Raw genomic sequence first — 57671 nt, 5'->3', positions numbered from 1 at the left:
GCAGATCGAGGCGATCGCACCGGGGGTGCGGTTCGAGTCGACGATGGACCCGCGTGACCATTACCCGGACCACCGTAGGCCGTGTTCCGGCGAGAGGTTGGACACTGACGGTGTGACCGTCCAGCTGGATGCGCGAGTCTCGGATGTGCCTATCGGTGAGGAAGTCTGGCCTCAGGCGGTTGCTTTGGTACGCACCGCGGCAAGGGATCGTGGGATCACGTACGAGTCGTCGTTCAAGAACACGCCTGGTAATCGGGAGATTCGTTTCACCAACTCAGAGAACGCCTCCTTGAAGCTCATGTCGTTCAAGGCGGCGGTGTTATCGATCCGCACGCCGTGCCGGCTCCCCGTAGGTCCGGCGGTACCGACCCCACCCAGTTTGCAGACGGACGTGACACCCGCAGATGAAGGCTGAAGCCGATGGATCTGGCCACCATTGATGCCTGGAACACCGGGGCGCTGGACACGATGGCCGACTCGCTCGGGAAGCGGGTGACCACGGTTTCTGAGGTCGACGACGCTCTCCGAACAGCGAGCCGTTTGCCGGGTTGGTACAGCGAGGGAGCAGACTCCGCTCGCCAGCTCTACACACTGACCGCGGACGATCTCCGCGACGAGGCGGCCGTCCTGGGCGCGGCGCGGCAGCTAGCGGTTGAGACATCGTCGGCGGTCAATCATCTCAAAGGTCGGTTGGCCGGCCTTCGCGGCCAAGCCGCAGGTGCTCGGATGACCATCCACAACGACGGGTCCGTCACCGCGGCGCCGACGTCAGAGCAGGACGATGACGAGGCCCGGGAGGGACTGCGCAAGTCCTTGGAGACGGCGGCAAAAGCACTGATCACGCAGGCGGCCGACATCGATGGTGACGCCGCTGGGGTGTTCGATGCGATCCGGAACGGCACGATCTCCGCCCACGGAGCCGCTTCAGTAGACGAAGCGATGAAGGCCGGCGCTGACCAGGGCGGACTGACCGCCCTCGAACCGCCCAAGGACAAGACTCCATACGAGGTGAAAGCCTATTGGGACGCACTGTCTCCTGAGCAGCAACAGGAACTGTTGCGTGATCGTCCAGAGCTGCTGGGGAATGTCGATGGCATTCCCTCGGCTGTCCGGCACGAGGCGAATGTGGCGCAACTGGGCCCGGTGCTGAAGCAACTCGAGGATCGTCGCGATCAACTGAAGGAACAGATCAAGTTGTGGGGTCTGTTCAGCAACGAGGACGCTGAGCTCGAGCAGGTCGAAAAGAAGATCGACGACGTCAAGAAGTTGCAGGAGTTGATCGGCGCCAACGAGTGGAGCCCAGACAATCCTCTCGGTCGGATGCTACTTGTCATGGACATGTTCACAGCTGAACAAGGGAAGGCGGCGGTCGCACTGGGGAATCTCGACGACGCCGAACATGTCTCAGTGACAACCCCGGGCCTGGATACCAATATCCGCAACAGCTTCGGCTCGATGCTCGGCGAGTCCGATGCGCTTCGGAACGAGACCCTGGACGAGTTGCGAAATGTCGGTCGCGGCAACGAGAAGGTCTCGACAATTTCGTGGCTCGATTTCGAACCGCCAGACAACGACAGCAGCCGCTTTCCTGGGATCCCCTATCTCGAAGTTGCACAACAGGACCGTGCCAGCGATGGTGCGACCGACCTCGCGAACTTCTACCGGGCGATCGACGCCACATCGACCAAGGATGATCCGCATATCGTCGCGTTGGGTCATTCCTACGGGTCGCTGACACAGGGACTTGCACTACAGGACCCCGGTGGCCACCCAGTTGATGAGGCCGTCTTCTACGGATCTCCTGGGTTCGAGGCCAACGACGAGCCCGAACTCGGTCTCAAGGACGGGCACGGTTACGTGATGATGGGCACGAGCGACTTCATCGAACATGTCGGCGGCGGACCGAACGGCCCGGCGCCGGTAGAGACTAAACTCGAGCACCTTGATGTGAACAGCCGGGCCACCGCCGACGGCATCGAACGCGAGGGTGCGTACATCCACTCCGACTATCCCCGAAACGGGCAGAACGGTGAGTTGCGGGTGTCCGGTTACCTGATGGCTCGGATTCTGGCCGGTTTGTCCCCGGAGTGAGCGCGGCTCTGGGGCGCCGGAGGTCGGTCACCTGCACAACAGTCGATTCAGCTGGTCTCCGGTCGACGCCAGTCGATGTCGGTGCGGGAGAGTGTCGTGATGTTGTTGCGGCCCAACCAGACCGGAGTACTGACTGTTTGTGTGACGTACAGCCCGCGGCGTGCCGCGACGACGCGGTCGTACTGGCTCGGCCAGTTGATCTCGGTGGCGATCCCGTCGAGTGTCGTACGTCCACGGTCAAGCGCGCGTTGCACGTGGACCGGCGCGGGCAAGCGGTCGGACTTGTTGATGTTGCAACTCTGACAGGCGGTCACGAGATTGGCCAGTCCGTCGATGCCCAGGCGTGACCACGGTAAGACGTGATCTACGTGCCGAAGGCGTGTTGTCGCTGTCCCGCAGTAGAAGCACGACGGGCCGAACTCGTCGACCAGAGCTTCTCCTGCTCGCTGCAGGGATACTCGGTCGGTACCGAAGAGGTGGCCGACCAGGTCCGGACCGTCGTCGAGGATGGCCTTGTTCATTCGACGCACGTCATCCACCCAGGCGAGTTGAAAAGCCGGTTTGAGCAAGGGGGCAAGGCGCGCAAGGGAGAGACAGACACCGGGGAACAGCGTGAGCCTGTTCCCGTGATTGATGACCGCTCTTCGCGAGTCGGTCCCCATCCACGAGTCGTCATACAGGAAGCGTTCATTGGTATCGCCAGATGTCAAGTTCTGCAGGAGTTTCAGTGGATAGCGGACGAGGGTTCGCTTCACACTGGCATGGGCGATCAGGTATGTGTCCGACCTGCGCGAAGCGAAGAGCTCGGCTGTGCCCTGGCGTGGCCCGGTGGTCTGGGACCGCAAGACGGCGACCGCGTCGAAGATGACCCCTCGACCATCGCTGGATTGACGCAACTGGTTGCCGTCGAGGGGTCGCAACTGACGCCAGTACAGTTCGATCACTCGGCTCGTGAGTTCATCCAGGTCGATGTCCACCGGCGCCTCGGTGTCCTCGGGAACGGACTCGACGGCGAGGTCGAGTAGCGCCACGAGCACTGCGAGTTTATAGGTTGCTGTGCGCCTTCCGTTCTCGAGAACGGCGACGAGCTTCTGGCCGAGAGTCAAGGGATCGGCGGGGACGGACACCCAAGAAGCTTACGACTCTGCCAGTGGCCGCATGTGCTCGACGACTTTCGCCCAGTTCTCGAATCCTGGCCGGCCGAAATGAATGTGGTTCCCCTGGAAGTCTTCGACACCGCGGGCGGTGCGATCGTCGATGATGAAGTCACCTCGATTGAGGTTTTTGTGGTGCGAGAGGATCAGTCGCTTGTGGGCGCGGGAGTCCTTCTCGCGTCCGAAGTGCATTTTCACCCACAGCAGCTTCTCGGTCCAGGCGAGGGGATTGTCCCAGGGGCGGTGGACAGGATGTAGGTGTCGAACAGTCGCGACAGGTCGTCGAAGGCTTCGATGGCGCCGGGCATGGGGTTCATCAGAGAGAAGATCCCGGGAACGTCGTCGAGTCGGCCCTCGAATCGTGTGTGCTCAGTTGCGCTGAGTTTGTCTATGCCGGACTGGAAATCGACGAGCGTGTTGTCCATGTCGATGTAAAGGATCTTCTTGGTCGTACCCACCGGTGCCTCTGTCATGATGTGCGATTCCCTCTGCGCTGGATCAGTTGTGACGATGGCTCATTCCTCCGACAACGTTCGGGCCGTGACCACGGTCGAAAAGGGGCTCGAACACCTGACACTCACAGAGTAGGACGGGGGTATGACAGTTTGACCGTTTCGCGTCGGCACCGCACAAGGCTGGGCGGGTGCATGTGATGCACCCGCCCAGCCTCTTTCGGATCTCGACCAGAAGGTCGCCGAGTCCGACAACACCGTAGAACTCAGTTCAAGATGATCTCCACGGGCACGGTGTTGCCGAGGGTGTGCCCGACCGGTGAGCTCGCCTGGACCTTGGCGTGCAGCTCGTCGAGCTTCTCGCGGGGGGCGTCGGAGTCGATGGTGACTCTCGCGGTGATGGACTCGAACCCCGCATGGCCCTCCGCCAGGCCGAGGAAGACGTGAAGGTCGAGGTCGCCCTTCAGATCGATTCGCAGATCCTTGAGTTCGATGCCCGCCGTCGTGGCGTTCGCGGCGTAACCGACGGCCAGGCAGTTGCCCAACGCGCCGAGTAGTTGCTCGACGGGGTTGGGCGCCGTGTCGCCGCCCCCGAGTGCGGCGGGCTCGTCGGATGCGATCGGCGAGAAGTTGCGAATCCGGGCCGCCGATGCGAACGAACCGTTCCACTGGACGTGCGCGGCCCACGTCGTCTGAGCCTTGGTGGCGTCGCCCTGGATCGCTTCGACCAGTTGGCCGACGGCGGCGATGTCCACGTCATTGAGGCGGGTGGCGGTCTCGGTCATGGTGCTCCTTCGACGGTCTGGTTGCCGACGAAGTTAGTGGGCGACGCGGTAACCGGCGAGGTTCTGCGTCAGGCTGGGCGGAAGCCTTCACTGTTGTCGCACGGGAGCGCATCCTGCGCGTCCAATGGACGTCAAGCTCAGCTGATCGGGAGAGCACTCAGTTGCCGTGGATCTCGCGACATTGCTCGACACTGTTCGTCTCGAGACATTTGGCCCACTCCCGTTGCTCATCGGCCCACGGATGGCTGGGTTCCTGACCAGTGTCGAGTCGCCAGTGATAGTTGTCGCAGACAATCGAGTTCCCGTTGACGTCTATCGCTGTGCGTCCGATGTCCGCGCCGATACATCGGTCTCCCACGGAGGGCCCGACGGGCGTAGTCGGCAGACCCGGGTTGGGTGCGACGCCCGGAGTACGGGACCAGACCGCGCCGTCGGTGCCTGCAAACCGTGAGCAGTAGGCCACGGCGCCATCCGGAAACTGCGCGGTTGCTCCGCGCGGGCCGCACTCCGCGCCCTCGGCGACAACGGGCACTACGGGGGCAGCCACTATCGGTGGAGCGAATGTCGTCGACGCGGAAGAGGGAGAGGGCGATGTCGCCGGCGCGGCGATGACACTGGAGTAGGCCGCTGACGTGGCGACGCTGCGTGCGCTGGATTCGACCGTTGCAGACCGATCGGCGGCGCACCCGGCCATGGCGAGGAGGGGCAGTCCGATCACCGCGACGAGGCGACAAGAGTGCGCGGCGTTGGTCAACACGGGTTGGGTTCACCGATCTTGACTGCGGAGAGGACCGCTTCGCCTTCGGTAAAAGATGTACCGGGGCTGGGTGTTTGGCCGACGACGATCCAGTTGCTGTCGAGCATCTGTGACCTGCCGCGACCGGTGGCATCCTCGCTACGCGAGAAGAAGACTCCGGTGGCCTGGATCGCGTTCTGCGCGTCTTGCAGGTTCATGCACACGACGTTCGGCATGATCGATGCCTCATCGACGGTCGGCGGAGGAGCGGCAGTAGTTCGCTGCGGAGTGGTCGCAGGCTGGGGTGGGGACGTCACCTCGCTCGTTGTCGGCGACGCTTCCCCGATGGCCGACTGGGTGGTCGTCGGCGACTCCGTTTCCTGTTCCGCGGTACTGCACGCGGCACCGGTCGCGAGTATCGCAACGAGAGAAACAGCAAGGGAAAAGTGTCGAGCGCGCATGGGTCCTCGTTTCGGTAAAGCCCGCGAAGTGCGAACCCGAACCGTAGGGCGCAAAAGGTGACTTGCGTCGACTGTCGGTGCAATTCGGTTTGTTCAGACGAACGGGTTGGTCATCAGAAACCTCGTGTTCCGACGGTGCCGACCACCAACCCGACGTACTTCGGGGACTCAAGGTGCGGCGCAGCACTTCGGTTTAACCGCCAGACTTCAACTCGACAGACAGACCTCGATCGAAGTCTGTCAGTCGAGTTGAAGTCTGGGAGTGAGGGCGAACAGCGGCTGGGTGGTGGCATGAGCGCACCGAACCCGCTAGATTGTTCAGCATGCTGAACAATGTCGAGGTGCCTAGAGCGTGCCGCCACTCGCCGAGGACTGAGGGGCGAGTGTGACACCTGCGGAACAGGTCTCGATTCCACTGGCGCTGTTCGACTTCGTGCCGGTGGTCTTCGGTGCTCTTGGGGCATTCATCGTCGCGCGCCGAATCGGCTGGCTCCCTGCGTATGTCGGCGCCGCCCTTATCTTCGCCGGTGGATTCGCGAAAGCTACTTGGAAACTCCTGGCTGCCTCCGGCGTTGCTGACATCCCCAGGCTGGCGGAGGGGTTGTTTCCACTCATGGGATGCGGGTTTCTGCTGCTCGCCGCAGCTGCGTGGGGAGTCCGCAACCTCGCGGTCGCTCTCCTTCTCATGGGTCTGGCGGCTGTTGGTGTGGCGGTACCGGCGATCGCGGACTGGTACCTGATCGCGGTGATACTCGGATCGACAGCGCTCTACGCCGCCCTCGCTCGCGACGCGTGGAAGGTCCGTGATCTCACGACGGTGGCGCTGCTCGCCGTGTGCCTGGTGGCGGCTTACACGCTGGGGCCGCTGGCGGGTCGAGAACAGACGCTGTCGCTGCAGTGGCTCGAGCAGTCGATCAACGCGGTCGGCCAGGCAGCTTTCGCGCTCGCCGCTTGGCGGCTGACGCGTGTGGTTCGCTCGGATGCGGCACCGGGCGGGACCGGGGTGCTGACGCAGCGCAGCGTCTGACGCAGCACGCCGACTGAAAATATCGCCTGTCTACCAGGTGATCTCGATCTCCAGCTCGGATTCGTCCTCGCCCCGCTCGATCTCGAGCTTCAACTGGACCCTGGCCGGGATGTCCACGCGGACGGTCTTGTTGTTCTCCACGAAGGACACTTCGTTGTGTCGCGCGATGGCGTCCGCGAGTTCGTGAATCTTCTTCGCCGCCTCCTCGCGAGTCAGTTCCGTCTTGGTCTTGTGCTCGAACAGTTCGTCGCTCATCAGTCCATCTGAACCGACCGGATGGGTCCGGTCAAGCGACATGCGTGCCGAGAAACGCCGACCCCGTGACACGGACACCTTCTGGTCACCCGCGCTTCACGATCCATTGAAAGTGCTGCGCGACCCTGAGGATCATGACCCAACCCGAACGAGTCGGCACCCCGTCACGACGCACGATTCTGCGCACCGCCGCTGCAGGCGCGCTGCTCGTCCCGGTCGGATCGGCGATGGCGGCCTGTGGGTCGTCGAATACTGGTTCGGCGGCGCCGAGCCTAGTCCGGAATCGCCCCGTTCTCACTCATGGAGTGGCCTCCGGGGAGGTCACCAGCGGAGGGGCGCTCGTGTGGGCGCGGTCAGACCGTCCGGCGACCATGATCGTCGAGACGGCGTCGAGCGAAACCTTCAGCAATGCACGGAAACTCCGTGGACCGATGCTCACTCCCGCCGGCGATGGGACCGGCCGACTGCGGGTGGCCGGTCTGGAACCCGGGCAGACCGTGCACTACCGCGTCACTCTCGAAAGTGAGGACGGGGCGCTGTCCGAACCGGTGACCGGCGTCTTCACCACCGCTCCGGTGCGAGAGAGGGACATCAGGTTCCAATGGTCCGGCGACGTGGTCGGTCAGGGGTGGGGAATCAACCCCGACATGGGCGGGATGACCATCTTCGGCACCATGGCCGATCGCGATCCGCAGTTCTTCGTCCACTCCGGCGACGCCATCTACGCCGACAACCCCGTCGAACCGATGCAAGAGCAAAATGACGGCAAGGTCTACCGCAGTATCACCAGCCCGGCGAAGGAACAGGTGGCGCAGACCGTCGACCAGTTCCGCGGGAACTACGCATACAACCTGACGGACCATCATTTTCGACGCTTCGTCGGGTCTGTCCCGCAGCTGGTGCAGTGGGACGATCACGAGGTCGTCAACAATTGGTTCCCGGGCGAGAGCCTCGCGGGGCAGGGGCGCGAGGGTTACACCGAGATGAGCGTCGATGTGTTGGCGCGCAATGGACGTCAGGCCTGGCAGGAATGGCAACCCGTCGAGATCGGCTCCGTTGATCGTGTGTATTGCAAGGTCTCGTACGGCCCGCTGCTGGACGTTTTCCTTCTCGACATGCGCAGCTACAAGGACCCGAATCCCGATGCCTGGTCGGAAGACAACGCCGACGGTCTACTCGGCGCCGAACAGACGCAGTGGCTCATCGACGGACTCCGGGGTTCGCGGGCCACGTGGAAGATCGTCGCCAACGACCTGCCGCTGAGCATCGTCGTAGAGGACAAGAACACGACACCGGCTGATGGCCCGAAGGCGATGGAAGCAGTCGCGCAGGGAGACGACGGTGACCCGCTCGGTCGTGAGATTGCATTCTCCCGCATCCTTTCTCAGACGAAGAACGTTCCGAACGTGGTGTTCCTCACCGCCGATGTCCACTACGCCGCCGCGATCTCCTACGAGCCCGACCGCGCGGGCTTCCAGGACTTCTCGCCGTTCTGGGAGTTCGTGGCCGGACCACTGCACGCCGGAGCGTTCCCCGAGAGTCCGCTGGACCGTACATTCGGTGCCGAGTACGAGTTCGTTCACGCGCCGACGGAGTCGAATGTGTCGCCGGCCGAGGGGTTCCAGCACTTCGGTGAGGTCACGATCGACGGCAGGACCAAGGTGCTGAGTGTGACTCTGGTCGACGCATCGGGAAAGGACCTGTACCGAAAGGACCTCGAGCCGGCGTCGTGACGACCCGTTGACAGAGTGCGGGATTCGTCCCGGAATCCGGTGCCTGTTCCGCACTCTCGGAAGCGCTCACTCGCTCAACGGCCGCAGGAATTCACCCGTCACGTCGACGGCGGGGGCCGACGACCCGCCGCCCACCACCAGGGTTGCGAACGCCAGGTCCCCGACGATCCCGGCGAACCAGCCATGCGGGTTCTTGTTGTCCCCGTACTCGGCGGTGCCGGTCTTGCCGCCCAAGCCGGGAATGTCCCGGAGTGCGGTGGCTGTACCCCGAGTGACCGTGTCACGCATCATGCCCCGAAGTGCACGAGTGACATCGTCCGAGATCTGTTGGGGTTCGATGTCTCCCGTCGTTCGCTGACCCTGAATCAAGCTGGGGACGACGGTTTCGCCGCGCGCGAGACTTGCCTCGGCGAGCGCAAGGCCGAAGGGGCTCACGGTCACCGTGCCCTGACCGATGCCGTTCTCGACACGTAGCGCGGGGGAGTCGGCTCTGGGTACCGAGCCGGTCACGGTCGTCAGGCCAGGAACGGTGTAATCCGCGCCGATGCCGAAGCGGCGCGCCATCGTCGTCAAGGCGTCGTCGGAGAGCTTGTTCGCGAGTGCGCCCATCGTCGTGTTGCACGACCGTGCGAACGCAGTGGGCAGTGGCACGGTCCCCAGGTCGAAGTCATCCTCATTCGGGATGGTCCGCCCCTCGATGGTGGCGCGACCGGGGCAGCGGACCTGCGAACCGACTTGCACCGCCTCGGCATCGAGCGCAGCGGCGGTCGTGATGGTCTTGAAGGTCGAACCCGGTGGGTACAGGCCGGACAGCGACACCGACCCCGACTTGTCGGCGGCGCCGTTTTGTGCGACGGCGACGATGCCCCCGGTCGAGGGCTTGATTGCGACGATCATGGCTGGGCGTCGGTCACCGTCGACGGCGAGCTGAGCCCGGGTCTGGATATCCCGGTCGATGGTGGTTCGCACCGGCGGTGTCGGACCGGGCTGAGCCGAATCCACCAGGTGGGTGGGAGTGCCCTCGGCGTCGACTATCTGAACCGACCACCCGGCCGTGGCGTCGACCGCCGTGCGCCAGATGTCCTCGAGCCCCGACATCGCCGGCGAGTGGAGAGCTTTCGTCGCGCTGAGGAGCGCGCCCTGCTCGGTGAGCGTGACGCCGGGGATGGCTGCCACGTCGCGCTTCACCCGGCCGATGTCGGAGTCGCGGAGTCGGATGACCGTGTGTTGCGGAGCGTCGTTGCCCTCGAAGCTCGCGCGGATCCCGGCTGCCGTCATCCCGGGTTCGACAGGCCGGAGCGCACGCGCGAGTGTGGCTGCCGAATTGAGTTGGGCGCGCGACAGGCTCACCAGCGTCACGGGTTGCCACGTCATGAGGGGTCGACCGTTGGTATCGAGCACCGGGGTTCGGTATGCGCGATCGTCGCTGTAGGAGAACGATTCTCCGGCACGGAGCTGTCGGTGCATCACCGACGGCTGCCACCGGACCCGCCACTGCGAATTCGACTCCACGAGCGTCACAGAGGTCTGATATTCGACACTGCGGTCCCGGATCTGCCAACGATGATCGAGCGAACCGCTGACCTCCTTGTCGTCGACGAGGCTGCCGGTCACCGAGAGTTTCGGCGTCTGACCCATGCCGTCGAACACCGCTGCGATCGCCGCGCCTGCCGCTGCCGGATCGTCGGTGAGCGCCGCAGCACCGGTGGCATCACCCTTCTGCAGAGCAGCGGCGAACGACCGCAACGCATCCTCCGGCGAGTCCGAGGTCAGGAAGCACCCCGACACCGTGCCCACGATCACCGCACATGCACTCAGGAGTGCCCACCAACGACGCATGTCCGCAAGCCAACCCATCGGGCCACCGTGACGCAAAGTTTCGGCACGCGATAGGACGATAGTGATTCGCTATCGCCGCTGTTGGGACGCCCCATCAACCTCCGTCATCGGGCGTCCGCAATTCGGTGACGACGGCGCGCGCGACCGACCCGATCGCACGATCGACCTCCGGTAGGGCCATCTCGGATCTCGCACTCATCGTGAACACCGCGATCGCGACCGGCAGCTCGCCGGGGAACTCGACGACCCCGGCCTCGTTGCGGACGGCGACGAGCGTGCCCGTCTTTCCCGCGACGCTGACTCGTCGGAACGGAAACCCCGACGCGAGTCGCGAAGTGAACACCTGCTTCCTCATCGTCTGGCGGACGAACTCGCACGATGGTGCGGACGCTGCGCGATCGGTCCAGACCGCGTCGAGCAGGGTCGTGCAGTCGCGCGGTGTCGCGGAGCTGGAGTAGGCGGCGTCGTAGGCGCTGACCGACGCGTCGAGATCGGGATCGGCCAGTGCGGCGAATGCCTCGGCGACCGTACTCGTGCCGGTCTCCCGCTGCAGACGTTCGTGAAGTTCGGCGACACCTCCGACGATCCGGGTGTTCGTCAGGCCCAGTTCGACGAGATCGTCTCGGACCTGCTGCAATCCGATCTGGGCAAGGATGACGTCGGCGGCGACATTGTCGGACACGGTCATCATCGACGTTGCGAGGTCACGCCAGGACAAGGTCACCGGATCCACGAAGAGCGCGAGTCCGGTCGGGCCCTGAGCCCAACGGGTGGGATCGACGGTGACCGACGCGGAGAGATCGATGTCGCCGCGATCTGCCATGCGGCACAAAGAGATCAGCACGGCCAATTTGTAGACCGACGCGAGGACGACCGGCGTGTCGGCGTCGTGGCAGTACTCGATGGGCGTCGGGCCGATCGTCCGAACATGCACACAACCAGAACAACCTGCGTCGGCGAAAGACTCGCGGACAACCCGATCGAGTTCGGTACGGACGGACTCGGGCAGGGTCGACGATGCGCTCACGAGGCCTTGCCGATCCGGTAGAGGGCAGCGGTGACGACTTCGGCCACCTCGCCGAGGCCGGGTTCGCGATACACGACCCGAAGGCGCAGGGCGGTGGCGTCCCGGCCGATGGGAACGCAGCCGACGGCCTCGACCGCGGCGAGGGCGTCACGATCGGCGGTGAGCGCGAAGGCGTGCCCGGCGGCGACCGCCGCCAGCACCTGATCGGCCGAGGTCACCGGATGCAACTGCGGGTCGAGTCCCGACTCGCGGAGCCGGTCGATCAGCTGGTCGTGTGCCGGCGGGTTGAACGATCGCGGCGTGTGGCAGAACCGCAAGTCGGCCAGTTGCCGCAGGCGCGGCCGGTCGGTAGATGCCACCGGGTGCGTTGCAGGCACCACCACCGAACGCTTGAGTACGACGACCGGCCCGACCCCCAACGAGCCGGTGACACAGGGTGCTTCGACGACGGCGAGGTCGATGGTACCTGCCGAGACCTGTTCGATGAGGTGCACTGTCGAGGCGCTGACGGAGTCCTGCCCTGATGTCACACCTGCGATGCGCTGTGCCAGAGTGGCCGTGATCGTCGAGCCGACGAGTGATGCAGCACCCCAACGTAATACCTCAGTTCGTTCGTGGAGTCGACGGGCTTCGCCGAGGAATCTCGAGGCGTCGTCGATGAGCAGTCGGGCTCGGGGTAGGAGTTCGCGGCCGGCGTCGGTCAGCTCGGCGCCGCGCGTGGTGCGTCGGATGAGCTGCAGACCCAACTGCTTTTCCAGACGCCGCAGACCCTGCGACACCGGCGGCTGCGTCATCTCCAGGCGGGCCGCAGCCTCGCCGAAATGGCCCTCCTCGGCCACGGCGACGAAGAACCGCAGGTGCCTGATCAGATCCACGCGTTCCAGGATGGCATGGTGGGTGCAGTAAGTCTCTGAGCGAGGAGAAGCAGCGTGGATACGTTCACCACCGACGGACTGATCTTCGAGGTGACGGATTTGGGAGCCGACGACGACCCGACTGTGGTTCTCCTTCACGGATTCCCCCAGGACCGCACGGCGTGGGACGCGGTAGGTCAGTCGCTTGCCAGACGTGGCTTTCGGGTCCTGATCCCGAACCTGCGTGGTTACTCGCCTGAGGCGTGTCCGCGGCCGGTGTCGCGGTACGGGTTGCCACGCCTCGTCGCCGACATCATCGCGTTGCTCGACGCGGCCGAGGTCGACAGCGCTCACGTCGTGGGCCACGACTGGGGAGGGGCTTTGGTGTGGACGATGCGCAGAACTCACCCACACCGACTGCGTACCGCCACCATCGTGTCGACCCCGCACCCCCAGGCCCTGGCGTGGGGTATGACGCGAACAAAGCAAGCTCTGAAGAGCTGGTACATGCTCGCGCTGACTCTGCCGGCCGCGCCGGAATACGTCCTGACTAGACACTTGGCTCGATTCTTGGAGCGATCAGGTCTCTCTGAGGACCGTGCAAGCCACTATCAGCAACGTCTGAAGCGAAGAGGTGCCGCGCGGGGCGCAGTCAACTGGTATCGGCGGATGTTGTTCGAGATGCTTCGGCCGCCGAAGCACCGCCGCCCGCCGTCATCGCATCAGAAGGTGCCCACGGTCTACATCTACGGTCGCGACGATCCGTTCTTCAGTAGGGCTGTGATGCGCAAGACCGCCGAAGTCGCTCGCGGGGTGGACGTTCGCGAGATGCGTGGTGGTCATTGGCTACCGGAGTCCGAACCGGACGCTTTGTTGCACAGCATTGTTCGGCAGGTATCGAATGTCAGTGCCGACTGAACCGGCCGGCGCATGTATCGCGCTTACTGCGGGGGGCCTTGGTGTGCTGCGCAGCAGATGGGTGTGTTATCGACTTCTCCTCCGGCAGAGGAAGTTCTCGGGTCGAACGCCTTGGAGATCGGGATGATTCTTGTTCCCAATGCAGCTGCAGCTCATCGACGTTGCGGCAGTTTGCGCCGGACTTTGGACACAACTGCCGCAACTCGAACCGCGGCCCCGAAACGGGACCGTGCATGGCCTTCACAACACCACAGTGACTAGCTAATCGTCGCTAACAACCGCATTTTGGGTGTGCGCTGGACCGGACCATGGCTAAGGTGTGTGTACCACGTGTCGAGCCGTCGTCGCCTATCCTCTGAGCTGGGCAAGTTCGTCGCGGAGGTTTTCGCGAGCGCGACGTTCCCAGTGGGCCCGGCCGTAGTCCGTTTTGTACAGCGAGTCCATGTCAAGTAGATGGTTGAGAACGGTAGTCCGACCTGCTCTGTAAGCATCGTCTTCGACGGCAGAGTATTCGTCGCGGACACTGGAGTTGTAGGCGGCATACTCGCTGGGGCTGCTCGCCAGTATCGACAAGTCCGCGTCGCACAGTGCCGCCGCGTTCTGGTCGCAAATGTCGGTGGTGTGCGTAGCGGTGACTCGAACAAGCCGTGCGACCTCGGGCGCACACGCACGACCGGTCAGCATCGTCTCGGCAAGGCTGGCGGACTTTTCTTCATTGTCTGGAGAGCCAATCTCGTAGACAGAATCGTGAAACCATGCCGCAAGCTGAACTGCTTCTTCATCGAATGGAGTACCGGCAGAACGTAGTACGGAAAGCGAGCTGATGACTTGATTCAAGTGTCGAACGTCATGGTACTTCCGATGGGGCTCGCTCCATCGGCTGATCAGCGCATCCCGATCCTGTGTGTTTAGGTATGCGGTTCCATGCTCAGGCATGAAACTCGCCCTTGGGTAGGCGTTGCCGAGCCGTTGACGGCCACCCTTCCGCTGGGGTGGTAATGGTCCAGTTGTCGGGAACTCGGCTGAAATCCATCCATCGACCATGTCCCAAGTAGAGCGAGTACGCCTCTTCGTCCGGGAAGTTGCCCATTCGCACATAGATCGACTCGCCGTCGAAGTTTCCGACGTACCACGAGCTGTCGAGCGGATCGGCAACAAAGTCGATCTGTGTGGCGAGCGCTTGGTCGAGGTCTGCAACGATGGACGCACGTGTTACCACTCTGACTCCTAAGTGTTAATCGTCGAAGTGTGCGGAACTGACCATATCGTTCAGGGCTGACCACGTCTCAAGGCGAGTTGACGCGGTAGTACCCGTGCACTGCAGGAGGTAGGCCACATTGCCCCGTCGATATGCCTCGAACTTATTGACCGTGTAGAGCCATTTGCCGTCATCTTCTCGATGACTGCCTGCTTGTATGGTCGCTCCTTCGGTACGCGTACTTATCGGATACCGGTCCGCGCGTTGCTCGGTCCACTCCGGAAACTCGCGAGCCTCGACGAAGGCGTGATCGAACAAGTCGTTTATATCAACCGTCGCGTCCACTACGAAACGTGTCAGGATCACGGTGACGTTGTCCGTAAAGCCTTCTTCTTGGGCTTGTTGCGCTAAATACAAGGCTATGAGCCCTAATTGCGTACCTGCGGGGTCGGCTCGATATTCGACAGCGTCGACCTCGATGCGCACGTCACCCGGGAGTGTTCGAGGATCGGCGACGCGTGATTGAACTACCGCCATCCGCTCAAGTCTGTCGTACAAAGTCCAGTTCTCGCTCAATCGAACAGGCCACCAATCTGCTTTCCGAATGTTCCTCCGATAAGTCCGCCGGCAAGGCCACCGACGACTACCCCGATGCCGACTCCGATAGGACCACCTGCTGCGCCTGCCAACGCACCGTACTCGGCGCCCGCCCACGCACCACCGACGGTACCTACGCCACTTCCCGCCGCTTCAGGGACGCTCTCCTCGCCATTCTTGACTTGGTTGTACCCGTCGTAAACCTCGTAGGCCACTGCCGCTGGTAGGGCGATCTTCGCCGCAACCTTCGTGGCTGTTGCGCCCATGCGGTCGGGAGCTACTTCTACTGGGCCAGCTCGAGGCGCCCGTGATTCAACCTCCCTTGGATCCGGCAGAACCGGCTTGTCCGGGTCTACCCCGAGACGCGTATTCACGGACTCGCGGCTTGTGGATGAAGACCTGATTATGTCGTCAAGTGCCTGCTCGCGGCTCATCCCATATTTTTGAGCTTTGTGCTCGATCAGTTGTTCCATATTCTTGTTTGGCTCTTCACGAAACAGCTGGGATGCGAGGTTTTGATCCGCCATAAGGGCGCGAGCCTTCGTTCGGATCTCGTTCCGAAGCTCTTGCGCAATCAGTGCCCGCTGATCCAATGGCATATCAGACTTTGCCAAAGTGTCATTGAGGGACTTAAGTCTCCGTTCGGCTTCTGCGTAGTAACTCCGAGTCTCGGAATTCGTCAGTGATCCATCCGGGTAGTGTGGAAGACCAAGCGATGCAATACCGAAGACGCCCGCATAGGTACCGTCAAATGCTCCCGGTGGAATCTGTTCAGGACGAAGTTCTCCGTCTGCTGCTTTGATCGCCGCGGCCAGATCATCATCCGCAGCCTCTGCATTGATCAACAGTTGGTTGACTCGAATCTGAAGCGCCGTCCGAAGGGACTCCCTCTTCTCCGAGTCCTCGGCGGAAATCACGGTCTGTAGGGTGGAGGCCACTCTGCCGCTATCCTCGACGATAAAGCCATTGCTAAACGCGTCGCCGCGGATCTGGCCGAGGACTCGCTTGATGGTTTCGACCTTTTGTGCCGCAGCCCGCGCGGCCGCAGCTATCGTGGCGACTTGGTTTCCGTGAGCATCGAAGTCAACCCGGGCCCGACCAATGGAACGCTTTGCGGCTGCGGCGGTGTCACCGTCCCAAGAAGAGAACGTATCCAGGTTCTTCAGATTAGTTGATTGAGTCGTGCAGTGTTCTGCTTGGCCAGCGCACACGCGGAAAACCGCTTCAATGTCCGCTGCATTCCAGCGATCGATATCGGATATCGATATCACAAGTTGAGCATTCGGTCCGAGACCGGGGGAGCGACGTCCGCTTGGCCATCGCTAGGCGGTTTCGCGAGGTTGGCGGCTGAAATACTGTCATCGAGTTCGAACTTGTACGCCGCGGCTACGAACCGAGCTGAGTTCTCTCCGAGACGTGCGGTCAGGTCCCGCGCAGACGCCTGCAGTCCACCAACTCGTTCTGCCAATGCTCGAGCCGACGCGCCCACCCAGCCAGCTTCAGCGGCCTCCGCCAAGGTCCGGAACCCGCCATGAAAAACGTCGATGGCCTCGTCGTGCCAACCGCCTAGCTGTTGACCCCCATACCGCAGATTGACAGGATCAACCGACACTCTCTCGCTCATTGCGACCCCCAGCTATCGACGAGCATGCGACCCGAGGTATTCGGACCCGTAACGATAGTAGTTGGGCAGGATCTTCCGTACGGGGTGCACGTTGCATCTGGGGATAGACCGGACGCAAGTCGGTTACCCGGCATGGGACGCGGCTACCAGCACTGCTGTTCCACAGACGGGCGCTTGTTGCCCAATCAGCGCAGGAACACCGCGGCGGATTCCGCGAGATCGAGCAGCGGTTGGGGGAAGACACCGAGCGCCACCGTCACCAGCGTGCACAGGGCGATCCCGGAGGTCGTCAGCACGCTCGGCTTCACCACATGCGGGGCGCCGGTGGTGGGGACGTCGTCGAAGAACATGGCCACGATGATGCGGATGTAGACGTAGGCGGCGATCGCGCTGCTGATGACGCCGACGACCACGAGCACGCCGCCGCCGGAGCCGGCGGCTGCGGCGAAGACGTCGAACTTGGCGATGAAACCGCTGGTCAGGGGGATGCCCGCGAACGAGAGCAGGTAGACCGCGAACATGGCGCCCACCAACGGGTATCGGCGTCCCAACCCCGACCATTGGGTGAGGTCGGTGGCCTCCCGGCCGGACAGGTGCGGGTTCCGTGGGGCGGGTGTCGTGCCGTGGACGGCGGCGCTGCGAGCGGAGGACCCGGCGGCGGAGTCGGGTTCGCGGATCACCGCGACGGTCGCGAAGGCGCCGAGAGTGGTGAACGCGTAGGCGGCGAGGTAGAAGAGCGTGGCGCCGAGACCGGCCTCGTCGAAGGCGATCAGGCCGAGCAGGATGAACCCGGCGTGTGCGATGGACGAGTACGCGAGCATCCGCTTCACGTCGTTCTGGGTCACCGCCATCACCGAGGCGATGACCATCGAGGCGATCGCCACCGCCCACAACGCGGGCTCCCACTGCTCGCGGAGCCCCTCGAAGCCGACGTAGAACACGCGCAGCAGCGCCCCGAAGGCGGCGACCTTGGTCGCTGCGGCCATGAACGCGGTGACCGGCGTCGGCGCGCCCTGGTAGACATCGGGAATCCACGAATGGAACGGCACCGCACCCACTTTGAAGAGCAGGCCCACGGCGAGCAGTGCCAGCCCGATGAGGGCCAGCGTGGTGTCGCCACCGCTGTCGGCAGTCGCGGAGATCGACGCACCGATCGTCGAGAGGTTGAGCGAACCGGTGGCGCCGTAGACGAATGCCGAACCGAACAGGAAGAACGCCGACGAGAACGCGCCCAGCAGGAAGTACTTCAGCGAGGCCTCCTGCGAGATGAGGCGCCGTCGCCGCGCAAGTCCACACAGTAGGTACAACGGGAGCGAGAACACCTCCAGCGCCACGAACATCGTGAGCAGGTCGCCGCATGCCGGGAACAGCATCATCCCACCCACCGCGAGCAGTGCCAGGGGAAAGACCTCGGTGGTGACCGCGCCGGCGCGGGTGGCCTCGAACTCGGCGTCGGTGTTGGGCACCGACGCCCCGGACGGGGTGAACATGTCGGCGTCGACGCCACCGCCGGCCGGGCCGCCGGTGGTGATGCCGTTGCCGGTCGACGGTCCATCCGGTCCGCCGACCCCGGCGAGCTTGCGCATCGTCACGGGCGCCACGACCCGCTCGAGGCGACGCTCGGCCATGAACCCGACCGCGACGATCGCGATGATCATCAGCAGCCCTTGCAGATACAGGGTCGGGCGGTCGATCACGACCGCGCCGGACATAGCGAACTCGCCGTTCGCGCCGTCGTGCGTCTGCGCGACCGTCACCGTGACCAGCGCGGCGAGGCCGACGATCAGTGCGCCCAGTGCGAGCGACAATTGCAGTGGGTATCGCAGTCGGCTGGGCGCGAAGGCTTCGACGAGCACCCCGATGACGCCGGCGCCGAACACGATGAGCATCGGCGACAGTGACGCGTATTCGACGCTGGGGGTGGCGATGGCGGCGAGCGTCATCGGACCGTCGGTGAGGGTTGTCGGGTTCATCAGTTGCCCTCCGCATCCGGTTCGGCCACCGCTGGTTCGGGCGCCTCGACGCCGACTGTGGTGAGAGTTGCCTGCACTGCGGGATCGATCAGGTCGATCATCGGCTTCGGGTACACCCCCAGCGCGATGAGCAGCGCGAGCAACGGGGCGACGACCACCAGTTCACGTCCCGCCAGGTCGCGCATCGACGATCCTCGGACATCAGGTGCCTTCGGTGGCCCGCCCATCATGCGCTGATAGGTCCACAGGATGTAGATCGCAGAGAGGACGAGCGCCGAACAGGCGACCACTGCGGCGACCGGATAGCGGGTGAATGTGCCGATGAGGACCAGGAACTCGCTGATGAACGGTGCGAGACCGGGGAGGGAGAGAGTGGCGAGTCCGGCGACGAGGAAGGTGCCCGCGAGGACCGGCGCGACCTTCTGTACCCCGCCGTAATCGGCGATCAAGGTGCTCCCGCGCCGGGACACCAGGAACCCGGCGATGAGGAACAGTGCGGCGGTCGAGATCCCGTGGTTGACCATGTAGAGGGCGGAGCCGGTCTGGCCCTGATCGGTCATCACGAAGATGCCGAGGATGATGAAGCCGAAGTGGGAGATCGACGTATAGGCGATCAGCCGCATCACGTCGGTCTGGCCGATCGCCAGCACCGCGCCGTAGACGATGCTGACCACCGCCAGCCCACAGACGAGCGGCGCGAAGTACTGTGACGCGTCCGGGAACAGCTGCATGCAGAATCGCAGCATCGCGAAGGTCCCGACCTTGTCCATCACGGCCATCATCAGTACCGCCGAGGCCGGAGTCGCCGCGACCGCGGCGTCGGGCAGCCACGAATGCAGCGGCCACAGCGGCGCCTTGACCGCGAACGCGAACAGGAAGCCGAGGAACAGCAGCTTGGCCAGTCCGGTCGAGTCGTCGATCTGTCCGCTCGCGACAGCGGCTGCGATGTCCGGCAGTGCGAAGGTTCCGCCACCGTCCGCACCGACTCCGTTCTGGGCGGTCACCACGTAGAGTCCGATCACCGCGGCCAGCAGAACGAGGCCACCGAAGAGGTTGTACAGCAGGAACTTCACCGCGGCCGCCGACCGGTTGGGTCCGGTGCCGAACCCGCCGATCAGGAAGTACATCGGGATGAGCATCGCCTCGAAGAAGATGTAGAACAGCAGCACGTCGAGCGCGACGAAGCTCATCAGCACCATCGCCTCGGTCGCGAGGAACAGCGCCAGGTAGATGTGCGGGCCCTTCTGTGCGCGGCCGACCGAATTGTCCAGCGAGCCCGACGATTCGACGTCGCGCCAACCGGCGACGAGCAGAAGTGGCAGGAGCGCCGCGGTCAGCAGTATCAAGACCAGCCCGATGCCGTCGAGCCCCAATCCGTACCGCGTACCCAACGCCGGTATCCAGCTGACGTCCTCCACGAACTGGTACCGCTCGCCGTCCGGATCGAAACCGATCGCGAGACCGATCGACAGGGCGAGAACGGCCACGGACACCACGAGCGCGAACCACTTCGCCGCGGTCACCCGATGTGCCGGGACTGCGAGGACGAGCGCGGCGCCGACCGCGGGCGCGACCCAGAGGACGGTCAGCCAGGGGATGCTCACAGGACGTTCACCGCCATCACCAGGGCGACGATCACAGTGGTGCCGGCGAACATCGACAGGGCATAGGACCGGACATATCCGTTCTGCCACCCGCGTATTCGTCTCGACGCGCCGGTCACCGCATCACCGACGCCGCTGGTGAGCGCGTCGACGCCGTCGGACTCGACTGCGACGAGGCCGGCGGTGACCCGCTGACCCGGCCGCATCAGCAGCTCTTCGTTGACGGCGTCGCCGTACAGATCGAGTCGGGCGGCGACGGTGAGCACGGACACGTCCTCGGGTGCGGTCACCGGCACCGGCCGAGTCGCGTATCGACGGTAGGCGACAGCCACGCCGACGGCGACCACGAGCAGGATGATCGCCGTCATGGCCCACACCGGGATGAGGTGGTGCGGGGTGTGTTCGCCGACAACGGGTTCGAGCCACGTCTCCAGCGATCCGCCGATGGCCAGGAGGCCGCCCGAGGCGATGGACCCGAGTGCGATCAGGATCATCGGGCCGGTCATGACCCGCGGCGACTCGTGCGGGTGCGGTGCCGGCGAGTCCGTGCCGTCGTGCCAGCGCTTCTCGCCGAAGAAGGTGAGCAGCATGACCCGGGTCATGTAGAAGGCGGTGATCCCGGCACCGAGGAGTGCAGCGCCACCGAGGATCAGTCCCTTTGCCCCACCGGCACCGAACGCCGCCTCGATGATGTGATCCTTCGAGTAGAAGCCGGCGAACGGCGGCACCCCGATGATGGCGAGGTACCCGACGCCGAAGGTGACGAACGTGATCGGCATGAGGGTGCGCAGGCCACCGTAGCGGCGCATGTCGGTCTCGTCGTTCATCCCGTGCATCACCGAACCCGCGCCGAGGAACAGGCCTGCCTTGAAGAATCCGTGGGTCAGCAGGTGCAGGATGGCGAATGCGTAGCCCGCCGGCCCGAGCCCGGCGGCCAGGACCATGTACCCGATCTGACTCATCGTCGACGCGGCGAGCGCCTTCTTGATGTCGTCCTTCGCGCAACCGATGATCGCGCCGAACAACAGGGTGACCGCGCCGACGACCACGACCCCGACCTGGGCGGCGGGGGCGAGGTCGAAGATCGGACCCGAGCGGACGATGAGGTAGACGCCCGCGGTCACCATGGTCGCGGCGTGGATCAGCGCCGACACCGGGGTCGGTCCCTCCATTGCGTCGCCCAGCCAGGACTGCAGCGGCACCTGTGCCGACTTGCCGCACGCGGCGAGGAGCAACACGAAACCCAGTGCGGTGAGGGTGCTCTCGCCCGCCTGGGAGGCGCTGCCGAACACCGCGGTGAAGGCCACCGAGCCGAACGTGGCGAACATGATCATGAGGGCGACGGCCAGCCCGATGTCGCCGACCCGGTTGACGACGAAGGCCTTCTTGGCCGCGGTGGCCGCCGACGGCTTGTGCTGCCAGAAGCCGATCAGCAGGTAGGACGCGAGGCCGACTCCTTCCCAGCCGAGGTAGAGGCCCAGATAGTTGTCGGCCAGGACGAGGACGAGCATGGCCGCGAGAAACAGGTTGAGGTAGGCGAAGAATCGACGACGATCGGGATCGTCCTGCATGTATCCGATCGAGTAGACGTGGATGAGTGAACCGACGCCGGTGATCAGGAGGACGAAGCACATCGACAGCTGATCGAGGAGAAGTCCGAAGTCGACCTGCAGCTCGCCCACCGGTACCCAACTGAACAGGATGTCCGACACGGCGCGGTCGTCGGCGCCACGAGAGACCATGCCGACGAACATGATCAGCGCGACCGCGAACGACGCGATCGCGAGGACCGTGCCGAGCAGGTGCCCCCACCGGTCGGTGACCCTGCCGCCGAGGAGAAGGATCGCGGCGCCGAGCAGCGGCAGTGCCGGGATCGACCAGAGCAGTGACGCAGTGAGTTCGGTGTTCACCAATCCTCCTCTACCGCTTCAGCAGATCCGCGTCGTCGACCGACGCCGAGCGGCGTGATCGGAAGATGGTCATGATGATCGCCAGTCCGACCACGACCTCGGCGGCGGCGACGACCATCGTGAAGAACGCGATCACCTGGCCGTCGAACGACTGGTTCATCCGGGCGAAGGTGACGAACGCGAGATTGGCCGCGTTGAGCATCAGCTCGACACACATGAAGACGACGATCGCGTTGCGTCGCAGCAGCACTCCGGCTGCGCCGATGGTGAACAGCAGCGCCGAGAGGTAGAGATAGTTCTCCGGATTCATCGGTCACCCGGATCGTCGGGCCGGCGGTTGCGCAGAGTGCGTGCGGCCAGGATGGCGTTCACCGACAGGTCCGACGGCGATCCGTCGGGCAGGCGTGCCGGCACGTTGACCGCGTTGTGACGCGCATACACACCCGGCGTCGGCAGCGGAGTGAGATTCACCCCGGCGCGGAACCGGGCCTGCGACATCTCCTTCTGCGTCAGGCGCGGTCCGAAACGCTCCCGGTGCGCGAGCACCATGGCCCCGAGTGTGGCGGCGATGAGGAGTGCACCGGTCAGCTCGAACGCCCACAGGTAGCGGACGAAGATCAGTTCGGCGATGGCCTCGACGGAGGAGTCGCTTCCGGCGGCCATGACGCCGGGACCCGTGGCGCCGGTGACGACACCGACCGTCGCGCTGCCGATCCCGGCGATCAGCAGGATGCCGAAGCCCAGACCGATCAGTGCGGCCGACAATCGCTGACCGCGCAACGTCTCTCGCAGTGAATCCGAGGAGTCGACGCCGATCAGCATGATGACGAACAGGAACAGCATCATCACCGCGCCGGTGTACACCACCACCTGCACCACACCGAGGAACAGCGCGCCCTGTGCGACGTAGAAGACGGCGAGCACGATCATCGTGGTGGCCAGGAAGATCGCCGAGTACACGGCCTTGGTGGCGAAGACGACGCCCAGCGCGCCCGCAACCGCGACGGCACCGAGAACCCAGAACTGGATTGCCTCACCGGTGGAGGTGCGCACCACCTCGTCGGCGAGCCACAGCGTGCCCGCGGGGGTCATGGCCGTGTCTCCCGTGCGCTGCTGTCACGCACAGTCGGATTCGGCAGGGTCACGCGACCGTCGGCAGTCACCTCGCCTCGGTAGTAGTTCTCCTCGGTGGAGCCCGGCGCCATCGCGTGCGGCGGCGCGTCGACGCCGGGCTTCAGCGGGGCCAGCAGACGGTCCTTCTCGTAGATGAGGTCGGCGCGGTTGTCGTCGGCGAGTTCGTAGTCGTTGGTCATGGTGAGTGCGCGCGTGGGGCACGCCTCGATGCACAGCCCGCAACCGATGCAGCGCAGGTAGTTGATCTGGTAGACGCGCCCGTACCGTTCGCCGGGCGAGTAGCGTTCGTCGGCGGTGTTGTCGGCACCCTCTACGTAGATGGCGTCGGCGGGGCAGGCCCAGGCGCACAGCTCGCAGCCGATGCACTTCTCGAGGCCGTCGGGATGCCGATTGAGTTGGTGGCGACCGTGATAGCGGGGAGCGGTGGGCCGCTTCTCCTCGGGATACTGCTCGGTGATCGTGGGCTGGAACATGCCGCCGAATGTCACGCGCAGTCCGCTGACCGGTCTCAGGAAGTCAGGCATCGGTGGTCTCCCTCACGCTGCGGGGCATGGGCGGCACGGGGAATCCGCCGGCCATGGGATCGAATTCGTCGGATGCCGCCGGGTCCCCGGACTCCTCGGACGGGTCCGGGATGTCGGGTACCCGCATCAGCCGCCAGACCGCGTAGGCGATCAGTCCGGTGACGACGAGCCCGGCGCCGGCGGACACGAGCGCGCGGGTGAGGTCGGCCCCGTCACCGGCGAAAGCCGCGCGGATGATCGCGACGACCATCACCCAGGTGAGCGAGATGGGGATCAGGACCTTCCAGCCCAGATTCATGAACTGGTCGTATCGCAAGCGCGGCAAGCTGGTTCGCAGCCAGATGAACACGAACAGGAACGCCCACACCTTCAGCGTGAACCAGAGGACCGGCCACCAGCCGGAGTTCGCCCAGTCGAAGATGCTCACCGGCCACGGCGCCTGCCACCCACCGAGGAACAGCGTGGTGGCCAGCGCGGAGACGGTGACCATGTTGATGTACTCGGCGAGCATGAACATCGCGAACTTCAACGACGAGTACTCGGTGTGGAACCCGCCGACCAGTTCGCCCTCGGCTTCGGGCAGATCGAAGGGCGCCCGGTTGGTCTCGCCGACCATCGAGATGGCGTAGATGACGAACGAGGGCAGGAGCAGCAGCACATACCAGTGGTGTTCCTGCGCGGCAACGATTCCCGATGTCGACATGGTCGAGGCGTCGAGGAACACGGCGGCGAAGGTGAGTCCCATCGCGATCTCGTACGAGATCACCTGGGCGGTCGAGCGGAGTCCGCCGAGCAGCGGGTAGGTGGAGCCCGACGACCAGCCCGCCAGCACGATCCCGTAGACGCCCACCGACGTCACGGCCAGGACGTACAGCACCCCGACCGGGAGATCGGTGAGCTGCAACGGCGTCTGGTGACCGAACACCGACACCATCGGTCCGAACGGGATGACCGCGAAGGCCATCACCGCGGGGACGACCGCGATGATCGGTGCGAGAAGATAGATCACCTTGTCGACGCCGGTGGGGATGATCCCCTCCTTGAGCGCGAGCTTGACGCCATCGGCGAGGCTCTGCAGAATCCCCCGGGGGCCGACCCGGTTCGGTCCGATCCGGGTCTGCATGCGCGCCATGATCTTTCGCTCGAGCAGGATGGCGATGAGCGGATTGACCACGAGGAACACGAACACGGCCAGCGCCTTGGCGACGACGAGCCAGATCGGGTCGTGCCCGAAGTCGTCGAGTGTGGGGAAATCGGCGGCGATGCTCACGCGGCACCCCCTTCGGCGTCGTCGGTGATGTCGACCGCTGCTGGGGCCGGAGCGAGGGCCACGAGGTCACCCTCCTGCGCGCGGAGCGCGGCGTGGACGTGTGAGCCGCGTGAGAACAGCGGGAGCCACACGACCCGATCCGGCATGTCGGTGATCTCGACCGGCAGGACGATGGCGCCGTCGGCGGTGCTGACGCGGAGACGGTCGCCCGCACCGACACCGGCTTCGGCGGCGGTCGACGGCGCGAGCCGGGCCACCGGCGGGCGGGCGGTGCCGGCGAGGTGCGGTTCCCCGTCCTGCAACCGGCCGTCGTCGAGCAGTGTGTGCCATCCGGCCAGAACCGCTTGGCCGGCAGCCGGACTGGGTTGCGTCCGGTCGACGGCGTCGATGGTGGTTCGGCGGCCCGACCACGCGCCGATCCGCCGCAGGTCGATGTGGATGGTCGGTACGTCGGCGCATCGGAGGTCGGCACCCATCTGCCGGGCGATCGCGTCGATGATGCGGTGGTCGGGCAGATGGCCCGAATCCTTCAGCGCAGTGGTGAAGCTGCGTGGGCGGCCCTCCCAGTCGACGAAGGTGCCTTCCTTCTCCGCGACGGCGGCCACCGGGAAGACGACGTCCGCGGATCGGGCGGCCGCGCTGAGGCGTTGCTCGAGGCTGACGACGAACGGCGCGGCCGCGAGGGCCTCGGTCGCCGCGGCCGGGTCGGGCAGGTCGTCGACGTCGACGCCGGCGACCACCAGCGCGAGTCCGTGATACCGCGCGGCATCGATGATCCTGGCGGTGTCGCGTCCCGCCCGCGGGTCGAGATCGGTACCCCAGACCGCGGATACCGCTGCACGAGCGGCATCGTCGGCGAGCGGCCGGCCGCCGGGCAAGAGGCCTGGCAACGCACCCGCTTCGAGCGCGCCTCGTTCGCCGGCGCGCCGCGGAATCCAGGCGAGTCGGGCGCCGGAGCGGTCGGCCAGCTCGGTGGCCGCGAGCAGTGCACCGGGCCGGGAGGCGAGCCGCTCGCCGACGAGGATGATCGAACCGGGTGCCCCGAGATGGGCGAGCACGGCGTCGGACCGCAGCACCCGGGCCTCGTCGCCCGGTACGACGGGGAACAGGGCGGCGTCGAGTTTGGCCGCTCCGCGACTCGCGAACGGTGCCACGGTCGCAATGCGTTGGCCTGCGGTGCGTACCGCACGGCGGAGGCGGAGGAAGACGATCGGGGACTCCTCCTCGGGTTCGAAGCCGGCGAGCAGCACCGCGGGGGCAGCGGACAGGTCGTCGTACGTGGCCGCGAGTCCGTGGCCGGCCACCCGGGCGGCGAGGAAGGCGGCCTCCTCGGTGCTGTGGCTGCGTACGCGGAAGTCGATGTCGTTCGTGTGCAGGACAGTTCGCGCAAACCGGGAGTACGCGTAGGCGTCCTCCACGGTCAACCGTCCGCCGGTGAGGACGCCGACGTTGCCGAGCGCACCGGACAGCCCCTCCGCGGCGGCGCGTACGGCATGCGCCCACGACACCTCGGTCAGCTCACCGTTCCGGTCGCGAACCAGGGGGGCGGTGATCCGCTCGGCCGAGGACGCGTAGGCGAACGCCCACCGGCCCTTGTCACAGTTCCACTCGGAGTTGACGTCGGGATCGTCACCGGCGAGGCGGCGCAACACCTTGCCACGACGGTGATCGGTGCGCTGGGCGCACCCGCTCGCGCAGTGCTCGCACACGCTCGACGTCGACACCAGGTCGAAGGGGCGGGCGCGGAACCGGTACTGCGCCCCGGTCAGTGCACCCACCGGACAGATCTGGACGGTGTTGCCGGAGAAGTAGGAGTCGAACGGTTCGTCGGCGTAGATGCTGACCTGTTGCAGCGCACCGCGATCCGCGAGTTCGATGAGCGGATCGCCGGCGACCTCCGTGGAGAACCGCGTGCATCGGGCACACAGCACACAGCGTTCCCGGTCCAGCAGGACCTCCGACGACAGCGGGACCGGTTTGGTGAAAGTTCGCTTGACGCCGTCGAATCGCGATTCGGAACGTCCGGCCGACATGGCCTGGTTCTGCAGGGGGCACTCGCCGCCCTTGTCGCACACCGGGCAATCCAGGGGGTGGTTGATCAGGAGCAGCTCCATCACCCCGCGTTGCGCTCCCGCCGCGATCTCCGAGCTGAGCTGGGTGCGGACCACCATCCCCTCGGTCGCCACCGTCGTGCACGACGCGAGTGGCTTGCGCTGCCCCTCGACCTCGACGAGGCACTGGCGGCAGGCGCCGACCGGGTCGAGAAGCGGATGGTCGCAGAACCGCGGGATCGTGATCCCGATCTGTTCGGCGGCACGGATGACCAGGGTGCCCTTAGGCACTCGGACGGCACGGTCGTCGATGGTGATGCCCACCAGGTTGTCGGTCGTCGCAGTGGGGTCGCTGCCGTGGGTGAGTGTCATCGGACGCCTCCCGACCAGACGGTCGATCGTGAGTGGTCGAATGGGCATCCGTGGTCGAGGTGGGCCAGGTACTCGTCGCGGAAGTACTTCAACGACGACACGATCGGACTGCCCGCGCCGTCCCCGAGCGCGCAGAACGACTTCCCCACGATGCTGTTGGTGACGTCGGCGAGGGTGTCGAGGTCGGCGGCGGTTCCGCCCTCGTGTTCCAACCGGTGGAGCAGTTGCACCAGCCAGTACGTGCCTTCGCGACACGGGGTGCATTTGCCGCAGGACTCGTGTTCGTAGAACTCCGTCCACCGCAGAACCGCACCGACCACGCACGTCGTCTCGTCGAAGATCTGCAGGGCCTTGGTGCCGAGCATCGAGCCGGCCGCCCCGACGCCCTCGTAGTCGAGCGGTACGTCGAGGTGCTCCGGCGTCAGGAGCGGCGTCGACGACCCGCCCGGAGTCCAGAACTTGAGCTCGTGTCCGGTGCGTACCCCGCCCGCACGATCGAGCAACTCGCGCAACGAAACCCCCAGCGGCGCTTCGTACTGCCCGGGGCGCGTGACATGACCCGACAGCGAGTACAGGGTGAACCCGGGCGACTTCTCGGTGCCCATGGACCGGAACCAGTCGACACCATTGCGGATGATCGCCGGGACACTGGCGATCGACTCCACGTTGTTCACGACCGTCGGACTCGCGTACAACCCGGCGACCGCGGGGAAGGGCGGGCGCAGCCGCGGTTGTCCCCGGCGGCCCTCGAGCGAATCCAGCAGAGCGGTTTCCTCACCGCAGATGTAGGCGCCCGCGCCGGCATGGACGACCAGCTCGAGATCGAAGCCGGAACCCAGGATGTCGGTGCCGAGATAGCCTGCGGCGTAGGCCTCGTCGACGGCGGTGCGCAGTCGACGGAGAACCGAGGCGACTTCGCCGCGAACGTAGATGAACGCGTGGTGCGCGCGGATGGCGTAGGCCGCGATGATCACGCCCTCGACGAGCGTGTGCGGCGACGCGAGCATCAACGGCATGTCCTTGCAGGTGCCGGGCTCGGACTCATCCGCGTTGACCACGAGGTAGTGCGGGACGGACGGGTCGGTCTGGGGAATGAACGACCATTTCATCCCCACCGGGAACCCCGCACCGCCGCGCCCGCGGAGACCGGAGGCCTTGATCGTCTTGATGATGTCGTCGGGAGGGGTTGTCAGTGCGGTCGACAACGCCCGATACCCGTTGTGGCGCCGGTGGTTGTCCAGGGTCCAGGATTCCGGCTCGTCCCAGTGGCGGGATAGGACCGGGGTCTCGGGGGGTTCGGGCTCGGGGGTGGGTGGTTGCGAGGTGGCTTCGACTCGGCGCCTCGCTCCGCTCGGTGCCGGCTCAACCAGCGGAGAAGAGTGCGGCTCATCCCGCAGGGAGGGGGACGGGTCAACCAGCGCCGAGGTGCGCTCGGCCGGCGGGGAGGCCGGCGGCGCCACGAGCACCCCGGCGAGGTCGCGTTCGGTCTCGCGGAACGACCGCACGGGACCGGTGCCTCGAACCGGGGAGACCGCGACACCGGCGCGGAGATCCTCGATGAGTTCGATCGTCGACTCCGGGGTCTGGTCGTCGAAGAACTCCCAGTTGACCATCACCACCGGCGCGAAGTCGCAGGCCGCATTGCACTCCACGTGTTCGACGGTGATTCGGCGATCGGCCGTCGTGTCTCCGGGTTCGATGCCGAGGTGGTCGCAGACCGACCGCAGGATCTCGTCGCCGCCGAGGGTCGCGCACAGGGTGTTCGTGCAGACCCCGACCAGGTACTCGCCGGTGGGTGTGCGCCGGTACATCGAATAGAAGGTGGCGACCGAGGCCACCTGGGCAGGCGTCAGATCCAGTTGTGCGGCACAGAATTCGATGCCGGCGCGGGTCAGGCGGCCATCTTGGGATTGCACCAGGTGCAGCAGTGGTAGCAGCGCCGATCGTGCGTGGGGATAGCGGCCGATGATCGGAAGCGCCTCGGCGGTCAGATGTTCGACGACCTCATCGGGGTAACCGGCCGGGCCGTCGAAGGTGATCGGCGGGACCGGCATGTCGTGCGTGGGTCCCGTTCCCTCCGGTGGGGGTGCGGTGCTCAGGTCCACGAACACGGGATCGGTCATCGGTCCACGCCTCCCATCACGGGGTCGATGCTGGCCACCGCGGTGATGACGTCGGCCACCATCCCGCCTTCGCACATCGCCGCGACCGCTTGCAGATTCGTGAACGACGGGTCGCGGAAGTGGACGCGGTAGGGACGGGTGCCGCCGTCGCTGACCATGTGGACGCCGAGTTCCCCGCGCGGTGATTCGACGGCTACGTAGCACTGACCGGCCGGTACGCGCATCCCCTCGGTGACCAGTTTGAAGTGGTGGATGAGGGCCTCCATCGAGGTGCCCATGATCCGGGCGATGTGTTCGGGCGAGTTGCCCAGTCCGTCCGGTCCGAGCGCGAGGTCGGCCGGCCAGGCGAGTTTGCGGTCGGCGACCATCACCGGTCCGGGGCGGAGTCGTTCCAGACACTGTTCGACGATGCGGATCGACTCTCGCATCTCCCGCACGCGGATCAGGTAGCGGCCGTACGAATCGCACGTGTCCTCGGTGATGACGTCGAACTCGTAGGTCTCGTACCCGCAGTACGGTTCGGTCCGGCGCAGGTCGTGCGGGTACCCGGTCGACCGCAGCACCGGGCCGGTGATCCCGAGTGCCATGCAGCCGGTGAGGTCCAGATAGCCGACGCCCTGGGTCCGGGCCTTCCAGATGTAGTTGTCGTTCAGCAGGTCGCCGAGTTCGTCGAGGCGACCGGGAAGCTGCCGGATCACCTCGGCGACGCGCTCGACACCGTCGGCCGGGAGGTCCTGTGCGACGCCGCCGGGCCGGATGTAGGCGTGGTTCATCCGCAGGCCTGTGATGAGTTCGAACAGGTCGAGGATCATCTCCCGCTCGCGGAATCCGAGGAACATCGCCGTCACCGCGCCGAGTTCCATTCCGCCGGTTGCGAGTGCGACGAGATGGCTGGAGATCCGGTTGAGCTCCATCAGCATCACCCGGATGACGGTGGCACGTTCCGGGATGTCGTCGGTGATCCCGAGGAGTTTCTCGACGCCGAGGCAGTAGGCGGTCTCGTTGAAGAACGGGGACAGGTAGTCCATCCGGGTGACGAACGTGACGCCCTGGGTCCAGTTGCGGTACTCCAGGTTCTTCTCGATGCCGGTGTGCAGGTAGCCGATTCCGCACCGGGCCTCGGTGACGGTCTCGCCTTCGATCTCCAGGATCAGGCGCAGGACACCGTGCGTCGACGGATGTTGCGGACCCATGTTGACGACGATGCGTTCGTCCCCGGGTTGTTGCTCGGCACGGGTGCGGACGTCGGACACGATGAAATCCCAGTCCTGCCCGGACACGGTGTACGTGCGAGTGTTGGTGTCGGTCATCAGTTGTACGACCTCCTCCGGTCGGGCGGGTCGACGCGGGTTCCCTTGTATTCCACCGGAACTCCGCCGAGCGGATAGTCCTTGCGCTGGGGGTGACCCTCCCAGTCGTCGGGCATCTCGATCCGGGTCAGCGATCGGTGTCCGTCGAAGACGATGCCGAAGAAGTCGTAGGTCTCGCGTTCGTGCCAGTCGTTGGTCGGGTAAATGTCGCAGATGCTCGGGATGTGCGGATCGGTGTCCGGGGCGGCGACCTCGAGCCGGACCCGTCGACCGTGCGTCAGCGACGCCATGGGATAGACGGCGTGGAGTTCACGGTCCGCGTCGCCGGGGTAGTGGACACCGTTGACCCCGAGGCAGAGCTCGAAACGTAGCGCCGGCGCATTACGGAGTGCAAGGGCGACGGTCGGGAGGTGCTGGCGTGCAACGTGGATGGTCATCTCGTCGCGGAAGATCACGACCTTTTCGATGGCCTCGTCGTGGCGGTCGCCCAATTCGCCGAGCAGGTGATCGGCGATCTCGTCGAAGTAACCGCCGTACGGGCGGGACGAGCTGGGCGGCAGTGTGACCGGGCGGATCAACCCGCCATATCCGGACGTGTCGCCGGTCCCGGGCGGGCCGAACAGCCCGTGCCGTACGCCGATCTGTTCTGCGTCGCGCGGTGGGGGCGCCGGGTTCTCGGGATCCTGATGGCCTGCGGGCGTCGTCATCGGAGCAACCCCTTCAGCTCGATCGTCGGGGTGGCCTGGAGCGCCGCGCGTTCGGCCGCCCAGATGGCCTCCTCGCGGTTGACTCCGAGCGGCATCTCCTGGATCTTCTCGTGCAGTTTGAGGATCGCGTGCAGGAGCATCTCCGGACGTGGCGGGCAACCCGGCAGATAGATGTCGACGGGGACCACGTGGTCGACGCCCTGGACGATCGCGTAATTGTTGAACATCCCGCCCGATGACGCGCAGACCCCCATGGCGAGAACCCATTTGGGTTCCGGCATCTGATCGTAGATCTGACGCAGGACGGGGGCCATCTTCTGGCTGACGCGACCGGCGACGATCATGAGGTCGGCCTGCCGGGGCGATGCCCGGAACGCCTCCATGCCGAAGCGGGCGAGATCGTAGCGTCCCGACGTGGTGGCCATCATCTCGATGGCGCAGCAGGCGAGGCCGAAGGTCGCCGGCCACAACGAACCCTTGCGCATGAACCCCGCCAGATCCTCGACAGTACTCAGCAGGAATCCGCTGGGGAGCCGTTCCTCGAGTCCCATGGGTGGCCTCCTTGTCGGGGTCGGATCGGTGAAAAGCTCTCAGTCCCAACTCAGTCCGCCGCGACGCCATTCGTAGGCGTAGGCGACGGACACGTTGACGATGAACAGGAGCATGGCCATGAGACCGAACCACCCGAGTGAGTCGAATGCGACAGCCCATGGGTAGAGGAACACGATCTCGATGTCGAAGATGATGAAGAGCATCGCGGTGAGGTAGTACTTGACCGGCACGCGCTGGATGGAGCCGGTTGCCACCGTGCCGCCCGCGGTGCGACGCGTCGGGTAGAGCAGGCTCTGTTCGACCGGCTCGATGCCGCACTCGTAGGGCTCGAGTTTGGCGCGGTTGTACCGTTTCGGGCCGATCGCGATGCCGATGAAGACGCTGAAAACGGCAAACGCCACGCCGATTGCCCCGAGGACCATGATCGGGACGTAGGCGTTCAAAGCGCGGACCCCTCCTCGCTTGTGGCGACCGGAGTGCACTTGTTCGGTGCGGCCGGCCCGGGTGTTCGTCCTATCCGCGCCGCCGGCCGATCTGGTCCGCCAGTACGAATGTAAGCTGCAACACAAGCCTAGGTGAGTGTGTGGCGCGAGTCACTGTTTTCTAGAGTTCGGCGTTTCCGATCATGTCGACGAACGCGCGTGGAAGGGCGATCGGGTCGACGGGCAGGACGGCCACGGCATCGGCGCGGGACCAGTCCGCGAGCCATCGGTCATCGGCGCGCCCGAGGAGGACGAGCACCGGCGGAGCGGGGTCGAGTTCGTCCTTCATCTGCTTGGCCAGGCCCATGCCGCCGGCCGGGGTGGCCTCGCCGTCGGCGATCACGGCATCGACGACACCGGCGTCGAGCTGTGCGAACACCATTGGGGCCGTGGCGACCTCGATGTAGCTGACGGGTGGGATGCCGGGATCCGGGTGGCTGCCGATCGCACCGATGACCTGGGCGCGGGTCTGCGCGTCGTCGGAATAGACCAGCACCCGCAGGGCCCGCGCAGACTGGGAGTGGGTCACGGGTGTGATGCTACAACCCGCCACCCTCCGGATCTGTGGAAAACATGCGGGCGCCGCGCGGCCGCCACGGAGCGCGGGGTCAGTGCTCGGTGGAGAACCCCACGCGGCGTCGGTGCACCTCGAGTGCGAAGGTGACCAGCGAATCGATCAGATCGGGGTAGGGAACTCCGGTCGCTTCCCACAGTTTGGGATACATCGACCCCGGGGTGAATCCCGGGATGGTGTTGACCTCGTTGAGCAGCCAGCCGCGGCCGGACTCCTCGTAGAAGAAGTCGACGCGGGCCATGCCGGAGCATCGCATCGCGGTGAACGTCTTCGCCGCGAGTTCGCGAACCTCGGCGGCCGCAGCGTCGGACACCGGGGCGGGGATGACCAGCTGGGCGGCACCGGTGACGTACTTGTCCTCGTAGTCGTAGAACTCGCTCCCCGGCTTGATCTCCCCCGGCACCGAGGTCTCGGGCGCGGTGTCGCCGAGAACGGCGACCTCGATCTCGCGCCCGGTCACGGCCTCTTCGATGATGACCACGTTGTCGTAGCGGAGCGCGAGATTCACCGCCGCGTCGAGTTCGGCCTCGTCGTGGGCCTTGGTGATGCCGACAGACGAGCCGAGGTTCGCGGGTTTGACGAAGACCGGAAGCCCCAGGGCGTCGATCGCCCGGCCGGTGATCGTCTCCGGGTCGTCGACGCCGTCGCGGAACTCGACCCAGCGGCACTGCGGGATGCCCGCCTGCTCGGCGACGATCTTCGCCATCGCCTTGTCCATGCAGACCGCCGACGACAGCACTCCCGCGCCCACGTACGGCAGCTTGAACAGCTCGAGCATGCCCTGGATGGTGCCGTCCTCGCCGTGCGGTCCGTGCAGAAGCGGAAGGACGACCGTGATGGCCTCGTCCGCGTGACCGCGCAGTTCGGTGAGCGGGTCGACGACGGTCCCGGCGACCTCGAGCGTGTCGGGGAGTGGCGTCCCGTCGGCGATGGCCGCGATCGCCTTGTCGTTGCGTAGCCAGGTCCCGTCCTTGGCGATGCCGATGGGGACCAGGTCGTACTTGTTCCGATCGGCCGCGGCCAGGACATGCGCGGCTGTGACCCGCGACACATCGTGCTCGGCGGAGACTCCACCAAAGAGGACCACCAGACGCAACAGCCGAGAAGACATGCCTGTCACGATACGGCCCTGTGCTCGTCGGCGGCTCAGCCGGCAGGGCAGGCCCGTCGGCTAGCGTGAGACCGTGCATTTCAGAGCGAGTGAGGTCGCGGAGGCCGTGGGCGGGGAGCTTCTCGGCCCCGACGTGCAGATCGACGGGGCGAGCATCGACTCGCGGAGCGTCCGGCCGGGACAGCTGTTCGTACCGATCGTCGCCGAGCGCGACGGCCACGACTTCATCCCGGCGGCCCTCGACGGCGGTGCCACCGCCTACCTCACGTCGCGAACCGATCCGGTCGGTGGGACCGCGATCCGTGTCCCCGACACCGCGCTCGCGCTCGCCGACCTCGGGCGGGCCGTCCGCGCCCGGATTCCCGACCGCGTGGTGGGCATCACCGGGTCTGTCGGCAAGACCTCGACCAAGGACCTGCTCGCCGGGGTGCTGAGCACCACCTACCGGACCGCGGCCAGCGAGAGGTCGTTCAACAACGAGCTCGGACTCCCGATCACCCTCGCGGCGGCCGCCGACGACGTGGAGGCGGTGGTCCTCGAGATGGGTGCGCGCGGGATCGGACACATCGACCTGCTGTGCTCCATCGGCAGTCCGACGGTCGGCGTCATCACGCGCGTCGAAGGTGTGCACCTGGAGCTGTTCGGAGACATCGAGTCCGTCGCGCGCGCGAAAGGTGAACTGGTGGAATCGCTCCCGGCCGACGGGATCGCGGTGCTCAACGCCGACCATCGGTATGTCGCCGCGATGGCGGATCGCACCTCGGCGCGCGTCCTGCGATATGGACTCTCGCCGGATGCCGATGTGTACGCATCCGACATCGTGATGGACGACGAGTTGCGCGCGTCGTTCCGACTGCACACCCCGTGGGGTTCGACCGACGTGCGGTTGGGTGCCCGCGGCGAGCATCAGGTCCCCAACGCGTTGGCCGCCGCGGCTGCGGGTGGGGGTCTCGGGGTCGCCGTCGACGACATCGCGACCGGCCTGCTCGGAGCGCAATTGTCCGGCCTGCGAATGGAACTCGCCACATCATCGAGCGGCGTCGTCGTGCTGAACGACGCCTACAACGCGAATCCGACGTCGATGTCGGCCGCGCTGCGGTCGCTGGCCGCCCTGGCCGCGACCCGACGCGTGGCGGTACTCGGCACCATGGCCGAACTCGGCGCCGATTCGGCGGCCCAACATCAGGCGATCGCGCTCGAGGCCCGAGACCTCGGGATCGAGGTCATCGCCGTCGCCGAGACCGGCTACGGCGACACCGCCCGGCACGTGTCCGACGTCGACGGCGTGACGGCCGAACTCGGCGCCCTCGACGAGGGGACCGCGGTCCTGGTCAAGGGCAGCCGGGTCGCCGCACTCGAACGGGTGGCGCAGGCGCTGCTGGACTGAGGTTTCGACAAGCTCAACCGGCAGGGTCAGTGGTGGAAGTGTGACCCGTCCCCTTCGCGAGGCATCGGGCTCTCGAGACGATTGAGGAAGTCGACCTCGGCCCGGATGTCGGCGATGAGGGCTCGGGCGAGGTCGTGACTCAGCCCGGCGCGCACGACGATTCGCTGGACGGTCAGGTCGGCGAGGTCGTCGGCCATCGGGTAGGCGGGTACCAGCCAGCCCTTCATGCGTAGCCGGTCGGACAGGTCGTAGAGATTCCAGTTCTCGCTGTGCCCGGCCTTCAGTTTCCAGGCGAAGACCGGAATGGTGTCGCCCTTGCTGACCAGCTCGAGACCGTCGATCTGGGAAATCTGGCCGGAAAGCCATTGCGCCACATCAAGAGAGCCCTGTTGGACCTGGGTGAAGCCGTCGCGGCCGAGTCGCAGGAACATGTAGTACTGCAACAGGACCTGGGCGCCGGGGCGCGAGAAGTTGAGCGCGAGCGTCGGCATGTCGCCGCCGAGGTAGGAGCAGTGGAACACCATGCTCTCCGGCAACGCGTCGGTGTTGCGCCACACGATCCATCCGACACCGGGATAGACCAGCCCGTACTTGTGGCCGGAGGTGTTGATCGAGACCACCCGATCGACGCGGAAATCCCACTCGAGATCCGGCTGGCAGAAGGGGGCGATCATGGCACCCGACGCCCCGTCGATGTGGATCTTGACGTCGAGGCCGGTCTCGGCCTGGATCTCGTCCAGCTTCGCCGCGATCGCGGTCACCGGCTCGTACATGCCCGTGTAGGTCTGACCCATGATGGCGACGACGCCGATGGTGTTCTCGTCCACGTACTTCTCGAGTTCGTGGCCGTCGAGCACGAGGTGGTCGGGGCTGATGGGCACCCATTTCGGCTCGACCTCGAAGTAGTTGCAGAACTTCTCCCAGCACACCTGGACCGCGGTCGAGAGAACGATGTTGGGGTTCTCGGTCGACTTGCCCTCGGCACGGCGTCGGGTCTGCCAGTGCCGCTTGAGGGCGAGTCCACCGAGCATGCACGCCTCCGACGAACCGATCGTGGAGGTGCCGATCGCGTTGTCGACGTCCGGGTTGTGCCACAGGTCGGCGAGGATGCGCCAGCACCGGTCCTCGATGGCCGCCGTCTGCGGATACTCGTCCTTGTCGATCATGTTCTTGTCGACGGTCTCCGCGTACAGCTTCTGCGCCTCGTCGTCCATCCACGTGGATACGAAGGTCGCGAGGTTGAGGCGAGCATTGCCGTCGAGCATCGCCTCGTCGTGGACGATCTGATATGCCGTCTCGGGCAACAACATCGAGTCACCCAGCGCGAACTTGGGGAGGTCGGTGGCCTCTCCATCGCGGGTGAAGACGGTGCGCAGGGTCATCGCATCGCCGATGTTGGTGGTGGCGCGGGCGCCACCGGACTGGTTGTGAACGCCCGGGTCGGTGGTCATGTGCACCGAAGTTAGTCGAACCGGACCACTTTCGGAGCGCTACGTGAGTGAACCGCCGACGCACGGTCGTCGAACTCATCCTCCGGCGTTCGACGACCGTGCCCGGCATCGGTCACTGTTGCGTCGCGTTGGCTCGGATCACCTCTCGCAGGTAGACGGCGAGCCCGGGCGCGTGTTCGTCATAGTGCTCGGTGAACCGCGGGTCCGCGACGTACATGTCGGCGAGGCAGACCTGCATGGCGTGGTCGCAGTCGTAGAAGCGACCGATCTGAGCCCGGTGCTCCTCGGCGAGCGCGTTGGCCTCCGCCGAACCGGGTGTCACGTCGCGACGCATCGCCTCGGCCAGACGGCGCTCGAGATCGTCGGTCTCGTCCTTGATCCGTTGCCAGTCCTCCTTGGAATACTGGGCGGTCCGCTGCCGGCTTTGTGTCCATGCCTCGGTGTTTCCCCAGCGTTCCTCGGCTTCGGCGGCGTACTCCTCGCCGGGCCAGTCGTCTCCGAAGATCTCGGCCTGGTCGGCCGCCGACAGGGTGATGCCCTTCTTCTTGGCGTTCATCATCTCCTCCAGTGCTGCGACCATCCGGAGCAGGCGATCGATCCGGCCGGTGAGGATCTCGCGCTGGGTATGGAGATGACTCAGCGGGTCCGCATCGGGGTCGTCGAGCAGGGTCGCTATCTGCTCGAGGGAAAAGCCCAGCTCACGGTAGGTGAGTACCTGGTGGAGTCGTTCGACGTCGGTGTCGTCGTACACGCGGTACCCGGCCGGCGTCCGGCCGGACGGCACCACCAGACCGATCTGGTCGTAGTGATGCAGGGTGCGGACGCTTACCCCCACCAGCCCGGCGACGACACCCACGGTCAGATCGCGGACGTTGTCGCTCTCGGTGCGCTTTTCCTCGCTCACGGGACCTACCCTGCTGCCTGACGTCGCGTGAGGGTCAAGTGTGGAGGGTTCGGGCTGTCGTCGTGTTCACGGTGCGAAGCCGATGACCGCGGTGCCCTTCTGACAGGCGGCGAGGACGCCCTCGAGTTGCGACGGCGCGCAGGTCCAGCCGGCGATCGACTGCTGCTGGCCGGTGGTGATCTTCGGTCCGTACTGGGTGGCGATGGTGCGCGCCGAGTCGCAGGCCACGTCGCCGGCGAGCACCATGACCCGCAACGAGCCGTCGGGGCCGGGGATCGTGCCGCAGGAGGTGTCGGAGTCGTCGGATGCGACTGCGCTGGAGGTCGGCGTCGACGACACGGGCTTGCGACCAGGGACCACCGGGGGCGACGTGGCGGGTTGTTCGGCCGACTGCGGTACGGACTCCGCAGCGCCGGCCTGGGTGGTCGACGAGGCGGTGGTCACGTCCTGTTCCGCGCCGCACGCCAGGAGCGTCGACATCGCCGCGGCGAGTCCGACGGCCGTCGCGGCGACCTTGATCGTTCGGCGAGGGCGGCTCGTGGTGGCACCGGTGGGACGAGTTCTGCGCGACATGGTTCCCCACGGTAGCGAATGGGGTGGCGCGCTCCGAACAGGTCATCGCCACCCGCGCCGGTTTGGGCGGGCGCGCTGGACCTGCGAAGATGCAGGACGTGAGCAGTACCGGAACCGAACTCGCCGACCCCACGTACGCCATCGGCACCACCCTGCCCGGCACCCGCGGGCGCACGGGGACGATCACCACGCCGCACGGGCCGATCCACACCCCGGCGTTCGTGCCCGTCGGTACCAAGGCGACGGTCAAGACGGTACTGCCGGAATCGGTCTCGGCCCTCGGCGCCCAGGCGGTGCTCGCCAACGCCTACCACCTGTACCTGCAGCCGGGTCCGGAGATCATCGACGCCGCGGGCGGGCTCGGCGCGTTCATGAACTGGCGAGGACCCACCTACACCGACAGCGGCGGATTCCAGGTGATGTCGCTCGGTGCGGGATTCAAGAAAGTCATCTCGATGGAGGCCACCGGCACCCCCGACGACGACCTGACCGCCAACGGCAAGGAACGGCTGTCGCGGGTCGACGACGACGGGGTGACCTTCAAGTCGCACCTGGACGGCTCGACGCATCGCTTCACCCCGGAGGTGTCGATGCAGATCCAACACCAGCTGGGCGCCGACATCATCTTCGCCTTCGACGAACTCACCACGCTGATGAACACCCGCGACTATCAGGTGAATTCGTTGGAGCGGACCCGGCTGTGGGCGATCCGGTGCCTCGACGAACACAACCGGTTGAGCGTCGAGCGCGCTCATCGGCCGCAGCAGGCCCTGTGGGGTGTCATCCAGGGTGCCCAGTACGAGGATCTGCGGCGCAAGGCGGCTCGCGACCTCGTCGCCCTCAGCGAGGCGGATCGCGGGGCCGGCGGAAAGGGGTTCGGCGGCTACGGCATCGGCGGGGCGCTCGAGAAGGACAACCTCGGCACGATAGTCGGATGGGTGAACGACGAACTGCCGGAGGACTCGCCGAAACACCTGCTCGGGATCAGTGAACCGGACGACATCTTCACCGCCATCGAGAACGGGGTGGACACCTTCGACTGTGTGTCGCCGACGCGGGTCGCCCGCAACGGTGCCATCTACTCACTCGACGGCCGGTACAACGTCACCAACGCCAAGTACCGCAGCGACTTCCGTCCGCTCGACCCCGAGGTCGAGAACTACACGTCGCAGTACAGCCGCGCATATCTGCACCATCTGTTCAAGGCGAAGGAAGGACTCGGCCCGACCCTCGCCACACTGCACAACGTGTCCTTCATCGTCACGCTCGTCGACCGGGCCCGCGAGGCCATCGAGAACGGCACGTACACCGAGTACCGCGACGAATTCCTTCGCCGCTATTACGGGGCGTCGCGCGACGCATGACTTCGCCCACCGCGTCGGTGACGGCGGTGTTCAGAAGGGCGGTGGGTTGGCGTCGTTCCAGCGTTTCTCGGCGCGCTGCTGGCGTCGGAAGTCGTTGTCGCGTAACCGTTTCAGTTCGGCACGGGCGGGGTGATCGGGTGGCCGTCTCGGGGCGAGTCGGTTGAACAGGTCCCGCCCGCTGAAGGCGTTGCCGACGAACATGTGCCCGGTGGGTGTGGTGAACCAGGCCGTCAGGAAGTCGTCCTGGTGGTCCTGCCAGCTGGTGAAGGTCTTGATTCGGTGGTGGAACCGGCACAGCGGTTTCAGATTGCGCGCATCGGTCGGTCCGCCGCGTCGTGGGTCGGTGTGGTCGAACGGGTCGGTGTGATCGAGATCGATCTGCCACACCGGCGCATTGCAGCCGGGGAAGGTGCAGCACAGTTCTCCTGCACGCACCAACGCCTGCAGCTTCTTCGATGGGGTGTATCGGGACGCCGGGTCGGTGGTTGCCACTGGCGGGCCGGCGTCGGCCGGTGCCGGCTGGATGTAGGTGCGTCGGGCTTCGGCGAGGAGGGTTCGGGCGGTGTCGGCGTCGACGATGCCGAGCCGGTCGAGGAACGCGGGGTCGTCGTCGAGGCCGATCAGCGTCGACAGGTTCACCACGATGTGAAAGGTCGCGCGCGGAGCCTGTGATGGCGACGGGGAGGCGGTCGGCCCGGGCGGGTCGGCGACTGGTGCCTCGTCGACACGACGTGTGTCGTCGATGTCCTGAACCGCTGCGTTGTCGGATTCGGTTGCGGCATTGGTGCAGTCGTGGCACTGGCAGGCGATCGACGTTTGGCTGCGGGCTAGTGCTTTGAGGGCGTCGGCGCGGCGCTCGGGCAAGGTTCGTGGATCGCCGGCGTGGACGTCGCCGGCCATCGACGAGAGGCGGGCGTCGAACTCGGCAGCGTCGGCGACGGGGAGCGTGCCGGAGATCCGGGACTGTCCGGGCGTGAACCGATCGGGGGTGACGGTCACCTTGCGGTCTTTGGTCACCCGTTCCTTGCGTCGCCGGATCGCCTCGGGTGCCCATGTCGCGACGATCGCGTCGACCATGGCGGTGAAGCGGGTGGTCGACATCGGTGCTCGGGCGAAGATCGCTTCGGCGAGGTGGGCGTCGACGGTCTGCATTTCTTCGTCGTCGGTGATCAGTTCGGTGCGCTTGAGGGCGATCAGGAAGCGGCGCTTGTCGATTCGACCGCAGGCGAGTGCGTGTCCGGTGAACGCGAGCCGGTAGCGCAGTGCGTCGCCGGCCTCGATGAGTTCTTTCGCTTCGGCCGGGGTGACCGTGAGGGTGGCGCCGACTTCGGCGATGGCCTGTTCGAGGCCGGTCGGGCCGAACTGCTCGTACGGGTTCTCCCCGGCGGCGACGCGTGCCGACAGGGCGTCGAAGGCTTCGATGGAGTCGAGTTCGCCGGTGTGCACCTCAGCGCGCCGCTGGGTGTAGTCCATTTCGCGTTCGTCGTGAATGAGACTGGCAACGGTCATCATTCGATACGCAGACGCGGCCGCCAGGCCGGCGCAATGATTCAAGACCTCGACGAGTTCGGCGGCGGAGAGTTCATTGTCGGGACGAAGGCGCGGTTCGACGGAGTGCTGTGATGGGTCCACCGATGTGGTGGATCCGGCCCCCGCCCCCGATGACATGACTCCACTGTACTCGAATATGTGTTCGAGTCAAGGGAATTCCGCGGGTTTTGGCTACGAGTTGACCTATGCGACCCCGGTGCGAGGGGTTGAACGCGGGCCCGTTGTCGGAGAGCAGTCGCCGGGGTGCGCCATGGGCGGCAAGGCCTTGTCGAACACGGTGATCGCGGCATCGGTGGTTTCACCGGAGGACACATGCGAGCCCACCGCGCGGTGCATCATCAGGCCACTGTGAGATTGCTGGCCGCACAACAGGATCGATGAGTTCGTTGACAGTCATCGCCTGGGCATCGACTGTCGCACCTCGAACTGAGACCACGGTGACGGTGTGGGAACACAAGAATCGGGCGCGTCGGCTCCCTGTGGCAGTCCCGGTAGTACCTGGCGTGAAGTCGAGGTGGTGCGCACACTGAAACGACGTCTCGGCCACGCGCCGTACAGGGTTACCTGAATACAGGAATTTATGTATCGTCTCGTGTGTGGAGACGGTTGCTGTGAGTCAGCGCGACGCCCTGACTCGTTTCGGTTACGCCTTGTCGGATTCGACGCGAACGCAGGTGTTGTTGCGGCTGCGGCACGGTGGGGCGTATCCGGCGGAGTTGGCCGAGGAAATCGGGGTGTCGCGGCAGGTGTTGTCGAATCATCTGGCCTGCCTACGCGGATGCGGTTTGGTGGTTGTGGTGCCGCAGGGGCGGCGCAGTCGATATGAGCTGGCTGACAGTCGGATTGGGCATGCGCTCGATGATCTGCTCGGGTTGGTGTTGGCGGTCGACCCGGCGTGCTGTCCCGAGTCCGACGACCAGGGGTGCTGCTGATGTCCGCGGAATTGGGCCTACCGAGTGTGGGACGCCCGTCGTTGAGCGTGGAGCGGCGCGAGCTGCTGCAGCGCCGCATCCGCTGGTTTGTCGCGGCAACCATCACCTACAACGTGATCGAAGCCGTCATCGCGATCAGCGAGGGTGCCCGGGTCTCCTCGGGCGCGCTGATCGGCTTTGGCCTGGATTCGGTGATCGAGGTGTCCTCGGCCGCGGCGGTTGCCTGGCAATTCGCCGGCAAAGATCCCGAACGGCGGGAGAAGGTCGCGCTACGGATCATCGCGTTCTCGTTCTTCGCGCTGGCGGCGTACGTGAGCGTCGACTCGATCCGCACGTTGCTGGGCGTGGGTGGCGACGCCGAGCATTCCTCGATCGGCATCGCGTTGGCCGCGGTCAGTTTGGCGATTATGCCGCTTTTGTCATGGGCTGAACGCCGCGCAGGGCGCGAGCTCGGTTCATTGAGTGCGGTGGCCGACTCCAAGCAAACCCTGTTGTGCACGTATCTGTCGGCGGTGCTGCTGGTCGGTTTGCTGCTCAACAGCCTGTTCGGCTGGTCGTGGGCCGATCCGATCGCCGCCTTGGTGATCGCGGCGATCGCCGTGCGTGAGGGCATCAACGCGTGGAAGGGCGATGCCTGCTGCGCCCCTGTCGGCCAGCTCGCCGGTGCCGGCGAGACCGGCGGTCAGGACCATCGGTGCTCGTGCTGCGCCGAGGGGGCTGGCAATGGCTCGCATCAGTGACGCCGCCCGTGGCCTCTACTAGTCAGAGATGGCAGCGGCGGCCGTCACCGAGGTGGCCGAGCAGCGGTGGCATCACCTCGAGCGCGCCCACAACGTGTCTCAGCCGGACCCGTGGTTGCACACCGCGAATCACGTCGCCATGTTCAGATTCGCTGTGCGTCAGCATGTCGGCGCGAAGCTCTCGGGCAGATCGTGCGCATCATCCTGCTGGAACCCACCTCGATCGACGACCTCGAAGAGGCGCTGAACCAGGCCACGAGCAGATAACGCTCGTGGCGGTCGTCAGTCGTGGGGGGCTTCGCCGGTGACTTGGTGGTCTGCGTGGTTGAGGGCTTCGCGGACGAGGCGGGTGAGGTGGCCGTCGGCGAGGGTGTAGATGACGCGGCGGCCGTCTCGGCGGCTGGCAACGAGGCCGGTGAATCGGAGCTTGGCCAGGTGTTGGCTGACGGCGGTGCGTGAGGTGTGGCAGGCCTCGGTGAGGGTGGTGACGTCTGCTTCTGCTTGTGCGAGTAGCCACAGGATGTGCAGGCGGGTGGGGTCGGCGAGCATGCGGAAGGTCTCGGTGGCCACCGCCAGGCGGGTGTCGTCGGGTTCGTTGAGGTGGGCCAGGCTTGCCGCTGGATCGCTGCTGCGCTCTCGGGTACTGATGACGCTCACCTTTCAGCCTCCGCCGGCACGTCGGACTCAGTGTGTGCCGGCCACAGCGTGGCGGCTGTGATGGCTGCGAGTGTAGCCAGGCAGACCAGAACGAGCGCGGCAGTGAGCTGACCGGGGCCCGCTCCCACCCATCCGGCAATGGGATAGGTGAGCAGGAAACAGGCGTGTGAGAGCGAGAATTGGGCGGTGAAGACCGCTGGGCGGTTGCTGTCGGAGGAGAATGCGCGCAGCAGCCTGGCGGAGGGGGTGGTGATCAGCGAGGTCGCCGCGCCCAGGGTTGCCCAGGTGAGGATCAGCAATCCCCAACCGATGCCAGGCGCAGGGTCGGTGGCGATGAGCACGCACAGCAGCACCATCCCGGCGGGCACAACGGCGGCGCCGGCCAGCATCACTTGTCGGTCGGTGCTGGTGGTGAGAAGTTTGGGGAGTGCTAGGGCGATGATCATCGATCCCGCCCCATAGGAAGTTAGCGCGATAGCCACACCTGCTTCGGATCCGCCGAGCATGCCGCGGACGTAGACCACGGTGTTCACCACGACGATGCCGGTGGCCGCGGCGACCACGAGGTTGAGCGCCAGCAGGCCCCGTAGCGGCCGCCGCGCCACCATCACGCGGGCGCCTTTGGTGATCTGTTTCACCAGCGGTTGCCGGGCCTGACCGTTCGAAGATTGAGGTGGCAGTGGGCAACTCGCGACGAGGATCGCCGAGATTGCGAATACGACCGAGGTCGCGAGGAATACCTGGTTGTAGCTGATGACGGTCAGTAGTGCCGCGGCGAGTACAGGGCTGATCACTGCCTCGAGGTCGTACGCGAGCCGTGACAGCGACAAGCCTTTGGTGTAGTCGTCCTCGCGCTCGAGGACGACAGGTATCACCGCCTGGAAGGTGGGGGTGAACGTTGCTGACGCGGCCTGCAACAAGAAGATCAGGACATAGATCTGCCACACGTCATCGACACAGGGCAACAACACAGCGATGCCGCCGCGGATCAGATCGGCGCTCACCATGACCCGCGTGCGTGGGAACCGCTCGGTCAGTGCAGTGACTACCGGAGCAACGCCCACGTAAGCGAGCATCTTGATGGCCAGCGCAGTGCCCAACACCGCCCCCGCATTGCTGCCGGCGATAGTGAACGCGAGCAGACCTAGCGCGATGGTGAGCAAGCCCGTGCCGACCAGCGCGACGACCTGCGCGGTAAACAACCGTCGATATGTGCGGTAGCGCAACACATCCCACACGGCAAGACTCCCTCCGCAGTGAACTGGACGAGCCTCAACCATATATGTGCGCACGTGCGCACACAATGCCCTTTTCGGGTGTTCCGCTCAGACAGCTCCGTACCGCCAACACGGCAAGGGGGCATCGTCAGTCCTGACCCGTTGATGCAGAAGTGTCACCACCAGGATCGCTGACACTGTCACCGATGTCGTGATGCAGAAGTGTCACCGATGTCTTGCGACATGACATTTGCAGGCCTCGGCGAAGTAGGATGCCCACGGTCCGGGTAGCGCCCCGCCAGGCGGCTCTCTGTGCCGCTGGCTCGGTTTGTGCCAGGTGATCGAGTATCGCCACAGTGGTAGTCGACGCCACTTCATACCGGGAAGTACCGCGGCGGCGATCTGCCTGACCTCGACGAAGGTATGCGGAAACTGCATCCGTACAGGGGCATTGTGCTGCCAGAAGCCGCGAGTGCGAGACAAGACCTGGTGCTGCGCCGTTCCTACCAGGTCGCAGGCGAAATCATACGCGGATGAGCTACGGGCGCAGCCGATCACAACAAGGGTGCCGCCGGCAGCGGTGAGTTCGGCCAGCCGCTCGAGTCCGACGGCAAGCTCAGGGAAATGATGAACGGTGGCGACGGCGACCACGAGGTCGTAGTGAGCTTCGGGCAGCTTGTAAGTCAGAACATCCCCGGCGATCCAGGTGATGTCTGCCGGGGCGCTCGACCGAGCACGGGCGATGCTCTCGGCGTCCGAATCGATACCGGTGACCTCAGGGAACTTCTCAGCGAGACGAATCGCCAGGAGTCCATCACCAGTGCCCACGTCAAGAGCAGTGCGTGTGTTCGTCGGCGCGGCGTCGAGGGCTTTGTTGTAGTAGTGGATGTTGTGGTTCCACGCGTCTCCTTCTTTGCGCACCTCGCCATCGTGGCATGCAGCAACAGGCCCGGTATGAGGTCGACGTGTGCGACGGTGAGGTGATGACGACTCCTGTGCGATTCGGTCTGGTGTCTCTGGCCATCTCGCAGTCAATGTCTTGATGTAGAACTCTCACCGATGACCCGACACATCACGCAGAACATGCGAGGTTCGTGCCCGGTGTAGTTGGCGGCGTGAACCCACCACGGTGTGTCCACCGCCCACGGCATGATGGTGCCGACGCTCAGGTGGCGGCGCGGGATTGCCGGAACGTCTCGATCGCGGCGAGGTCGTAGGAGTTCGCGGCGGTTCCGATGCCCTGCGCGACATGCGCGGCGACAGCGCAACCGAGTTCGGCGGAGTCGGCGAGATCGAGCCCGCGGAGCCGACCGGTGAGGAATCCGGCGGAGAACGCGTCACCGCACCCGGTGGTGTCGACGACGTCCACCGGGAACGCGGGTACCCCGATCGCGTCGTCGGCGGTCACGACCAGCGCACCCTCGGCGCCGCGGGTGAGTGCCACACATCCGACGCCGAGCCCGAGGAGCGCTCGTGCGCCGTTCTCGAGGTCGTCGGAGCCGGTCAGGCCGCGGGTCTGCTCGTCGTTGGGCAGCAGGTAGTCGAGGTGGGGAAGCGCCTCGCCGATCCACTCGAGGAGCCCGGGGTCGCCACCGGAGAGCAGGTCCGCCGACGTCGTGATCCCGCGGTCGCGGGCGCGGCCCAGGAGTTCGGCGGCCACCAGGCCGCCGAGGAATTCGGGTCCGCCGAGGTGCAGATGATCGAGCCCGTCGAGCGCGCCCGAGGCGAGGTCGTCCAGGACGAACTGGGCATTGGCTCCGATGCAGTGCCACGCGGGCCGGTCCCCGTTGGGCCGCACGGGTATGACCGACGACGACGTCTGGACCCCGTCCTTGAGCACGAGGCCGCGCGTGTCGACGCCCTCGGCGTCGAGCAGCGCGGTCAGCGATCGCCCGATCGGGTCGCCGCCGATCGCGCCGTGGGTTCGGACCGAGGCGCCCAACCGGCTGAGCACGAGCGCGGTGCCGCCCGCGGTACCGGCCGCCGAAAAGCCGATGGACTCGACCAACGCGCCGTCGGAACCCGCCGGGATGGAATCGATACCGACGACATGTATGTCCAGCACATGGACGCCCACGGTCGCGATCGTGAGGGGAGCGGTCGTCGCGGAGGAGGGTGTCACGTGCGGTTCTCCTTGGGGGTCCCGTAGTCCAGTCGGATCGCCTGGGCGACAGTGGACTGTTGTTCGTCGGCGGTCAGCTCTCGGGGTCGGCCGATGCTGCTGGCCCGGTGGTACAACGTGGCGAGCCATTCCAACAGCAGGGCGTTCGCCACGGCGTCGGCCAGGCTGGAACCGCGTGCCACCGAACCGTGATTCGCCATCAGCGCGACCTGTGTGTCGACCAGGGCGCCGGCGACGATCTCCGCCAGTTCCGGGCTGCCGAACGTCGCATAGGGGGCGATCGGTATCGCGCCACCGAGACCGAGCTGTTGATAGTGCAGCACCGGCAGCGAGGTCAGTCCGCTCACACAGGCAACCGCGGTGCCGAAGGGTGCGTGCGTGTGCACGATCGCCTGGGCACTCGTTCGCTCGTATACGCGAAGGTGCAGGTCGAGCTCGGAGGACGGGGCGATCATCCCGTCGACGACGTCGCCGGAGAGGGACACGACCGTGACGTCGGCTGCCGAACATTCCGCGAGGACGATCCCGGTCCCGGTGATGGCGACGTGGTCGCCCGCGCGGGCCGACAGGTTGCCCGCGGTGCCGATCAGGAGGCCTTCGGCGGCCACCCGTCGAGCGGCCTCGGCGACCTGCTCGCGCAGCGACGAGAACGTCATCGGACGTGGGTGTAGACCCGGGGGCCGTGGGAAGACATCGCCGGGCGTGTCGCGGAACTCGCGGCGCGTTGGGTACGTTGGGACCACATACCGGACATTTACCCACATGCCTCAGCGCTCGGCACCCGGTATGGAACAGCCGAGCACCAGCGAGAGAGACGATGAGACGCGGAAAGCGCCGAAAACGCCGACGACACCAGTCGGCCCCCTGTTCTGAACTGAATCATCCGGGTGTTCCGCCCGGCACCGGCACCGGGGCGGTCACATGCTGACCCTCCTCGGAATCGGACTCGGAATCCTGGTGGTCTTTCTGATCACCGCCCTCACCGGTTACTTCGTGGCCCAGGAATTCGGCTACATGGCGGTCGACCGGTCCCGCCTCAAAGCCCGTGCCGAAGCCGGTGACGCTGCCGCGAAACGCGCGCTCGCGGTCACCCGCCGCACATCCTTCATGCTCTCCGGCGCGCAGCTGGGCATCACCGTCACCGGCCTTCTCGTCGGTTACGTCGCCGAACCGCTGATCGGTTCCGGCGTCGGGGAGTTGCTCGGCGGCGTCGGCATCCCGGTCGGTGTGGGCGTCGCGATCGGCACGATCATCGCGATCATCTTCTCGACCGTCGTGCAGATGGTCTTCGGTGAACTGTTCCCCAAGAACCTCGCCATCGCCCGGCCCGAGCCGGTCGCACGGTGGCTCGCTCGCTCGACCACGATCTATTTGGCCGTGTTCGGCTGGCTCATCGCCCTGTTCGACAAGTCGTCGAACCTGTTGCTCCGGGCGCTGCGCATCGAACCCGTCCACGACGTCGAGCATTCGGCGTCGGTGCGCGATCTCGAGCACATCGTGGCCGAGTCCCGGGACGCCGGCGATCTACCCGACGATCTGTCCGTACTGCTCGACCGCGTACTCGAATTCCCTACGCGCACAGCAGAACACGCAATGATCCCGCGGCCGAACACCGATCATGTCGATGCGGATCTGCCGGCCGGCGACGTGCTGACCCTGATGAGTACCGGGCACACGCGTTATCCCGTACTCGCCGGCGGTGACGACGAGGTGCGGGGCGTGATCCACCTGCAGGATCTGCTCGAGTGGACTCATGCGCTGAAACAGCAACCGCCGCAAGCTGATCAGAACGCCACCGCGGTCGATCTCTGCCGTCGGGCGGTGGTCGTGCCCTCCACGCTCCCGCTGCCCGAGGTGTTGGAGAACCTCGCGGACGCCCATGACGAGATGGCGGTGGTCATCGACGAGTACGGCGGCTTCGCCGGCGTCGTGACCGCCGAGGACATCGCCGAGGAACTGGTCGGCGAGATCGACGACGAACACGATCCCGAGTCGACCGTCGCCATCGAGGAGATCCCCGAGGGCTGGCGTGTGCGTGGCGACGCACATGTCGACGAGGTCTCCCGGACCGTCGGCTGGGACCTACCCGAAGGCGACTACGAGACGATGGCCGGTCTGGTGATCGCCGAGTTCGTCGGACTGCCCGAGGTTGGAGACACGGTCACGATCGCGATCGAACCCGACCCGTCGACCCTGCTCGACGACGACGAGGCGCCACCCCGCACCGTGCGGGCCACGGTGCTCGAAGTGGACAAGCGGGTTCCCGCGCTGCTGTCGATCAGCGTTGCCCAAGACGAGACGCATACGCACGCGAAGAATCCGGCCGAGAGCGGAGAGGGGCGAGACAATGGATAACCCATGGGTCATCACGGCCATCACAGTGGCCCTGATCGCGTCGAGCGCCTTCTTCGTCGCGATCGAGTTCGCACTGATCGCCGCCAAGCGGCACCGGCTCGAGGATGCGGCCGCGACCAGCGGCAGCGCCCGCGCGGCACTCCGCAGCGCATCGGAACTGTCGGTACTGCTCGCCGGATCGCAGCTCGGTATCACGGTGTGCACGCTCGCACTGGGTTCGATCACGAAACCGGCCGTGCACTACTGGCTCACGCCGCTGTTCGCGGGATGGGGGCTGCCGTACTGGTCGGCCGATGTGATCGGCTTCGTCCTCGCCCTCATCATCGTGACGTTCCTCCACCTCGTCGTCGGCGAGATGGCGCCGAAGTCGTGGGCGATCGCCCACCCCGAGAAGTCGGCGATCATGCTGGCGATCCCGATGCGCGCCTTCATGTGGGTCACCCGCCCGTTCATCGTCCAGCTCAACAACCTGGCCAACTGGTGCCTCAAGCGCGTCGGCGTCGAAGCCGTCGATCAGGTCGCGACGGGGCAGGACAGCGATGCCCTCCGACATCTGGTCGAGCACTCGGCCACCGTGGGCACGCTCGACGAGCGGTACCATGCCCACCTGACGAGTGCGCTGGAACTGGAGTCGTTGACCGTCGGAGACGTCGTGACGCCCAACGACCATCTGGCCGCCGTCGGTCCGACCGCGGACACCGATGAGATCCAGACGGCGGGCCGGACCTCGGGGCACCTGCGACTGCTCGTCCGCGACGACGCATCGGCGGCGCCCGTGCGCGGCGTCGTGCACGTCCGCGACAGTCTGAGCGCGTCGCCGGGCGCCACGGCGGCCGATCTCATGCGTCCGGTCCTCAGCGTCGAGTCGGGCCAGCCCGTCTACGAGACGCTCACCGCCATGCGGGAACAGCGCGCCCACCTCGCGCTGGTCACCGATGACGGCCGCGCGGTCGGGCTCATCACGATCAACGACGTGCTCCAGCGGTTGCTGGCCACCACGGCGTAGGAGGGGTGCCGCTAGGTCCACTCGTCGGACGTCAGGAACCACGGCTCGGTCGGCAGCGCCGCCGGGTCGAAACGCCCGGCCAGCAGCGGGAGGGTCACGGGCTCGTCCCGGCCCCCGAGGCCCAGCGAGTGGGCGATGCGGGACAGCACTGTCGACGTCGAGATGCCCTCGTCCGCGAGGTCGGACAGGGTGACCGCGCCGTCGCGTTTGCTGAGCCGTATCCCGTTGGCGTTCAGCACCATCGGGACGTGGGCGTACACCGGCGGGGTCGATCCGAGCAGCGTCGCCAGGTAGGCCTGGCGCGGGGCCGAGGACAGCAGATCGTCGCCGCGGACGACCTGATCGACACCCTGCGCGGCGTCGTCGACGACCACGGCCAGGTTGTAGGCCGGGGTGCCGTCGTTGCGCTGCAACACGAAGTCGTCGACCGCGCCCGAGTACGCGCCGTGCAGCAGGTCGTCGACGCCGAACACCTCGACATCGGCGCGGAGCCGGATCGCGGGTGGTCGGGTGGCGCGGCGTTCGTCGCGCTCGGCCGCGGTGAGGTCGCGGCATGTACCGGGATAGGCGCCCTGCGGCGCATGCGGCGCGGACGGCGCCTCGAGGATCTCGCGGCGGGTGCAGAAGCACTCGAAGGTGCGACCGGCATCGCGGAGGTCGGCGATGACGGCGCGATATGTGGCGAGCCGGTCCGTCTGATGGATGACGGGCGGGTCCCAGTCCATGCCCAGGGCCGCGAGGTCGGACAGCTGGCGGGAGTCGGCATCCGGGACGGCGCGGTCGAGATCCTCCATCCGGATCAGGAACTGCCGGCCGGTAGTACGCGCGAAGAGCCACGCGAGGAGCGCGGTCCGCAGGTTGCCGACGTGGAGGTCCCCGGAGGGGGAGGGCGCGTACCGGCCCGCTCGCGGCGTCGACATCGCGTCGAGATTACCGCCCCGCGATGAGAATCGTCGTCGGGACCGGTCTGCCTGTGCGGCCCGGACCACGCCCCCGGGTACGCGGCGGCGCGTAGGCGTTGCGGTCGCGTCGACGAGTGAGGAACGATGAGTTTCATGGATCTCCCGGTCATGCCGCCTGTAGCGCCGATGCTGGCCAAGGCGGTGACCAGCGTGCCGCCGCAACCGGACGGTTCGGTGGCGTGGTCGTATGAACCCAAATGGGATGGTTTTCGCGCGTTGGTCTTCCGCGACGGCGACGAGGTCACGATCGGATCGCGAGGCGGCAAGGACCTGGCACGGTACTTCCCCGAGATCGTCGCGGCGGTGAAAGACGAACTGCCCGAGAAGGTGGTCCTCGACGGCGAGATCGGGGTGCCCGCCCTCATCGGCGACACCCACCGGTTGGACTGGGACTCGCTGGCGCAACGGATACATCCCGCCGAGTCGCGCGTGACCATGCTCGCCGAGAAGACCCCGGCGATCTTCATCGGCTTCGACGCGCTGGCGCTGGCGTCGACGAGCGTGATGGCCGAGCCGTTCGAAGTACGACGGGAGGCGCTGCTGCGGGCCGTCGGTCCGGGTGGGCGGGATCGTCGCGTGCATGTCAGCCGGGTGACGAGCGACCCCGCGGTCGCCGAGGACTGGTTCTCCGCCTTCGAAGGTGCCGGGCTCGACGGTGTCGTCGCCAAACGACTCGACGGCGTGTACGTCGAGAACAAGCGGGAGATGCTGAAGATCAAACACAAGCGCACCGCGGACTGCGTGATCTTCGGGTATCGAATCCACAAGTCGGGGACCGGGATCGGCTCGATGCTGCTCGGATTGTTCGGCGACGACGGCGAACTGCGGATGGTCGGTGGGGCCGGAGCCTTCTCCGACGCGAAGCGGATCGAGCTGCAGCAGATGTTCGAGCCGATGCGCCTCGACCCCGAGAAGGCGTCACCGGGTGAGCCGACGCGATGGCGGTCGGAGAAGTCGGGGGAGTGGATTCCGATCCGTCCCGAACTGGTCGCGGAGTTCGCCTACGACCAGATGGAGAATCACCGCTTCCGGCACACCGTGAAGTTCCTGCGGTGGCGGCCCGATCGGGACCCGGAGAGCTGCGGCTATGACCAGCTCGAGGTCCCCCTCACCTACGATGTCCACGACGTCCTCGAAGGAGAATGACCATGGCATCTCGCTCTCCCGCAGAGGAACTCGACGTCGACGGGATCGCCGTCCGGATGAGCAACCCGGACAAGATCTACTTCCCCGAACTCGGCGAGAACGGGGGCCGCAAGCGGGATCTCGTGGGGTATTACCGCACCGTCGCGCTGGGAGTCGAGGAGAGCGGCGAGGGCCCGTTGATGCACGCGGCCCGCGATCGGCCGACGTTCCTGCAGCGCTTCCCCGACGGGGTCGAGGGCGAGGAGATCTATCAGAAGCACATCGCGAAGAAGCGTCCGGAGCATGTGCAATCGACTCCGATCGTGTTCCCGTCCAAGCGAACCGGCGATGCGATCCGGCCGACGGTGCCCGCCGACCTGGTGTGGGGCGCCAATCTGGGGACGGTCACCTTCCACACCTGGCCGACGCTGCATCCCGACAACGATCACCCCGACCAGCTCCGCATCGACCTCGATCCGCAGCCCGGCACGACCTTCGAAGACGTCCGGCGCGTGGCTGTCGAGGGGTTGAAGCCGCTGCTCGACGACCTGGGTTTCGTCGGTTTCGCGAAGACCTCCGGCGGGCGCGGAGTGCACGTGTACGTGCCCATCGAGCCGCTGTGGGACTTCATCGCGACCCGACGCTGCGTGATCGCGCTCGCCCGCGAACTCGAACGCCGCGACCCGGATGCGGTCACCACGTCGTGGTGGAAAGAGGAACGCGGAGAACGGATCTTCATCGATTACAACCAGAACGCCCGCGACCGGACGATGGCGTCACCGTATTCCGTCCGACGCAGCGCCCGCGCACTGGTGTCGACGCCGGTGACGTGGGATGAACTCGCCGATGTCGACCCGGACGACTGCACCATCGCGACCGTCCCGAAGCTCCTCGCGGATCGTGGCGATCCGTGGGCCGACATCGCCGACCATCGGCGCGGCGTCGAGAAGCTCCTGGAGATGGTGCAGGCTGACGACGCAAACGGCTTGGGTGACATGCCTTATCCGCCCAGTTACCCCAAGATGCCGGGCGAGCCGCCGCGGGTGCAGCCGAGCAAGAAGGTCGCCGAGCACTGGGACGAGAAGGGGAATCGACGTTCCGATGGGTGACCGCGGAGCCGTCAGGTACGGAACGCGATCAAGAGCCCCAGGTAGACCAGGTAGAGGGCCACGAACGCGACGCCCTCGTACCGGGACACCCGCCGCCCGGAGAGGAACACCGGAATGCACAGCAACGCAACGGCGGCCATCAGTGGAAGGTCCACCCGGATCAGGTCATCGGTGACCTCGAGCGGCCGTACCAGTGCGGTCACGCCGAGGATGAAGGTGATGTTGTAGACGCTCGACCCGATGAGATTGCCGATGGCGAGGTCGCGGTTGCCGCGGAGCGTCGACATGATGGTCGTCGTGAGCTCGGGTGCGGACGTGCCGATCGCCACCACCGTGAGGCCGATGAACGCCTCGCTGACGCCCAGCTCCGTTGCCACGTCCACCGATCCGCGGACGAGCCAGTCGGCCGCGAGCACGATCAAGACGATCCCACCGAGCAGTTCGAGTACCCGGCCCCAGACCGGTCCACCGGTGGCGGGGAGCTCGTCGGTGACGGTCGGCGACGCCCTGGCCTTCACTTCCACGCGGATTGCGGTCACGGTGTAGGCAACCGCGACCGCCAGGAGCAGCACGCCGTCCAGACGGTTCAGGTCGCCGTTCAGGCTCAACACCAGGAGCAGCAGTGCGCTGACGGTCATGACCGGCAGGTCGAGCCGAATGGTCTGACGTCCCAGCGCGAGTGGTACCAGGGCAGCCGAGAGGCCGAGGATGAGAAGGAGATTGACGATGTTGGTGCCCGCGATGTTGCCGACCGCGAGCGGACCCGCATCGTTCAGGGACGCATCGATGCCCACGGCGAGCTCCGGCATGCTGGTCCCGATGGAGACGATCGTGAGCCCGACCAGCAGGGGAGAGACACCGAGCCGGCTCGCGATCGCCGACCCACCGCGGACCAGGAACTCCGCGCCGACGATCAGTCCGGCCAGGCCCGCCAGGATCAGCGCGGCGTCGAGGACCATCCGGACTCCTTCCCGACCGTTGCGGGGTGATCAGCGGCGCAGCGCCTCCGCGGCCCAGGTGGCGAAGCTCTGCCAGCCGACATCGGGGAATCGTCGATGCAGCGTCGGGATGTCGACCTCGTAGCCGCGCCCGCCGAGGAAGGTGAACATCGCCCGCATGTCCTCGGACTCGATGCGTTCCGGGTCGTAGGACTCCGCGGTGACGGTGGTGCCGAGGACCTCGCCGATGATGCGCGCCATCTCGGCCGGCGTCGGCTGGTCGGACGCGAGGTCGATGCGCTGCCCGACGTGGACCTCGGGTGCGGCGAACAGCGTGGCGACCAGTCGTCCGAGGTCGCGCCGCGAGAGTTGTTGCAGCGGCTCGTCGGCGGGCATAGCGATCGGCATCACGCCTGCCGCGAGGGCGTCGGCGCCGCCGAGCAGGTTGTCGAAGAAATAGGCCGGGCCGACGATCGTGTGCGGGATCTCGGTGGCCGCCAGCATCTGCTCGACCTCGAACTTGGAATCGAAATGCGGCACGCCGGTCTGGCGATCGGCCGAGGCGACCGAGGAGTACACGAGGTACGGGATCGATGCGGACGTGGCCGCCTCGATGAGCGCGCGACCCTGGCCGATCTCGGCGCCGACCCCGGACTCGAACGGCGTGGTGAGTGCGAACACGCCTGCGGACCCGGTGAACGCCTCGGTCAGACCCACGCCACTCACGATGTCGCCGACCGCCAGTTCGACACCCCGATCGGCCAGGCGTGCCGCCTTGCTCGACACCGCGTCCCGCACGACGGCGCGGACGGGGAAACCGGCGTCGAGCAGCGCATCGAGCACGGCGCCGCCCTGCCCTCCGGTGGCTCCGACGACAACAACAGGAGAGGTATCCGCCATGCCGTCGACCCTAGCGGTGGGATGCTCCCGCCGGACGGTTTGGGTTGGTGCACGCTCGGCGGCTATCATCTCGACGTTGGAGGATTCGCCTAGTGGCCTATGGCGCTCGCCTGGAACGCGGGTTGGGTTAACAGCCCTCAGGGGTTCGAATCCCCTATCCTCCGCCACCGAAGGTCCGCAGTGACGCCCGCTCGCCGGGTGCACCGCGGACCTTCGTCGTTGTGACGACTGGGCCGGGGGTGGTGTCGCCTCGCCGGAGGCCCTCGCTACACTGGACGACGGATCCCGCGCGGCGTGCATCCTGTGAACTCCCCCAGGGCCGGAAGGCAGCAAGGGTCAACGGGCTCTCTCGGGTGCGCGGGGTCCCCTATATCCGATACACATCTTCTAGGTCTGCGGCGTCGGCCACCCGCACCGGCGTCGAGCCGCGAGAGGGCCCACGTTGAACTTCCACTCGATGAGTGCCGACCAGCTCCGCGACACCCAGGCGGATCTGACCAAGCAGTACGAGTCACTGCGCGCTCTGGGCCTGAAGCTCGACCTCACCCGCGGCAAGCCGGCTCCCGAGCAGCTCGACCTCTCCAACGGCCTGCTGTCCCTCCCGGGCGACGAGTACCGCGACGGGGCGGGCACCGACACCCGCAACTACGGCGGACTCAACGGACTCCCGGAGCTGCGCGGGATCTTCGGCGAGCTGCTCGCCGTCGACCCCGACAACCTCCTCGCGCTCGGCAACTCGAGTCTCGAGATCATGCACGACCTCACCGTGTTCGGGATGCTGCACGGCACCGCCGACTCCGATGCGCCGTGGGGTCGTGAGCCGATCAAGTTCCTGTGCCCCTCGCCCGGGTACGACCGCCACTTCGCGATCACCGAGAGCCTCGGCATCGAGATGATCCCGGTGCCGATGCTTCCCGACGGTCCCGACGTGCGGGTGTGCGCCGAACTCGTGGCCGGCGACCCGAGCATCAAGGGCCTGTGGGCCGTGCCGACCTACTCCAACCCGACCGGCGTCACCTTCTCCGAAGAGACTGCCCGCGGTCTGCTGGAGATGCCCGCAGCCCCCGACTTCCGGATCTACTGGGACAACGCCTACGTGGTGCACACCCTGGTGGAGAACCCGCCCGCCGCGCTGCCGATCGTCGAGATGGCCGCGGCCGCCGGCCACCCCAACCGCGTGTACGTCCTCGGCTCGACGTCGAAGATCACCTTCGCCGGCGCGGGCGTCTCGTTCTTCGGCTCGTCGCCGGAGAACCTGGCCTGGTTCAGCAAGTACCTCTCGCTGAAGACCATCGGACCCGACAAGGTCAATCAGCTGCGTCACCTCAAGTTCTTCGGCGATGCCGACGGCGTGCGGGCGCACATGGCCCGTCACCGGGAGATCCTCGCCCCGAAGTTCCAGCTCGTGCTCGACATCCTCGACGATCGCCTCACGGAGTCGAAGGTCGCGTCGTGGTCGGAGCCGGAAGGCGGCTACTTCATCAGCCTCGACGTCGTCGACGGCGCGGCCCGACGCACCATCGAGTTGGCCAAAGAGGCCGGTATCGCTCTCACCGCGGCCGGATCGGCGTTCCCGTACAAGACCGATCCGCACGATCAGAACATCCGCCTCGCACCGACGTTCCCGAACACCGACGACCTGCGAGCCGCGATGGACGGGGTGTCCACGTGCGTTCTGCTGGCGGCGGCGGAGACACTCCTCGCCCGGTCCAGCTGAGGTCGTCGCGCGCACCCGCGGCCGCTGACATGGCGGCCGTGTAAGCCGCGGACGGTGCCGACACACCGGCAACGCGCCGACCGCGGCGTTAGATTGCTCTCATTCTCCGGCGAGTGCGCTGGCGTGCACGCCACTTTGTGACAGGCTTTCAAATCGTGAATCTGCCCAGGCCGGTTCTTCTCGCAACCGGTTTCGCCGTCGTGGGGGTCATCG

53 protein-coding genes, 1 tRNA gene, 1 other RNA gene and 2 pseudogenes (2 of these 57 running past the window's edge) are annotated in these 57671 nt (G+C 66.1%); 18 read left to right on the top strand and 39 right to left on the bottom strand.

Annotated features, from left to right (window positions below; genetic code table 11):
- Positions 1 to 415, top strand: the 3' portion of a protein-coding gene (locus tag AB4Z55_RS26130) for an LppA family lipoprotein (protein ID WP_369520952.1). 185 nt of this gene lie to the left of the window's left edge; the window shows 415 of its 600 coding nt (coding positions 186-600); its start codon lies beyond the left edge, outside the window; the stop codon is at positions 413 to 415.
- Between the two features lie 5 nt (positions 416 to 420).
- Positions 421 to 2091 carry an alpha/beta hydrolase gene (locus AB4Z55_RS26125; protein WP_369520951.1) on the top strand — a complete coding sequence of 557 codons (1671 nt, stop codon included), beginning with the start codon at positions 421 to 423 and terminating at the stop codon, positions 2089 to 2091.
- Between the two features lie 47 nt (positions 2092 to 2138).
- On the opposite strand, the gene AB4Z55_RS26120 is transcribed toward AB4Z55_RS26125, so the two are convergent.
- The 4 genes and pseudogenes from AB4Z55_RS26120 to AB4Z55_RS26105 form a co-directional block, all read right to left on the bottom strand.
- A complete protein-coding gene (locus tag AB4Z55_RS26120) occupies positions 2139 to 3218 on the bottom strand; it encodes an HNH endonuclease (RefSeq protein WP_369520950.1) in 1080 nt (359 codons plus the stop codon).
- Positions 3219 to 3227: 9 nt separating this feature from the next.
- A pseudogene (locus AB4Z55_RS26115) lies at positions 3228 to 3718 on the bottom strand (hypothetical protein).
- 245 nt (positions 3719 to 3963) lie between these two features.
- A complete protein-coding gene (locus AB4Z55_RS26110; RefSeq protein ID WP_369520949.1) occupies positions 3964 to 4482 on the bottom strand; it encodes an OsmC family protein in 519 nt (172 codons plus the stop codon).
- Between the two features lie 750 nt (positions 4483 to 5232).
- The gene (locus AB4Z55_RS26105) at positions 5233 to 5454 is read right to left on the bottom strand and encodes a PASTA domain-containing protein (RefSeq protein WP_369520948.1); all 222 of its coding nucleotides are present in this window, start codon (positions 5452 to 5454) and stop codon (positions 5233 to 5235) included.
- A 610-nt stretch (positions 5455 to 6064) separates the two neighbouring features.
- On the opposite strand from AB4Z55_RS26105, the gene AB4Z55_RS26100 reads away from it, so the two are divergent.
- Positions 6065 to 6706, top strand: coding sequence for a hypothetical protein (locus tag AB4Z55_RS26100; protein WP_369520947.1), 642 nt, complete (start codon positions 6065 to 6067; stop codon positions 6704 to 6706).
- 30 nt (positions 6707 to 6736) lie between these two features.
- On the opposite strand, the gene AB4Z55_RS26095 is transcribed toward AB4Z55_RS26100, so the two are convergent.
- On the bottom strand, positions 6737 to 6961 hold the full coding sequence (locus AB4Z55_RS26095) for an amphi-Trp domain-containing protein (protein ID WP_369520946.1): 225 nt from the start codon (positions 6959 to 6961) through the stop codon (positions 6737 to 6739).
- 134 nt (positions 6962 to 7095) lie between these two features.
- Between AB4Z55_RS26095 and AB4Z55_RS26090 the strand changes: the two genes are divergently transcribed.
- Positions 7096 to 8694 carry an alkaline phosphatase gene (locus AB4Z55_RS26090; protein ID WP_369520945.1) on the top strand — a complete coding sequence of 533 codons (1599 nt, stop codon included), beginning with the start codon at positions 7096 to 7098 and terminating at the stop codon, positions 8692 to 8694.
- 66 nt (positions 8695 to 8760) lie between these two features.
- Here the strand turns inward: AB4Z55_RS26090 and AB4Z55_RS26085 are convergent, their stop codons facing one another.
- From AB4Z55_RS26085 to AB4Z55_RS26075, 3 genes are all read right to left on the bottom strand, one after another.
- The gene (locus AB4Z55_RS26085) at positions 8761 to 10533 is read right to left on the bottom strand and encodes a penicillin-binding transpeptidase domain-containing protein (RefSeq protein WP_369521063.1); all 1773 of its coding nucleotides are present in this window, start codon (positions 10531 to 10533) and stop codon (positions 8761 to 8763) included.
- Positions 10534 to 10627: 94 nt separating this feature from the next.
- Entirely contained in the window at positions 10628 to 11560 is a 933-nt protein-coding gene (locus tag AB4Z55_RS26080) for a serine hydrolase (protein ID WP_369520944.1), read from the bottom strand.
- Positions 11557 to 12435: a LysR family transcriptional regulator gene (locus AB4Z55_RS26075; RefSeq protein WP_369520943.1), complete on the bottom strand. Its 879-nt coding sequence runs from the start codon at positions 12433 to 12435 to the stop codon at positions 11557 to 11559. The genes AB4Z55_RS26080 and AB4Z55_RS26075 overlap by 4 nt, the downstream gene beginning before the upstream one ends.
- 90 nt (positions 12436 to 12525) lie before the next feature.
- Between AB4Z55_RS26075 and AB4Z55_RS26070 the strand changes: the two genes are divergently transcribed.
- Positions 12526 to 13332 (top strand): alpha/beta fold hydrolase, encoded by an 807-nt coding sequence (locus AB4Z55_RS26070; protein ID WP_369521062.1) that lies wholly within the window; start codon positions 12526 to 12528, stop codon positions 13330 to 13332.
- A gap of 348 nt (positions 13333 to 13680) precedes the next feature.
- Here AB4Z55_RS26070 and AB4Z55_RS26065 read toward each other — a convergent pair whose 3' ends face one another.
- From AB4Z55_RS26065 to AB4Z55_RS25975, 19 genes are all read right to left on the bottom strand, one after another.
- Complete coding sequence (locus tag AB4Z55_RS26065) at positions 13681 to 14169, bottom strand: hypothetical protein (RefSeq protein ID WP_369520942.1); 489 nt, start codon at positions 14167 to 14169, stop codon at positions 13681 to 13683.
- Between the two features lie 91 nt (positions 14170 to 14260).
- Positions 14261 to 14551 (bottom strand): hypothetical protein, encoded by a 291-nt coding sequence (locus AB4Z55_RS26060; RefSeq protein ID WP_004021541.1) that lies wholly within the window; start codon positions 14549 to 14551, stop codon positions 14261 to 14263.
- A gap of 15 nt (positions 14552 to 14566) precedes the next feature.
- Positions 14567 to 15016 carry an LpqN/LpqT family lipoprotein gene (locus AB4Z55_RS26055; RefSeq protein ID WP_239402042.1) on the bottom strand — a complete coding sequence of 150 codons (450 nt, stop codon included), beginning with the start codon at positions 15014 to 15016 and terminating at the stop codon, positions 14567 to 14569.
- Positions 15017 to 15102: 86 nt separating this feature from the next.
- Positions 15103 to 16398, bottom strand: a complete 1296-nt coding sequence (locus tag AB4Z55_RS26050; protein WP_369520941.1) for a phage head morphogenesis protein — start codon at positions 16396 to 16398, stop codon at positions 15103 to 15105.
- 538 nt (positions 16399 to 16936) lie between these two features.
- Positions 16937 to 18724, bottom strand: coding sequence for an NADH-quinone oxidoreductase subunit NuoN (gene nuoN / locus AB4Z55_RS26045; protein WP_369520940.1), 1788 nt, complete (start codon positions 18722 to 18724; stop codon positions 16937 to 16939).
- Positions 18724 to 20328 (bottom strand): NADH-quinone oxidoreductase subunit M, encoded by a 1605-nt coding sequence (locus AB4Z55_RS26040; protein WP_369520939.1) that lies wholly within the window; start codon positions 20326 to 20328, stop codon positions 18724 to 18726. Before AB4Z55_RS26040 ends, nuoN begins: the two co-directional genes overlap by 1 nt.
- Positions 20325 to 22238: an NADH-quinone oxidoreductase subunit L gene (gene nuoL, locus AB4Z55_RS26035; protein ID WP_369520938.1), complete on the bottom strand. Its 1914-nt coding sequence runs from the start codon at positions 22236 to 22238 to the stop codon at positions 20325 to 20327. Before nuoL ends, AB4Z55_RS26040 begins: the two co-directional genes overlap by 4 nt.
- Before the next feature lie 10 nt (positions 22239 to 22248).
- The gene (gene nuoK / locus AB4Z55_RS26030; RefSeq protein ID WP_004021549.1) at positions 22249 to 22548 is read right to left on the bottom strand and encodes an NADH-quinone oxidoreductase subunit NuoK; all 300 of its coding nucleotides are present in this window, start codon (positions 22546 to 22548) and stop codon (positions 22249 to 22251) included.
- Positions 22545 to 23330: an NADH-quinone oxidoreductase subunit J gene (locus AB4Z55_RS26025; protein WP_354561488.1), complete on the bottom strand. Its 786-nt coding sequence runs from the start codon at positions 23328 to 23330 to the stop codon at positions 22545 to 22547. Before AB4Z55_RS26025 ends, nuoK begins: the two co-directional genes overlap by 4 nt.
- The gene (gene nuoI / locus AB4Z55_RS26020; RefSeq protein ID WP_354561487.1) at positions 23327 to 23896 is read right to left on the bottom strand and encodes an NADH-quinone oxidoreductase subunit NuoI; all 570 of its coding nucleotides are present in this window, start codon (positions 23894 to 23896) and stop codon (positions 23327 to 23329) included. Before nuoI ends, AB4Z55_RS26025 begins: the two co-directional genes overlap by 4 nt.
- Positions 23889 to 25166, bottom strand: coding sequence for an NADH-quinone oxidoreductase subunit NuoH (gene nuoH, locus AB4Z55_RS26015; RefSeq protein WP_369520937.1), 1278 nt, complete (start codon positions 25164 to 25166; stop codon positions 23889 to 23891). The genes nuoI and nuoH overlap by 8 nt, the downstream gene beginning before the upstream one ends.
- Entirely contained in the window at positions 25163 to 27589 is a 2427-nt protein-coding gene (locus AB4Z55_RS26010; RefSeq protein ID WP_369520936.1) for an NADH-quinone oxidoreductase subunit G, read from the bottom strand. The genes nuoH and AB4Z55_RS26010 overlap by 4 nt, the downstream gene beginning before the upstream one ends.
- Positions 27586 to 29712, bottom strand: coding sequence for an NADH-quinone oxidoreductase subunit NuoF (gene nuoF, locus AB4Z55_RS26005; protein WP_369520935.1), 2127 nt, complete (start codon positions 29710 to 29712; stop codon positions 27586 to 27588). Before nuoF ends, AB4Z55_RS26010 begins: the two co-directional genes overlap by 4 nt.
- Positions 29709 to 31022: an NADH dehydrogenase (quinone) subunit D gene (gene nuoD, locus AB4Z55_RS26000; protein ID WP_369520934.1), complete on the bottom strand. Its 1314-nt coding sequence runs from the start codon at positions 31020 to 31022 to the stop codon at positions 29709 to 29711. Before nuoD ends, nuoF begins: the two co-directional genes overlap by 4 nt.
- Positions 31022 to 31729, bottom strand: coding sequence for an NADH-quinone oxidoreductase subunit C (locus AB4Z55_RS25995; RefSeq protein ID WP_369520933.1), 708 nt, complete (start codon positions 31727 to 31729; stop codon positions 31022 to 31024). The genes nuoD and AB4Z55_RS25995 overlap by 1 nt, the downstream gene beginning before the upstream one ends.
- Complete coding sequence (locus AB4Z55_RS25990; RefSeq protein WP_004021558.1) at positions 31726 to 32280, bottom strand: NADH-quinone oxidoreductase subunit B family protein; 555 nt, start codon at positions 32278 to 32280, stop codon at positions 31726 to 31728. The genes AB4Z55_RS25995 and AB4Z55_RS25990 overlap by 4 nt, the downstream gene beginning before the upstream one ends.
- 39 nt (positions 32281 to 32319) lie before the next feature.
- The gene (locus tag AB4Z55_RS25985) at positions 32320 to 32724 is read right to left on the bottom strand and encodes an NADH-quinone oxidoreductase subunit A (RefSeq protein ID WP_004021559.1); all 405 of its coding nucleotides are present in this window, start codon (positions 32722 to 32724) and stop codon (positions 32320 to 32322) included.
- 160 nt (positions 32725 to 32884) lie between these two features.
- A complete protein-coding gene (locus AB4Z55_RS25980) occupies positions 32885 to 33292 on the bottom strand; it encodes a hypothetical protein (protein WP_004021560.1) in 408 nt (135 codons plus the stop codon).
- Between the two features lie 79 nt (positions 33293 to 33371).
- A complete protein-coding gene (locus tag AB4Z55_RS25975) occupies positions 33372 to 34448 on the bottom strand; it encodes a D-alanine--D-alanine ligase family protein (RefSeq protein ID WP_004021561.1) in 1077 nt (358 codons plus the stop codon).
- A 73-nt stretch (positions 34449 to 34521) separates the two neighbouring features.
- On the opposite strand from AB4Z55_RS25975, the gene murF reads away from it, so the two are divergent.
- Positions 34522 to 35835, top strand: coding sequence for a UDP-N-acetylmuramoyl-tripeptide--D-alanyl-D-alanine ligase (murF, locus tag AB4Z55_RS25970; protein ID WP_248644407.1), 1314 nt, complete (start codon positions 34522 to 34524; stop codon positions 35833 to 35835).
- Positions 35836 to 35861: 26 nt separating this feature from the next.
- Here murF and AB4Z55_RS25965 read toward each other — a convergent pair whose 3' ends face one another.
- The 3 genes from AB4Z55_RS25965 to AB4Z55_RS25955 form a co-directional block, all read right to left on the bottom strand.
- Complete coding sequence (locus AB4Z55_RS25965) at positions 35862 to 37286, bottom strand: glutamate decarboxylase (protein WP_248644408.1); 1425 nt, start codon at positions 37284 to 37286, stop codon at positions 35862 to 35864.
- 112 nt (positions 37287 to 37398) lie between these two features.
- The gene (locus AB4Z55_RS25960) at positions 37399 to 38190 is read right to left on the bottom strand and encodes a MerR family transcriptional regulator (RefSeq protein WP_369520932.1); all 792 of its coding nucleotides are present in this window, start codon (positions 38188 to 38190) and stop codon (positions 37399 to 37401) included.
- A 66-nt stretch (positions 38191 to 38256) separates the two neighbouring features.
- The gene (locus tag AB4Z55_RS25955; protein WP_051987100.1) at positions 38257 to 38763 is read right to left on the bottom strand and encodes a hypothetical protein; all 507 of its coding nucleotides are present in this window, start codon (positions 38761 to 38763) and stop codon (positions 38257 to 38259) included.
- Positions 38764 to 38852: 89 nt separating this feature from the next.
- On the opposite strand from AB4Z55_RS25955, the gene tgt reads away from it, so the two are divergent.
- Positions 38853 to 40127, top strand: coding sequence for a tRNA guanosine(34) transglycosylase Tgt (gene tgt / locus AB4Z55_RS25950; protein ID WP_101820737.1), 1275 nt, complete (start codon positions 38853 to 38855; stop codon positions 40125 to 40127).
- Between the two features lie 30 nt (positions 40128 to 40157).
- On the opposite strand, the gene AB4Z55_RS25945 is transcribed toward tgt, so the two are convergent.
- A complete protein-coding gene (locus tag AB4Z55_RS25945) occupies positions 40158 to 41795 on the bottom strand; it encodes a DUF222 domain-containing protein (RefSeq protein WP_369520931.1) in 1638 nt (545 codons plus the stop codon).
- A gap of 479 nt (positions 41796 to 42274) precedes the next feature.
- Between AB4Z55_RS25945 and AB4Z55_RS25940 the strand changes: the two genes are divergently transcribed.
- The 3 genes and pseudogenes from AB4Z55_RS25940 to AB4Z55_RS25930 form a co-directional block, all read left to right on the top strand.
- Positions 42275 to 42610 carry a helix-turn-helix transcriptional regulator gene (locus AB4Z55_RS25940; protein ID WP_248644411.1) on the top strand — a complete coding sequence of 112 codons (336 nt, stop codon included), beginning with the start codon at positions 42275 to 42277 and terminating at the stop codon, positions 42608 to 42610.
- The gene (locus tag AB4Z55_RS25935) at positions 42610 to 43350 is read left to right on the top strand and encodes a cation transporter (RefSeq protein WP_248644412.1); all 741 of its coding nucleotides are present in this window, start codon (positions 42610 to 42612) and stop codon (positions 43348 to 43350) included. Before AB4Z55_RS25940 ends, AB4Z55_RS25935 begins: the two co-directional genes overlap by 1 nt.
- A 28-nt stretch (positions 43351 to 43378) precedes the next feature.
- Positions 43379 to 43557 (top strand): annotated as a pseudogene (locus tag AB4Z55_RS25930) (DUF3703 domain-containing protein); the annotation flags it as partial.
- A 75-nt stretch (positions 43558 to 43632) separates the two neighbouring features.
- Here AB4Z55_RS25930 and AB4Z55_RS25925 read toward each other — a convergent pair.
- The 5 genes from AB4Z55_RS25925 to AB4Z55_RS25905 all read right to left on the bottom strand — a co-directional run bounded on the left by AB4Z55_RS25925 (position 43633) and on the right by AB4Z55_RS25905 (position 48002).
- On the bottom strand, positions 43633 to 43959 hold the full coding sequence (locus AB4Z55_RS25925) for a metalloregulator ArsR/SmtB family transcription factor (protein WP_248645707.1): 327 nt from the start codon (positions 43957 to 43959) through the stop codon (positions 43633 to 43635).
- 44 nt (positions 43960 to 44003) lie between these two features.
- Positions 44004 to 45245, bottom strand: coding sequence for an MFS transporter (locus AB4Z55_RS25920; RefSeq protein WP_354561474.1), 1242 nt, complete (start codon positions 45243 to 45245; stop codon positions 44004 to 44006).
- A gap of 204 nt (positions 45246 to 45449) precedes the next feature.
- Entirely contained in the window at positions 45450 to 46145 is a 696-nt protein-coding gene (locus tag AB4Z55_RS25915; protein WP_354561473.1) for a class I SAM-dependent methyltransferase, read from the bottom strand.
- Between the two features lie 244 nt (positions 46146 to 46389).
- Positions 46390 to 47346: a sugar kinase gene (locus tag AB4Z55_RS25910; protein ID WP_354561471.1), complete on the bottom strand. Its 957-nt coding sequence runs from the start codon at positions 47344 to 47346 to the stop codon at positions 46390 to 46392.
- Positions 47343 to 48002 (bottom strand): class II aldolase/adducin family protein, encoded by a 660-nt coding sequence (locus AB4Z55_RS25905; protein ID WP_369520930.1) that lies wholly within the window; start codon positions 48000 to 48002, stop codon positions 47343 to 47345. The genes AB4Z55_RS25910 and AB4Z55_RS25905 overlap by 4 nt, the downstream gene beginning before the upstream one ends.
- Positions 48003 to 48267: 265 nt before the next feature.
- Between AB4Z55_RS25905 and AB4Z55_RS25900 the strand changes: the two genes are divergently transcribed.
- Complete coding sequence (locus tag AB4Z55_RS25900; protein WP_239401999.1) at positions 48268 to 49701, top strand: hemolysin family protein; 1434 nt, start codon at positions 48268 to 48270, stop codon at positions 49699 to 49701.
- Positions 49694 to 50707 carry a hemolysin family protein gene (locus AB4Z55_RS25895; protein ID WP_004021573.1) on the top strand — a complete coding sequence of 338 codons (1014 nt, stop codon included), beginning with the start codon at positions 49694 to 49696 and terminating at the stop codon, positions 50705 to 50707. Before AB4Z55_RS25900 ends, AB4Z55_RS25895 begins: the two co-directional genes overlap by 8 nt.
- Positions 50708 to 50718: 11 nt before the next feature.
- Here AB4Z55_RS25895 and gluQRS read toward each other — a convergent pair whose 3' ends face one another.
- A complete protein-coding gene (gene gluQRS, locus AB4Z55_RS25890; RefSeq protein WP_369520929.1) occupies positions 50719 to 51627 on the bottom strand; it encodes a tRNA glutamyl-Q(34) synthetase GluQRS in 909 nt (302 codons plus the stop codon).
- A 135-nt stretch (positions 51628 to 51762) separates the two neighbouring features.
- Between gluQRS and AB4Z55_RS25885 the strand changes: the two genes are divergently transcribed.
- The gene (locus AB4Z55_RS25885) at positions 51763 to 52815 is read left to right on the top strand and encodes an ATP-dependent DNA ligase (protein WP_369521061.1); all 1053 of its coding nucleotides are present in this window, start codon (positions 51763 to 51765) and stop codon (positions 52813 to 52815) included.
- Positions 52816 to 52817: 2 nt separating this feature from the next.
- A complete protein-coding gene (locus AB4Z55_RS25880) occupies positions 52818 to 53903 on the top strand; it encodes a DNA polymerase domain-containing protein (RefSeq protein WP_369520928.1) in 1086 nt (361 codons plus the stop codon).
- A gap of 11 nt (positions 53904 to 53914) precedes the next feature.
- Here the strand turns inward: AB4Z55_RS25880 and AB4Z55_RS25875 are convergent, their stop codons facing one another.
- Both AB4Z55_RS25875 and AB4Z55_RS25870 read right to left on the bottom strand, forming a co-directional pair.
- Positions 53915 to 54862, bottom strand: a complete 948-nt coding sequence (locus tag AB4Z55_RS25875) for a calcium/sodium antiporter (protein WP_101820706.1) — start codon at positions 54860 to 54862, stop codon at positions 53915 to 53917.
- A gap of 30 nt (positions 54863 to 54892) precedes the next feature.
- On the bottom strand, positions 54893 to 55741 hold the full coding sequence (locus tag AB4Z55_RS25870; RefSeq protein WP_248644419.1) for an NmrA/HSCARG family protein: 849 nt from the start codon (positions 55739 to 55741) through the stop codon (positions 54893 to 54895).
- Between the two features lie 78 nt (positions 55742 to 55819).
- Between AB4Z55_RS25870 and AB4Z55_RS25865 the strand changes: the two genes are divergently transcribed.
- From AB4Z55_RS25865 to AB4Z55_RS25850, 4 genes are all read left to right on the top strand, one after another.
- A tRNA-Ser gene (locus AB4Z55_RS25865) sits at positions 55820 to 55908 on the top strand.
- 110 nt (positions 55909 to 56018) lie between these two features.
- Positions 56019 to 56113: signal recognition particle sRNA small type (gene ffs / locus AB4Z55_RS25860), an RNA gene on the top strand.
- Positions 56114 to 56183: 70 nt separating this feature from the next.
- Positions 56184 to 57458: an aminotransferase class I/II-fold pyridoxal phosphate-dependent enzyme gene (locus AB4Z55_RS25855; protein WP_369520927.1), complete on the top strand. Its 1275-nt coding sequence runs from the start codon at positions 56184 to 56186 to the stop codon at positions 57456 to 57458.
- Positions 57459 to 57613: 155 nt separating this feature from the next.
- Positions 57614 to 57671, top strand: partial view of a glycosyltransferase 87 family protein gene (locus tag AB4Z55_RS25850; RefSeq protein WP_369520926.1) — the 5' portion only. The gene runs 1430 nt beyond the window's last position; 58 of the gene's 1488 nt are visible here — the first part of the coding sequence; the start codon lies at positions 57614 to 57616; its stop codon lies beyond the right edge, outside the window.

Source organism: Gordonia sp. ABKF26 (assembly GCF_041103195.1).
GTDB classification, from domain to species: Bacteria; Actinomycetota; Actinomycetes; order Mycobacteriales; family Mycobacteriaceae; genus Gordonia; species Gordonia terrae.
Note: the sequence above shows the minus strand (reverse complement) of the source record. Positions and strands in the feature narration are given on the sequence as shown.

Coding starts and splice junctions, on each gene's coding strand:
- AB4Z55_RS25935 (WP_248644412.1), top strand. CDS start 42,610: ATGTCCGCGGAATTGGGCCTACCGAGTGTGGGACGCCCGTCGTTGAGC.
- nuoK (WP_004021549.1), bottom strand. CDS start 22,548: ATGAATCCGGAGAACTATCTCTACCTCTCGGCGCTGCTGTTCACCATC.
- nuoI (WP_354561487.1), bottom strand. CDS start 23,896: ATGCCTGACTTCCTGAGACCGGTCAGCGGACTGCGCGTGACATTCGGC.
- gluQRS (WP_369520929.1), bottom strand. CDS start 51,627: ATGTCGACGCCGCGAGCGGGCCGGTACGCGCCCTCCCCCTCCGGGGAC.
- AB4Z55_RS25900 (WP_239401999.1), top strand. CDS start 48,268: ATGCTGACCCTCCTCGGAATCGGACTCGGAATCCTGGTGGTCTTTCTG.
- AB4Z55_RS25955 (WP_051987100.1), bottom strand. CDS start 38,763: ATGTCGCGCAGAACTCGTCCCACCGGTGCCACCACGAGCCGCCCTCGC.
- AB4Z55_RS25895 (WP_004021573.1), top strand. CDS start 49,694: ATGGATAACCCATGGGTCATCACGGCCATCACAGTGGCCCTGATCGCG.
- nuoN (WP_369520940.1), bottom strand. CDS start 18,724: ATGAACCCGACAACCCTCACCGACGGTCCGATGACGCTCGCCGCCATC.
- AB4Z55_RS25885 (WP_369521061.1), top strand. CDS start 51,763: ATGGATCTCCCGGTCATGCCGCCTGTAGCGCCGATGCTGGCCAAGGCG.
- AB4Z55_RS26085 (WP_369521063.1), bottom strand. CDS start 10,533: ATGCGTCGTTGGTGGGCACTCCTGAGTGCATGTGCGGTGATCGTGGGC.
- AB4Z55_RS25995 (WP_369520933.1), bottom strand. CDS start 31,729: ATGACGACGCCCGCAGGCCATCAGGATCCCGAGAACCCGGCGCCCCCA.
- AB4Z55_RS26095 (WP_369520946.1), bottom strand. CDS start 6,961: ATGAGCGACGAACTGTTCGAGCACAAGACCAAGACGGAACTGACTCGC.
- nuoD (WP_369520934.1), bottom strand. CDS start 31,022: ATGACCGACACCAACACTCGCACGTACACCGTGTCCGGGCAGGACTGG.
- AB4Z55_RS25905 (WP_369520930.1), bottom strand. CDS start 48,002: ATGACGTTCTCGTCGCTGCGCGAGCAGGTCGCCGAGGCCGCTCGACGG.
- AB4Z55_RS26025 (WP_354561488.1), bottom strand. CDS start 23,330: ATGACCCCCGCGGGCACGCTGTGGCTCGCCGACGAGGTGGTGCGCACC.
- AB4Z55_RS25990 (WP_004021558.1), bottom strand. CDS start 32,280: ATGGGACTCGAGGAACGGCTCCCCAGCGGATTCCTGCTGAGTACTGTC.
- AB4Z55_RS26105 (WP_369520948.1), bottom strand. CDS start 5,454: ATGCCGAACGTCGTGTGCATGAACCTGCAAGACGCGCAGAACGCGATC.
- AB4Z55_RS25870 (WP_248644419.1), bottom strand. CDS start 55,741: ATGGCGGATACCTCTCCTGTTGTTGTCGTCGGAGCCACCGGAGGGCAG.
- AB4Z55_RS25945 (WP_369520931.1), bottom strand. CDS start 41,795: ATGTCATCGGGGGCGGGGGCCGGATCCACCACATCGGTGGACCCATCA.
- AB4Z55_RS25875 (WP_101820706.1), bottom strand. CDS start 54,862: ATGGTCCTCGACGCCGCGCTGATCCTGGCGGGCCTGGCCGGACTGATC.
- tgt (WP_101820737.1), top strand. CDS start 38,853: ATGCAGGACGTGAGCAGTACCGGAACCGAACTCGCCGACCCCACGTAC.
- AB4Z55_RS26125 (WP_369520951.1), top strand. CDS start 421: ATGGATCTGGCCACCATTGATGCCTGGAACACCGGGGCGCTGGACACG.
- AB4Z55_RS26010 (WP_369520936.1), bottom strand. CDS start 27,589: ATGACACTCACCCACGGCAGCGACCCCACTGCGACGACCGACAACCTG.
- AB4Z55_RS26090 (WP_369520945.1), top strand. CDS start 7,096: ATGACCCAACCCGAACGAGTCGGCACCCCGTCACGACGCACGATTCTG.
- AB4Z55_RS25965 (WP_248644408.1), bottom strand. CDS start 37,286: ATGACCACCGACCCGGGCGTTCACAACCAGTCCGGTGGCGCCCGCGCC.
- AB4Z55_RS26110 (WP_369520949.1), bottom strand. CDS start 4,482: ATGACCGAGACCGCCACCCGCCTCAATGACGTGGACATCGCCGCCGTC.
- AB4Z55_RS25880 (WP_369520928.1), top strand. CDS start 52,818: ATGGCATCTCGCTCTCCCGCAGAGGAACTCGACGTCGACGGGATCGCC.
- nuoF (WP_369520935.1), bottom strand. CDS start 29,712: ATGACCGATCCCGTGTTCGTGGACCTGAGCACCGCACCCCCACCGGAG.
- AB4Z55_RS25975 (WP_004021561.1), bottom strand. CDS start 34,448: ATGTCTTCTCGGCTGTTGCGTCTGGTGGTCCTCTTTGGTGGAGTCTCC.